Genomic DNA, 57,671 nt, shown 5'->3' on the forward strand with positions numbered 1-57,671 from the left:
AGTCATCACCACCCAAGTCATCACCACCCAGGTAGCGATCATGGGGGCCGGCCCGGCCGGGCTCATGCTCTCCCACCTCCTGGCCAAGGCCGGCATCGAATCCACCGTCCTCGAGATCCGCAGCCACCAGGAGATCTCCGAAACGGTCCGTGCCGGGATCCTGGAGCACGGCTCGGTGAACATGCTCGTCGACAGCGGCGTCTCGGACCGCGTGCTGCGCGACGGCGACCGCCATGACGGAATTGAACTGCGTTTCAACKGCGAAAGCCACCGCATCGATTTCCAGGACCTCGTCGGGGAGTCGGTCTGGCTMTACCCGCAGACGGACGTGTTCCTGGACCTCGCCGCACGCCGGAAGGCYKACGGCGGGGACGTCCGGTACAGCGTCACGGACACCACCATCCACGACATCGAGGCCAAGCCCAAGGTCTGGTTCACGGATGCGGACGGTGTGGAATACGAACTCCAGGCCGATTTCATCGCCGGTGCGGACGGTTCGCGCAGCCATTGCCGCTTCCAGATCCCCGAGGCGCAGCGCAAGTGGTACTTCCACGAATACCCCTTCGCCTGGTTCGGCATCCTGGCAGAGGCGCCGCGCAGCTCGGACGAGTTGATCTATGCCAACTCCGAGAACGGCTTCGCTCTGATCAGTCAGCGCACCGAGACGGTCCAGCGGATGTACTTCCAGTGCGACCCCAACGAGGACGTCAACAACTGGGACGAGGACCGCATCTGGGACGCCTTCCGCAGCCGCGTCAACGGCAACGGCTTCGAGGTCAAGGAAGGGCCCGTGATCGACAAAACGGTGCTGAAATTCCGCAGCTTTGTCCATGCCCCCATGCGCCACGGCAACCTGTTCCTCGCCGGCGACGCCGCGCACACCGTCCCGCCCACCGGGGCCAAGGGCTTGAACCTGGCGCTGAACGACGTCAGGGTCCTCTTCGAGGGATTCGACAGCTTCTATTCCACCGGCTCCACCGTGCTCCTGGATGCCTACAGTGACCGTGCCCTGGACCGGGTGTGGAAGGCCCAGCAGTTCTCCTACTGGATGACCTCCATGCTTCACACCCCGGCCGACGCCGACGACTTCGCCCGCGCCCGCCAGCTTGGCGAGCTCCACTCGGTGGTGTMGTCCCGCCACGGCCGTGCCTAMCTCGCAGAGGCCTACACCGGCTGGCCCGGCGCCCGCTAGGACGTCCGCCAKGGCTCCGGATAGGGCTCATATTTCTGTCGACAGGCCCCGGCGCCAGGACTAGCCTTTAACCGTCCCAGCATGACCCCACAAGGATGACGGAGAGGTGTCCGATCATGGGAACCGCAGAGAATGTTGAACTGGTCCGGCGCGGGTACGAGGCCTTCAACTCAGCAGATATGGCGACCCTCAGCGACATTTTCGCGGAGGACGCGGTCTGGCACGTTGCCGGAAGCGGCGTGCTATCGGGGACGAAACAGGGGCGAGACGCCATCCTGGCCTACTTCGGTGAACTTGGAGCACGCACCCAGGGCCACTTCCAAGCCAACGTCCAGGACATCGTCGGCGGCGAGAAACACACCGTCGCAATCCAGCACACTCACGGGGAAGCCAACGGCAAAACCCTGGACATGCCCACCGTGATCACGTTCGTGGTCCGCGACGGACAGATCGCGGAGGGGCGGGAATTCTTCGAGGACACGGCCAAAGCCGACGACTTCTGGACCTGATTCAGTCCTGTTCGAGAGTTCCGGTCAGGTGATGCGTGGGAATCCGGTCCCGGTCATAGGTGATCTCCGTGTATCCGTGYGGCTCCGGCTTCCCGGACGGGCTCAGGTTCACGAAGACGATTTCTTCGATCGTGAGGATGCTCTGCCGGGTGATCATGTTCCGGACTTCGGCACGCATGGTCAGCGACGTCCGGCCGAAGCGGGTCGCGGTCAGGCCCATTTCGATCAGGTCGCCCTGGACGGCCGAGCTGACGAAGTTGATTTCTGAGATGTACTTGGTGACGGCCCGGCCGTTGCCCAACTGCAGGATGGCGTAGATGGCGGCCTCTTCGTCGATCCACTTCAGCAGGCTGCCGCCAAACAGGGTGCCGTTGGCGTTGAGGTCCTCGGGACGGACCCATTTGCGGGTGCGGAAAGTGATGTCGGCCGATTCCATAGTGCGAGATTAGCCCAGTCCATGCCGGGCGGCRTTGTATGACGCCTCACGCCATGGCGGTGTGCGCGGCGCTGTGCGAATCGATCGGCTTCGCGTAGCAGTAGGAGTGTTGGACGCCGATGTAGGGTCCAAAGTTCGGCACGGGCACAAAGCCCGAGTTCTCGTAGAACTGCCGCCCGTCGGTCTGTACCGAGCCGGCCTCCGCGGTCAGTGTGGTGATGCCCAGCGCGTGGGCGTGGGCTTCGAGGGCTGCGAGGATGGAGCTCGCCACCCCGGAGCCGCGGGTGTAGGGAAGAACGTAGAGGCGCTTGATTTCGGCAGTGCGCGCGTCCAGCATGCGCAGGCCGCCGCAGCCGACCGGCTGGCCCGAGGCTTTGTCGTGCGCCACCAGGAATACCGCGGTGTCGACTTCCGACGGCGGCGGCCCGGGTTCGTGGTCGGGCCGGCCGAAGCGGGCGTCGAGTTCTGCCTGCTGGGCGGCCCTCAGGTCCGCACCAACGGGGTTCGCCCAAGTGACCTGACGGATGTTGAGCCGCGGGTTGGTCTGCATCACTGCCTCGATTCGCCGAAGGGTTATGCAGTCCAAGGCTAGGCACCAGCGATTTCCGCCGTGTTTCCTTCCGGTAAGCGTCGGGAGAACTGTGGATTGTGGTGCAGACAGCGCTTCGGGCTCGACGTCCTGTGGATCCGGGGACAGCACAGCCTAGCGTCGCACCAGTGTCCGCAGGAGTTTCAGTGCCACCGAGATTGAGGCGATATCCACCTGCCCCGGTTTGGTCACTTCCGCGAGAGTGTCCTTGATCCGCGCCAGCTGCTCCTGATGCCCGCGTTCCCAGGCCACGATGCGCTCCACAGCATCGGACGTGCCGGCCTCTGCGGCACTGAGGTCCTGGGTGGTCTCCATCACCGAGACGGTCATGTCCGCTACGGCGGAATACACATCATCGCGCAGGGCGGCCCGGGCAAGGGCCTCCCAGCGGCTCTGCCGCGGCAGGTCGGTGATGCTGAGCAGCAGGTTCGCGGCCCCGATCCGCTGGAACACCGCATAGTACAGGTCTGCGATGGTGGTGGTCGGTTCGCGCACCTGTTCGGAGATCAGGGAGATGTCCAGCAGCCCGAAACTCTCCAAGAGGTCCGAGGCGCGCAGGCCCAGCTCGCGCGGCATCCCCACGGCGTCCMAGTGCGCGAGCCTGCCTTGCGCACGGTCCAGGTCGGAGCCGCGGAGATAGTCCAGGGTTCGGGTMCGCAGCAGTTCCAGGGTTGGCATGATCCTGGCCAAGGCCGCGGCCACGGGCTGGTCCCGATGGTCGTGCGTCACGTACCACCGAGTGGCCCGGTCGAGGATCCGGCGCATATGCAGGGTCGCCTCGGCGACGTGTTCATTGGGATATCCGGCGGGGAGTGCGGCCAACCGGTTGACGATCCACGGCAGGTCGTAGGCCTCGCGCGCCACCACAAAAGCCCTGGCGACAGCGGCGGCCGTGGCAGTCGTTTCCTCGATGGCGCGGAACGCGAACGTGATTCCGCCGAGGTTGATCATGTCGTTGGCCACGACGGTGCACACGATCTGGCGGCGCAGCGGGTGGCCCGGCAGCTCTGCTTCGAAGCGTCCGGAGAGCTGGCGCGGAAAATAGCCGCGGAGGACGCGCAGGAACCACGGGTCGTCGGCAAGATCGCTGGCGTTGAGTTCCGCCGCCAGTTCGATCTTGGCGTAGGCGGCCAGCACCGACAGCTCCGGCGGGGTCAGGCCCTCACCTGACCGCAGCCGGTCCTGCAGTTGTTCGTTGCTGGGCAGGCCCTCCAGCCTGCGGTCKAGGTCGGTGGCGTTCTCGAGCCAGTCCATGGTCCGTTCAAAGCCTGGGCTCCACTCCCGCACCAGGTGCCGGTCGTTGAAGAGCAGGACATTCTGATTCGTGTTGTTGGCCAGAACAAGACGGGCCACTTCGTCCGTCAGGGAATGCAGGAAACCGGCGCGTTCCGCCGTCGGCATCTTTCCCGCCGCGATCATCCGGTCCACGAAGATCTTGATGTTCACCTCATGATCCGAGCAGTCCACGCCGGCTGAGTTGTCSATCGCATCAGTGTTTAGCAGGACGCCGGATAGGGCGGCCTCAATCCGTCCGAGCTGCGTGATTCCCAGATTCCCGCCCTCGGCGATGACCTTCGCCCGCACCTCATTGCCGTTCACCCTGATGGGGTCGTTTGCCTTGTCGCCAACCCCGGCGTTGTCCTCCGAGGAGGCCTTGATGTACGTTCCGATGCCGCCGTTGTAGAGCAGGTCCACGGGCGCACGGAGGATGGCCTGAAGCACCGCGTGGGGCGGCAGGGACGTGATGCCCGGCTCCAGGCCGAGCGAGCTCCTCACCTGTTCCGTGATGCTGATGGCCTTGGCCCGGCGGGAGTGGACGCCACCGCCCTCGCTGATCAGCGAGGGATCGTAGTCCGCCCAGGATGAGCGGGGGAGGGCAAAGAGCCGCTGTCTTTCCTCCCACGAGGCCTCCGCCTCCGGCGCCGGGTCAAGGAAGATGTGCCTGTGATCGAAGGCCGCCACCAGCCGCATGTGATGGGAGAGCAGCATTCCGTTCCCAAAGACGTCGCCGCTCATGTCGCCGATGCCGGCGACAGTGAACTCCTCTTCCTGGCAGTCCACCCCGAGTTCGCGGAAATGGTGTTTCACCGATTCCCACGCCCCGCGGGCCGTGATGCCCATCTGTTTATGGTMATACCCCACGGATCCGCCGGATGCGAAGGCATCGCCCAGCCAGAAACCGTACTCCTCGGCCACCGCGTTCGCGGCATCGGAAAATGACGCGGTTCCCTTGTCCGCCGCCACGACGAGGTAATAGTCGTCGACGTCGTGCCGCACGACCCGCGCGGGAGGCGCCACTGTCTCGCCATGCGGGGTGGTGACCAGGTTATCGGTGAGGTCCAGGAGCCCGCGGACGAAGATCCGGTAGCACTCCAGTCCCTCCGTCAGCCAGGCCTCGCGGTCCGCGGCAGGGTCCGGCAACTGTTTGGGATAAAAACCTCCCTTGGCGCCCGTGGGCACGATCACGGAATTCTTCACGTTCTGCGCCTTGACCAGGCCAAGGACCTCGGTGCGGAAATCCTCGCTGCGGTCGGACCAGCGCAGGCCGCCCCGCGCCAGGGGCCCGAAGCGCAGGTGGACCCCTTCCACGCGGGGCGAGCACACCCAGATTTCGTATTTGGGCCGGGGAAACGGCKCACTCGCGACGGCGGCGGGATTGAGCTTGAAACTCAAGTGGGGCTTACCCTGAAAGTAGTTGGTGCGGAGCGTGGATTCCACCAGGTTCATGAAGGTGCGCAGCAGCCGGTCGGCGTCGAGGACCGGAATGTCGTCGATCGCAGCCAACAGATCCTTCCTGGCCGCGGYGGTCTCCCCGAACCGGTCCGGGGCCTCCAGATCAGGGTCAAACTTGGCCCGGAACAGTGCCAGGAGCCCGTGAGTTGCCCGGACATTGGCCAGCAGGGTGTCGGCCATGAATCCGTAGGAGGTCGTGGTGCCCAATTGCTGGAGGTACTTGGCATAGCTGCGCAGTATTTCCACCTGGCGCCAGTCGATGCCCTCCCGGAGGACGAGGCCGTCAAAACGGTCCGATTCCGAGTCTCCGCGCATGGCAGCTCCGAAGGCATCCCCCAGCAGCCCGCTGGTCCKGGCAGGATCCACACCGGCCGGATACCGCACGCCAAGATCATAGAGGAACAAAGGCCGGTCGTTCCCKCGCACCACATCGAAGGGACGCTGGTTCAGCACCTCCAGTCCGAGGTTGTGGAAGAACGGCAGGATCCGCGTCAGGCTATGGGCTGCGGTCAGGTAGAGGCGGATCCGYGCGTCTTCGGCCAGCGTCGGGGACGCGCTGGCGCGGACATAGACGGCCAGCTGCGGATCGTTCAGCGGCCGGCCGCCCGTGCCGTCGAGATCGAACTGCTCAAACCGCCTGATGTCTTCAACGGCGTCCTCGACGTCGAAATCAGCCCGGTAGCTGGCCGGGAAGGCGGCGGACCATAGTGCCGACAGCCGGCGGGTCTCCGCGGAGGACAACCTGTCCCGGAGCGCTTCGTCGAGGCCCTCGGCCCAGGTCCGCGTTGTGCTGACAATGCTCCGCTCCAGTGCGGCGGCATCGACGTCGGGCATCGCGCCGGGAGGCAGCAGGATCCGGAAGAAGACACGGGCCATGGGGGATTCACTCAGCCGGACTTCAAATTCGAGCGAGGAGGACTGGAAGGCCTGTTTGAGCTCGTGTTCGATGCGGAGGCGGACGGCGGTACTGTACCTGTGGCGGGGGAGGAAGACCAGGGCGGTCATGAAGCGGCCGTAGCTGTCAGCGTGCAGGAACACCCGTGTCTGGTGGTGGGCCTGCAGGCGCAGGATCTCACGGGCCAGCCCGGAAAGTTCCGCCAGGTCCCGGTGGAACAGCTCGTCCAGCGGGAAGCACTCGAAGACGGTGAGAAGCTGCTTGCCCTGGTGGGATGATTCGGTGAAGCCGAAGTTTTCCTGGATGGCGCGAACCTTGTCCCGGATGACCGGGATGCGCCGCACGGACCGGCCCGTGGCGCCCGGGGCGAAAAGGCCCACAAACCGCACTTCTCCCGTGGCGGTCCCTGCGCTGTCGAAAGTCCGGACCAGGATTTMATCCAAGTAAGCAGGGCGGGGGACGGACGATCTCAGATCCGAAATGGAGAGCGTGAGAACCTGCGCATGGGGGAGCCCCGTGACGGGCTGGCGGGCCTCCGGCCGTCCGTCCCTGAGCAGGCCCAGCCCCGTGCCGGCCCGCAACGTCACGACGTCCGGGCCCTCCGCCGTCKAGTATTCATATTCGCTGTAACCCAAAAACGTGAAGTTGCCGCGGTCCAGCCAGCCCAGCAGCTCCACGAGCTGCTCCGGAGTCGGAGCCGCGCCCGCCGGCAGCCGCTCCAGGGAGCCGACCGTGCGCGCGAGACTGGCGTGGATGGCGGGGGTGTCATCAGCGACCAATTGGACGTCCGCCAGCACGCGCCGMACGTTATCCGTAAGCTCCGCGATGGCCCGCGGCCCCGGCAGGCGGCCTATCTCTGCCGCCACCCAGATTTCGGACGACCAACCCGGCGGGGTCTGGGCGGCCTCGGGGGCGCCCGGAATGCCCGGGATTCGGCCCGTCGGTGCGGACTGCGGCAACCCGTGCCGTACTTCCATCAACCGGCCGGTACGGGGATCCCGCCGCACCAGAAAATTGGGATGCACCAGCAACCGGATGGACTCGTTTTGGCGTGTCAGTTCCGCGGTGAGCGAATGGATCAGGTGCGGTATGGCGTCTGCAACCACCAGCAGGACGCTGGCATCGCTTTCGTTCAAGACGTCGACGACGGCCGCGCCTGCCCGGTGGCTGGCCGCCAGTTCCGCATGGCGCACGGCCCGCTGCGCCAGGTTTTCGGGACTGTAGCCTTGGAGGTCCTCCGGCGCTACGTGCTCGTAGTACTCCGCGAAGAAATGTTCATCGAGGCCGTCGAGGATGCTTGCGCGCGCATGCCCCGGATGTGCAGATTTGGGTGACATAAGCCTGCGCCTCCACTGCGCGGGACCAACCGCATGCCGCCGGCCATTCCATCCCCGCGCCTGCTTTCATCATGGCCGCGTTGAGGGGTGCAGTCCAGCCCTGGTCGCCGGGTCAGCCGGCGCTAGGCCGGACGGCCGGTGGGATCTTCCGCCGTCGGGTCTGCCAGGGCCAGGCCTCCCACGGGGCTCTCGTCCCAGTGGATGAGCCGCCATCCGGCGTCGGGATCGCCCTCCAGAGCCACAATGCCGGTGTTGGCAATGACGTGGCGGACAGCGAATTCAGGTTCCACGTTGACGGCCCGCACGCCCGCCCAGACCCTGATGGCGGCGCCATGGCTCACCACGGCCACAGCGCCGGACCCGGCCGCGGCCGCAATCCGGGCAATCGAGTCATCGAAGCGTTCAAAGAAGTCGTGGCCACTGGGTCCGGCCGGCATCCTCCGGGCCAGGTCGCCCTCGGTCCAGGCAGCGACCGTACTGAAGTAGCGCATGTGCGACTCGCGGTCGGTGAGTTTCTCGAGGGACCCTGCTTCGATTTCCCGCAGGCCCGCCAGGACCTCGATGTCGAGGCTGCGCATGGCGGCCAGCGGTTGTGCCGTGATCTGGGTGCGGATCAGGGTAGACGCGTAAAGCAGCCCGATCTCCTCATCCGCCAGCGACCTCGCCAGGGCAGCAGCCTGCCGCTCGCCGAGCTCCGTCAGCCCGGGGCCGGGGTGGGCGGTGTCCAGCTGCCCGAGCACGTTCCCGGGCGTCTGGCCGTSGCGGATGAGCAGKAGCCTCACTTGAGGTGGTCCACCAGCTTGTCCGCGATGCCCGTGTAGCGGCCGGGGGTCAGCGCCAGCAGCCGGGCTTCGGCGTCGGCGGACAGGCCCAGGCCCTGGACGAATTCCTGCATCCGGCCAGCGTCCACGCGGTGTCCGCGGGTCAGGTCCTTGAGCCTCTCGTACGGGTTGTCCATGCCCTCGACGCCGGCGATGGCCTCGGCGCGCATGACCATCTGGATGGCCTCGCCCAGGACTTCCCAGTTGGTGTCCAGATCCGCGGCCAGGACGTCCTCGGCCACCTTGAGCCGGTCCAGGCCCTTGGCGACGTTGGAGATGGCGAGCAGCGAGTGGCCGAACGCCACGCCGATGTTGCGCTGCGAGGACGAATCGGTGAGGTCGCGCTGCCAGCGTGAGGTGACCAGGGTGGAACCCAGTACGTCCAGCAGCCCCGAGGAGATCTCGAGGTTGGCCTCGGCGTTTTCGAAACGGATCGGGTTMACCTTGTGCGGCATGGTCGAGGAGCCGGTGGCGCCCGCGACYGGGATCTGCACGAAGTAGCCGATCGAGATGTAGCTCCAGATGTCAGTGCAGACGTTGTGCAGGATGCGGTTGAACCGCGCGACGTCGGCATAGAGTTCGGCCTGCCAGTCGTGGCTTTCGATCTGGGTGGTCAGCGGGTTCCAGGTCAGGCCGAGGCCCTCGACGAAGCTCTTGGCAACGTGCTCCCAGTCGGCGCCCGGGACGGAGGCGACGTGGGCGGCGTAGGTGCCGGTGGCGCCGTTGATCTTGCCGAGGTATTCAGTCCGGGCAATCCGGTCCAGCTGGCGGTTGAGGCGGTGCGCAATGACGGCCAGTTCCTTGCCCAGCGTGGTGGGCGTGGCCGGCTGGCCGTGGGTGCGGGAGAGCATCGGCACCGCGCGGTTGTCCTCGGCCATGGCGCTGATCTGGGCAACCAGGGCGCGGGCCGCGGGCAGCCAGACGTCCTCCACGGCTCCCTTGACGCCGAGGGCGTAGGACAGGTTGTTGATGTCCTCCGAGGTGCAGCCGAAGTGCACCATGGCGGTCAGGTGATCGATCCCGATGCCGGGCAGGCGGCGGCCGATGTAGTACTCCACAGCCTTGACGTCGTGCACCGTGACCGCCTCGATCTCGGCCAGTTMGGTGACTGACGCGGCGTCKAACTCCGTGACAATCGCGCGCAGCTGCTCCTGCTGGGCCGTCGTGAGCGGGCCGGCGCCGGGCAGGACGCTGTTGCTGGTCAGGTGGATCAGCCATTCGACCTCCACAGCCACGCGGTCGCGGTTCAGTGCTGCTTCGGAGAGGTAGTCCACCAGGGGCGCGACGGCGGACTGGTAGCGGCCGTCCAGCGGGCCGAGCGCGATCTGGTGGTCGGACGCGGCGAGGGCCAGGCGTCCGGACGGCGTGCGGGTATCAGCTGTGGCGGCAGTTTCAGGCATGTTCCGATTCTTTCACGAAGTGCCGCCGGGCCTTAAGCGCCCCTGTCCTTATGACATCACCGTGTGACATCGCCGGTTCGCGTAGCGCGGCGATCCGCGGCCGTTGTCCACATAGCCGGACTGTCCACATAGCCCGACGCCGCCCTTTAGCGGGTGCCGGCCGCCCGCTAGCGTCACTTCCATGACCAGCATGATGCGCCCCGGTTCGGCGGGCAGTGCGGCTATTTTTGGCGTGACGGCCGCCGACGCCGTTGAGTGCGCATCGCGCAGTTACGAAGTCCAGCAGCTCGCGGCGCGCGTGGCGCGGTGCGCCGATGAGGCCGACGCCGTGCTGGCCGCGCTGGGCCGCCTTGAACTGCAGACCTGGCAGTCGCCGGCCGGGCGAGCCTACCGGCTGACCCTGTCCCTGCAGGCTTCAGCCCTGCGCCGCAGCCGGGACGCCTTGCTGGACGCTGTGACCGTGGTGCGCCGGCACGCCCAGAACGTGACGCTGTCCTCGGGCCGGCTGGGTTCCTGATGGCCGAAGCGACACCGGCAGACTCTGGCGGGACGCCCCGGGTTTCCGCGCCGCCGTCGGACGGCAGCCTGCGGATCCGCGGCGGAATCGGAGGGTTCAGTTTCCAGTTCGAGGAGCTCCTTGCCGGCGCAGCGGCACTGGACGCGCTGGTMCGGCAGCTGCAGTCGGTTGAACTGGAGACTGACGCCGTGAAGCACGCACTCTTCCCTTTTCAGTCCGACACCTACACCAGCGGCAGCGACGCCATCATCGCGGTGGGGGAAGCTGGCCGGGATGTCGGCCGTGTCCGGTCGCAGCTGCAGCGGATCGGCGACGACGTCCGTGCCAGCCACCGGGAGTACGAGTTTGCGGAGGCCCGGAATGCCCTGCTCCTGCGGCTGGGATTCCACGGCGCCGAGTACGGTGCGGCCCCGGAGCCTTTCGCCCTCCCCGGCGTGCGCGGCGTCGTAGAGGACTGGGTCGCCACGGCGCMGCGGAATCTCGCCGCGCTGCTGGGCCTGCCCGCGCCTCTGGCCGCCGTTCTCGGAGCCCTGAGCGGACCCGCCGACGTCCGCAGCCTGGTCCGGGATGTCTCGGAGGCGCCGGGGCTCGAGTTCCTCAAGCCCCGGCCCGTCAGCATCGTGGGGCGGGAGACGTATTCCGCGGCCGTCGACCTCTCCCCGGCCGGATTGCTGCGGAGGGCCGGAACGGTGGGCGAGCAGGGCGGCCAGATCGAAGTCATCGAGGTCGACGGCGGCGCCCGGCCGGCGTGGGTGGTCATCATCCCCGGAACCCAGCTGGACGGCCCTCCGGAAGGGGCCAATCCCTTTGATCCCGCCGGAGTGGCCGAGGCCCTGGGCTACGACTCGGCCTCCACGGGTGCCGCCATCCGGGAGGCGCTCCGGCAGGCCGGAGCCGCTGCCGGCGACCAGCTCGTCGCGATCGGCTACAGCCAGGGCGGGATTCATGCGATGAATCTCAGCAGGGACCGCGCCGTCCTGGCCGACTACGATCTCAAGTTCGTGCTCACGGCGGGCTCGCCGGTGGGTGGTATCACCCCGGAACCGGGGATCCGCAGCCTCCACCTCGAACACGCGCAGGACTGGGTGCCGGGGGCGGACGGCCTGGCCAACCCGGATACCAGGGACCGGGTGACCGTGACGCTCACCAACCCGCTGGAGGTGCCGCCGCTGAATGACTTCGGCTTAGGTCCCGGGCACCGGCTGGAAAATTACGCCGACGGAGCCGAACTCATCTCGGCGAGCCTGGACAACACGCTGCGGGATTCGACGGCGGCGCTGGCCGCTGTCGTGGGAACCGGCGGGKCGGCGACGGTGACCCGCTTCTCGCTCCGGCGTCAAGCACTCCTGTCATCGCGGGGAGTGCCCATGGCTCCTGGGCCGGCTCCGGAGCAGCGGACCGGGCCGGGCGCGGCTAGCGATCGAGAGCGGGCAGGAAGCTCGCCACGAGGGACACKCCGCTGATGATGAGGGCGGCGAACACCGCAGTCCACCAGAAGCTGTCAATGGTGAAGTGAACGGTGGTGTAGCTGCTGATCCAGGAGGTCAGGTAGAGCATTCCCGCGTTGATGACCACCGTAAACAGGCCMAGGGTGAGGATGGTGATCGGAAGAGACAGGAGGCTGACGATTGGCTTGACGAAGGCATTGACCAGGCCGAAGATCAGGCCGATGAACAGGTAGCCCAGGACAATGCTGAAAATGTTGTTGTTCGCGGTGGAAATATCCAGTCCGGTGAGGATCCAGCACGCGATTGCCAGGGCCAGCCCGTTGATGATGACTCGTGCGATGAATGAGCTCATGGCCCCCATGCTGTCATACGCCCGCGGGCGGCGGCAGGGACCATATCCCCCTATTGATCCCCCTATTGCGGCAGAGACCCGAAGTAGGCTAGTTGGCATGACTTCATCAGAGAACACGGCCGGGGGCATCAAGCCCCGTCCGGTGGTAGACCTCCTTCCCCGCTACGCGGCCGGAAAACCGCCCGTCCCCGTCGAGGGCCTGGTCAGCTACAAGCTTTCCTCCAACGAAAACCCGCTGCCCCCGATCCCTGCAGTGCAGCAGGCCATCGCGGCGCAGACCGACTTCAACCGCTATCCCGATCCGCTCAGCAGCAAGCTGCGCGCATCGCTCGCCGGCTTCCTGGACGTTCCCGCCGAGGACATCGTCACGGGTGCCGGCAGCCTGGGCGCCCTGAATCAGTTGCTGACCACCTTCGCCGGCCAAAACGACGACGGCAAGGCCGACGAAGTCATCTACGCCTGGCGCTCGTTCGAGGCCTACCCGATCTGCGTCGGGCTGGCCGGCGCCGAGAGCGTAAGGATCCCGCTGACCGCGGACGGACGGCATGACCTCGACGCCATGGCGGCCGCGGTCACCGCGCGGACCCGGATGATCCTGCTGTGCACGCCCAATAACCCGACCGGACCCATCCTGACCACCGAGGAGACGGAGCGCTTCATTAATGCCGTGCCCTCGGACGTCGTGGTGGTCATCGACGAGGCCTACCAGGAATTCGTGCGCGCCGCCGATGCTGTGGACGGCATTGCCATGTACCGCAAGTACCCCAACGTCGTCGTCCTACGGACGTTCTCGAAGGCTCACGGACTCGCCGGGCTCCGCGTGGGCTACAGCGTCTCCCGTCCCGAACTGACGCAGCACCTGCGGGTTGCCGCCACACCCTTCGCGGTGTCCCAGATCGCGGAAATCGCCGCCGTCACGTCGCTCGAGCACTTCGCCGACGTTGTAGAAAGGGTACAAAGCCTGGTTGATGAGCGGGATCGGGTCACCGCCGGACTGCGCGAACTCGGGTGGTTCGTTCCGGACGCGCAGGGCAACTTTGTCTGGCTCAACCTGGGCGCAAACAGCGCGGAATTCGCCGCCCTGGCAGCGGAACGGGCGCTTTCCGTGCGGGCCTTCGGCGACGAGGGGGTCCGGGTCAGCATCGGAGAAACGGAAGCTAACACCCGGTTCCTTGAACTCTGTGCAATCTATACAAAACCACCACGGCGTTCCTAGCGCTTAACATGACGCGTTGTGGCCGCCCCGTGCGGATAAAGTAAGGACGAGTAAGCCAATATATATGCCCAATTCGGAATGTATTCCCAGTTCGGCATATATCCCAGCGATTGCGGCGCATTCGGATGCGGCAAGCAAGGAGACGGTATGGGCGCCACACATCTGCCCTCTACCGAGTTCGACGGAACCGACATGGATGACCAGCTCGAGGCGGAAGCCGAGGCCCAACTGGGCGCCCCGGCCGAGCCGATGGTGCAGCTGCTAGGCCCGGACGGCACCCTGGGCTCGGACMCGGTTTTCTCAAAGTACGCCGAGAAGCTCGATCCCGAGACCCTGCGCGGCTTCTACGCCGACATGTCGAAGATCCGACGCTTCGATGTGGAAGCCACCGCCCTGCAGCGGCAAGGCCAGCTGGCTCTGTGGGTCCCGCTCACCGGGCAGGAAGCCGCCCAGATCGGCTCCGGCCGGGCCAGCCAGCCGCAGGACTACATCTTCCCGACCTACCGCGAACACGGTGTGGCCCTGACGCGCAATGTGGACCTGGCCGAGCTGCTGCGACAGTTCCGCGGCGTCTCCAACGGCGGCTGGAATCCCAAGGACACGAACTTCCACCTCTACACGCTGGTCCTGGCCGCCCAGACGCCGCACGCCGTCGGCTATGCCATGGGCATCCAGYGGGACCAGAGGCTGGCGGCCGCCAACGCCGTCGCCAGCGGGGAAGCGGGACAGCCCGCGGAGCCCAAGGCCGCCGTCATGGTGTACTTCGGCGACGGCGCCAGTTCAGAGGGCGACGTCCATGAATCCATGGTGTTCGCCTCGTCCTACCAGGCGCCCGTGGTCTTCTTCTGCCAGAACAACCACTGGGCGATCTCGGTGCCGAGCTCCGTGCAGACCCGCGTCCCGCTGGCCAACCGCGCCAAGGGTTACGGCTTCCCGGGCATCCGGGTGGACGGCAATGACGTCATTGCCGTCCACGCCGTCACGGAGTGGGMGCTGGAGCAGGCCCGCGAAGGCAACGGACCCGTGCTGATCGAAGCGTTCACCTACAGGGTGGGGGCGCACACCACCGCCGATGACCCCACCAAGTACCGCGGATCCGCCGAAGAAAGCCTCTGGCGGGCCAAGGATCCGCTTGACCTGCTGGAGAAGTACCTCCGGGCCGAGGGCCTCGCGGACGATGCCTTCTTCGAACAGGTCAGGGCCGACGGCGACGAACTCGCCGCCTACGTCCGCAAGACCACCCACGACCTGGAAACCCCGGACATCCGGACTGCCTTCGCCAACACGTATGTGGAAGCCCACCCGCTGGTGGCCGAAGAGCTGGCCTGGTTCGAGGAGTACAGCGCAGGGTTTGCCGACGAGGAACCTGCAAACGCTGACCAGACAGACGAGGCGGCCCGCTGATGACCACCATCACCATTGCGAAGGCCATCAATGAAGGCCTGCGGGCCACGCTGACCAACAACCCCCGCTCGCTGCTGATGGGCGAGGACATCGGGGCCCTCGGCGGCGTCTACCGGGTCACCGACGGACTGATCGGCGAGTTCGGCAGCGACCGTGTGGTGGATACCCCGCTGGCGGAATCCGGCATTATCGGCACCGCGATCGGGCTCTCCCTGCGCGGTTACCAGCCCGTTTGCKAGATTCAGTTCGACGGTTTCGTGTTCCCGGGCTTCAACCAGATCACCACCCAGCTGGCCAAGATGCACTCGCGCAGCAATGGCAACCTGACAGTTCCGGTCGTGGTCCGGATCCCGTACGGCGGCGGCATCGGCTCGATCGAGCACCACTCCGAATCGCCGGAGGCGCTGTTCGCCCACACGGCCGGCCTGCGCATCATCACGCCGTCCAATCCGCACGATGCCTTCTGGATGATTCAGCAGGCCGTCGAATGCCAGGATCCTGTGATCGTTTTCGAGCCGAAGCGCCGCTACTGGCTCAAGGGCGAGGTGGACACCGAGAACCCCGGCGCATCCGCGGACCCCTTCAAGGCGCACGTGCTGCGGGAGGGAACCGACGCCACGATCGTCGTTTACGGCCCGCTGGTGCCCGTGGCCCTCGCGGCGGCCGAAGCCGCGGCCGAGGACGGCCACAGCGTCGAAGTGATCGACCTCCGTTCCATCTCTCCGATCGACTTTGACGCCGTCACGGCCTCGGTCCAGAAGACCGGCCGGCTGATCGTGGCCCACGAGGCCCCCACCTTCGGCGGCATCGGCGGCGAAATCGCGGCCCGGATCAGCGAGCGTGCCTTCCACTCGCTTGAAGCCCCTGTGATCCGGGTCGGCGGTTTCCACATGCCCTATCCCGTGGCCAAGGTCGAAGAAGACTATCTGCCGGACATTGACCGCATCCTTGAGGCGCTGGACCGCGCCCTCGCGTACTAACGAGGACCAATGACGCTTAACAAGTTCAACCTCCCGGACGTCGGCGAAGGGCTGACCGAGTCCGAAATCGTCGACTGGAAGGTCAAAGCCGGCGACACAGTGGCCATCAACGACGTCCTGTGCGAGATCGAGACGGCCAAGTCCCTCGTGGAACTGCCCTCACCGTTCGCTGGGACCGTCACCGAGCTGCTGGTTCCCGAGGGCGTCACGGTGGAGGTCGGCACGCCGATCATCAGCGTGAGTGACGACGTCGCGGCCCCGGCAGCTGCGGCACCGGCACCGGCCGCTCCCGCACCTGCTGCACCGATGCCTGCTGGCGCAGCGCCGATGTACGGAAAGCTGCCTGCCGACGGGTCCGACGCCGGCGAGACGTCCGGACGCCCGGCCGGCGGCCCGCTGGTCGGTTCCGGTCCCAAGGCCGACGCCGTCAAGCGCCGGCGGCGGATTTCGGCCCCGGCGGCTGCTCCGGCCACAGGCCGCGCGACGCCGGCGGCCGCGGCAGCCACCGGTCCTTCCGCCACGGTGGCGGAGCGGGTGGGCGTAGAGACCCACGACATCTGGATCAACCCGGACACCGTCGGCCGAACGGCTGACGAAGCCGCCGGCCCCGCCGGCGCCATCGACCCGCGTCCCACGTTCAGCGGTGCCATCAGCGGCCTGGTCGGCAAGGTGCTGGCCAAGCCGCCCGTCCGCAAGATCGCCCGGGATCTCGGGATCAACCTGGCCGACGTCGTGCCCACCGGCGCCCGCGGTGAAGTGACCCGTGAGGACCTMGTGAGCTACCAGGCCCAACGTGACGCMGAGGTGGACAAGGCGGACTCGTTCTKGGGCAAGTCCGGCCGCCCGCAGGACCAGCGGATCGAGCGGATCCCGGTCAAGGGCGTCCGCAAAGCCACCGCAAAGGCCATGGTCGAATCGGCCTTTGCGGCGCCTCACGTCAGCATCTTTGTCGACGTCGACGCCAGCCGCACCATGGAATTCGTGAAGCGGTTGAAGGCCTCCCGTGATTTCGAAGGCATCAAGGTCTCCCCGCTGCTGATCCTCGCCAAGGCGGTCATTTGGGCCGCGGCCCGGAACCCGAGCGTCAACGCCACCTGGGTGGACAACCCCGACGGCAGCGACTCTGCGGAGATCCACGTCAAGCACTTCATGAACCTCGGCATCGCGGCGGCCACCCCCCGCGGACTGATGGTGCCGAACATCAAGAACGCCCAGGATCTTTCGCTCAAGCAGCTGGCTCTGGCCCTGAACGAGCTCGCCACCACGGCGCGGGCCGGCAAGACCCAGCCCGCCCAGATGCAGGGCGGCACGCTCACCGTGACCAACATCGGCGCCCTCGGAATCGATACCGGCACGCCGATCATCAACCCGGGCGAGGTCGCGATCGTGGCGTTCGGCACCATCAAGCAGAAGCCCTGGGTCCTGGACGGGGAAGTCATTCCGCGCTGGATCACTACCCTCGGTGGCTCCTTTGACCACCGCGTGGTGGACGGGGACCTTTCGGCCCGTTTCATGGCCGACGTCGCCGCCATACTGGAAGAGCCGGCACTGCTGCTGGACTAGCCCCCGGAACTGCTGCCGGACCAGGGCCAACAGAAAACGGAACCCCGCCGCTGAATGCTTCAGCGGCGGGGTTCCGTCAGTGTCAGGGCGTGTCAGGGTCAGGCCACGCGGCGCCGGGGTGCCTCAGTTGCCCGAGTATGCCGTCAGAACCTGTGCCAGGGCAGGATCGCCGCTGATGCCGGCGAGGGCGGCCGAGGCGGCAAACATCAGTCCGGCGAGTCCCAGGCTGCACGCGCTGGCCCCTGCGAGGAACTTCCAGTCCTCGCGGAGCACGCTCCGCACGGTGTCCGGCATGCGCAGTCCCGGGGCTATCAGGTTGGGGGCGCTGTCCGTTGATCCGTCGTCCAGAAAGGCGACAACGCGGCCTGCGCCGCGGTCCACCCGCATGGTGCTGATGTGGTTGCCGTGGCGGGCCAGCAGGATGTCGTGGCCAACCAGCTGGCGGCGCTGAAGAGTGATCATGGGGTCCCCTTGGTAGGTGGATTCTCGGATGTCCGCACCATCGCAGGGCACTTCCCATTTTACCGAGCCAGGCCTGCCCGGACGGGCCGCGGGGCGGTGAGGCTGCCCACGGGAGGGGGTGATCCTCATCAACTCCGACCACAGTCAAGTCCGGTCACAGTCAGGTCCGTGCCGTCCTGTCCGCCGGGCGCACCGCGGCACTAGAGTGACACCAGCCGCCGCCAGCCCGGCGGACGCGGATCAAAGGAGATGTTGCGTGTTTTCAAGCCCGTACCCCGACGTCGATGTTCCCAACCTCGGTATCTACGACTACCTCTTCGGCGACCTGGCCGAAGAAGACCTGGACCGGGTCGCCGTCGTCKACGGCGCCAGCGGTGCGGAAACCACCTACCGTACGCTCCGCGGCCAGATCGATGCCCTCGCCGGTGCCGTTGCCGCCCAAGGACTCGGCGTGCACGGCGTGGCAGCCGTCCTGTGTCCGAACATTCCCGCGTTTGCCACTGTCTTCCACGGCCTGCTGCGGGCGGGCGCCACGGTCACCACGATCAACTCCCTGTACACGGCGGAGGACATCGCCAACCAGCTCAGCGACGCCGGCGCGGGCTGGCTTTTCACCGTCTCGGCGCTGCTGCCGGCCGCCCGGGAGGCCGCCGAAAGGACCGGGATCCCTGCCGCGCGGCTCGTGGTGATCGACGGCGCCGACGGCCACCCCTCCCTCGCTGACCTCCTCGGCGCCGGGGCGCCGGCGCCCCACGTTTCGTTCGATCCCGCCACCCACGTGGCCGTGCTGCCGTACTCCTCCGGCACCACGGGCCGGCCCAAGGGCGTCATGCTCAGCCACCGGAATCTGGTCGCCAATGTGGAACAGTCCCGGGGACTGCTCGACGTCGGCCCCGAGGACCGCGTCCTGGCGCTGCTCCCGTTCTTCCATATCTACGGACTCACGGTCCTGTTGAACATCGCCCTGCGCCAGCGGGCCCGGCTCGTGACCATGCCCCGGTTCGATCTGCCCGAGTTCCTGCGGATCATCCAGGATCACCGGTGCACCTACCTGTTCATCGCCCCGCCGGTGGCCGTGGCGCTGTCCAAGCACCCGCTGGTTGCCGAGTACGACCTCAGTTCGGTCCACACCACGCTCTCCGGGGCGGCACCCCTGGACGGGGAGCTCGGTACCCGACTCGCGGAGCGCCTGGGATGCCGCGTGCTGCAGGGGTACGGCATGACCGAGATGAGCCCGGTGTCGCACCTCATTCCGCGCGACGGCGTTGATGTTCCCGTCAGCTCGGTGGGGTACACGGTGCCCAACATGCAGTGCCGGCTCGTGGATCCGGCCACGGGGGAGGAGATTCCGGTTCCCGCGGAAGGAACCAGCGCGCCGGGACACCTGCTGTGCCGCGGACCGAATGTCATGCTCGGTTACCTCAACCGGCCGGAGGAAACCGCGGACACCCTGGATGCGGACGGCTTCCTGCACACCGGGGACATCGCGACGGTGCGGACGGACGGCGTCGTGACGATCGTGGACCGGCTCAAGGAACTCATCAAGTACAAGGGCTACCAGATCGCTCCGGCGGAGCTGGAGGCGCTGCTCCTGACCCACCCCGGGATTGCCGACTCCGCGGTGATCGGAGCCCCCGACGCCGATGGCCAGGAAGTGCCCATGGCGTTTGTGGTGCGCCAGCCCGGACCGGACGGCGCCGCCTTGGATGAAGACGCCGTCATGGCCTTCGTGGCGGCCAAGGTGGCGCCGTTCAAGAAGGTCCGGCGGGTGGAGTTCATCGAGGCCGTGCCGAAGTCGTCGTCAGGAAAAATCCTGCGCCGGATGCTCAAGACCGCGGCACCGGCCGCGGGGGCAGCAGAGCAGTAGGGCCTAGCCGACGTCGGTCTTGGCGATGTAGACGTCGCAGGGGGCGTTGTGGGCCACGCTGTTCGCAACGCTCCCCAGCACCCGGCCGATTCCGCTCATGCGCCGGTTGCCGACCACAATCATCCGGGCGCCGGTCCGTTCGGCTTCGTTGATGAGGGCCTCCGCGGGTTTGCCCGGGGCAGCGGCGTAGGAAACATCGGTGCCGGGGCGGCGCAGGCCGTCCGCGACCGTGCGGGCGACCTTCTCCGCGTTGCCGGCGTCGGAAATGATMCACGTGTCGCCGCCGCTGCTGATGACCTCGGTCCTGTCGMTGTCGAAGGCACTGACMACGTGAAGGGTCGCCCCCATGGACGCTGCGAGGTCACGTGCAGTCTGCGCCGCCCGCAATGCAGTCTCACTGCCGTCGACGCCGACAACGATAATTCCGGTCATGGCTTCAGCTCCTCTACAGCTTCGCGCAGGACCGGCGCGAGACGCCGCACGCCCTCACGGATGGACTCGGGCGGCACAGCGCTGAACGCCAGCCGGATCTTGTTGGACGGGTCGTCCGAATGCGTAAATGCCGCCCCCGGGATGAACACAACGCCGGCGTCGATCGCCTTCCTCAGCAACGGGTAGGTGTCCACGCCGTCGGGCAGCGTGACCCACACGAAGAAGCCGCCGTCGGGGCGCGTCCAGCTCAGCCCGTCCGGCATGAATTCTGCCAGGGCGGCAAGCATTGCCTCGCAGCGTTCCTGGTACAGCCCCCGGTAAGTCTCGATCTGGCCGCGCCAGTCGTAATCGCGCAGATAGGCCGAGACCAGCATCTGGTTGAACGTCGGCGGGCACAAGGTGACGGCCTCCGAAGCCAGGTAATAGCGGCGCTGCAGGTGGGCAGGGACCAACGCCCAGCCGATCCTTAGACCGGGTGCGAAGATCTTCGAGAAGGACCCCATGTAGATGACGTCGTCGGGGTTGGCTGCCCGCAACGGGATCAGTGGCTTGCCGTCGAAGCGGAGCAGACCGTAGGGATTGTCTTCCAGCACCAAGATATTCGCGCGGCGGCATATATCGACCACTGATTGCCGGCGTTCCGGGGACAGTGTGATGCYGGACGGGTTGTTGAAGCTGGGGATGGTGTAGAGGAACTTGACATTCTTCCCCGCGGTCTGGAGGGCGGCGATCTTCGCCTCCAGCAGGTCCGGGACGATGCCGTCCCCGTCCATCGGCACGGTTTCGACCTCCACCTGGTAGGCCTCGAAGGTGTTGAGGGCGCCCACGTAGGTGGGGTCTTCCACGAGGACCACGTCGCCCGGGTTGCAGAAGACCTTGGTGGCTACATCCTGCGCGGACTGGGAACCCGCGGTAATGACGATGTTCGCAGGATCGGCGTCGAGGATCCCCTCTGCTGCCATGACCTCGCAGACCTGGGTGCGGAGTTCCTCGGTGCCCTGGCCGCCGCCGTACTGCAGGGCGGTCATGCCCTGCTCGGCGATGATTTTCGCGGCTGTCTGGCCGAGGCGCTCCAGCGGCAGAGACTGCAGGTATGGGCTTCCCCCGGCCAGGGACACCAGGCCCGGGCGCATCGAGATGTCGAAAACATCCCGCACGGCCGACTGTTTGATATTTGCTGCGCGCTCCGAGAACAGGATCTCGTGGCGGTGGGCGGACGTAGCCGCACGTTMGATTGCGTCAATGGCCTCGGCCGGAAGTACTGCTGCGGCGGCATCAAGTGTTTCGTGGGTCACAGTCCCAAGGATACTACCCATGTTGCCTGGGGGGAAACGATTGTTTTCAAGGGGGCCCGTGCCGGGCGCCATGCGACGGCATCTGCCGGCTGGCCGGAAAGCGCAGGGCCCCCGGCAGCCGCGGCTGCCGGGGGCTCAAGGGAGCAGGAGCTGGGCGGGCTACGCCGCTTCCGGGGTGCGTGCTTCGGCCAGCGCGTCGAACACGCCCTTGATCTGCTCKACAACTTCGGCGTCGTCCTTCGGGTGAACTTCGGCAAAGCGGACCATCGAGCCGGGGACTGCCATCTTGACGTTTTCGAGGACCTGGGCGCCGGCGATGCCGACGGCCTTGCGGGCCTCGTCCTGGGCCCAGACACCGCCGAACTGGCCGAAGGCGGTGCCGACGACGGCGGTGGGCTTGCCGGCGAGGGCGCCGGCGCCGAACGGGCGGGACAGCCAGTCAATGGCGTTCTTCAGGGAGGCCGGGACCGTGCCGTTGTGCTCCGGCGTGACCAGCAGGAGGGTGTCGGCGTCGTTGGCTGCTGCGCGCAGGGCGGCCGCCGCTGCGGGCACCTGGCCTTCGACGTCGATGTCCTCGTTGTAGAACGGGATGTTGCMGAGGCTCTCGTGAATGACGACGTCCACCTGCTCCGGCGCGTTGAGCTGGATGGCCTCGGCCAGCTGCTGGTTGGTGGAGCCGGCGCGCAGGCTGCCGACKAGGGTGAGGACGGTCTTCTTGGACATGTGTACTCCTATGCGTCACGCCGCGGGACGGTTCCGGCGGCTGGCTGGTCGTGAGGCTTTGAGGCCTTCACCCATGCTAAACGGACCGTGGTCCGGTTATATTCCCAGGCGCTAGAATCAGCGGTGTGAGCCTCATCCCCATCCGTCCCGGTGCCCAGTCCGGGGKAGGGCGCGCCCCCGGGCCCGCCGCAGAGTCCGAGCGCCGTGATGCGGCGCGCAACAGGGAGCTCCTGCTCTGCGCGGCCCGGGAAATCGTTGAGGAATCCGGCGCCGACGCCCTCACCATGGACCGGCTGGCCCAGCRCGCCGGCGTTGGCAAGGGAACAGTCTTCCGGCGGTTCGGCAGCCGTGCCGGGCTGATGATGGCGCTCCTGAGCGGTGCCGAGGCCGAGTTCCAGGGCCGGTTCATGTTCGGCCCGCCTCCGGTCGGCCCCGGCGCGCCGCCCCTGGAGCGCCTGATCGCCGTCGGGGCTGCGCGCATATCCTGGATCCTGGAATTCGGGGAGCTGGCCCGGGCCGCCGACGCCTCGGTCTACAACAGGTTCGATGTCCCGCCGGCCGTCCTCTGGCACCGCCACCTCGAGATGCTGTTGCGCGAAGCCGGCGTGACGGCGGACCCGTGGCTCATGGCGTCGGCCCTGGGCGCTGCGCTGGAGCCGGAACTGCTGCTGCACGCTGTCGGCGTGCACGGGATTGCGCCCGAGCGGCTCGCGGAAACGTGGCGGGAACTCGTCACGCGCGTAGTGGGTGGCGGCTAGCGGCCGGAGCGGTAGCCTAGGCACCATGAGCAACGATTCAGCCCGGCCCATCCGCACCGGCGTCGCCGGGTTCGGCCTCTCGGGCAGCGTTTTCCATGCCCCGTTCCTTGCCGCGAACCCCGCCTTCTCGCTGGATGTMATCTCCACGTCCGACGCCGGCCGGAAGTCTGCCGCCGCCGCCAGCTACCCGGCGGCCAGGATCGTCGACACCCCGGCCGACATCCTGGAGCTCGCCGGCGAGCTGGACCTGCTGGTGCTCGGCACGCCGCCGGCCACCCATTACCCGCTCGCAAAGGCGGCGCTGGAAGCCGGCCTCGACGTCGTCGTCGACAAGCCGTTCGCGGTGCGCAGTGCAGAAGGACAGGAACTCATCGACCTCGCCGAGCGGCGGGGCCGGGTGCTCACCGTTTTCCAGAACCGGCGCTGGGACGGCGACTTCCTGACGGTCAAAGGACTCATAGACACGGGAGTCCTCGGCACAGTGACCCGGTTTGAGTCCCGCTTTGAGCGGTGGTCGCCCGACGTCTCAAAAGCGTGGAAGGCGGCCGCGACCCCGGACGACGGCGGCGGGGTACTCTTCGACCTCGGCACCCACCTGCTGGACCAAGCGGTGCAGCTCTTCGGCCCGGCGACGGTGACGCACGCGGAACTGGAGGTCCGGCGGCCGGGCGAGAAGGCTGACGACGACGTCTTCGTGGCCCTGCGGCACGGGTCAGGGGTGATCAGCCATCTGTGGATGAACATGCTCTGTGCACAGCAGGGTCCGCGCTATCGCGTGCTGGGCAGCACTGGAGGTTTCTCCAAGCACGGCGTGGACCCGCAGGAGCCCTACATTGTGGCCGGCGGCAGTCCGCTGGACGCCGACTACGGCGTCGAGGACCCGGGCTGGGCCGGGCTGCTGGGACGCGACGGGCACCTGGACCGGCTACCCAGCGAACGCGGCGCATACCCCGAGTTCTACCGGATCCTGGCGGCGAAGATCGCTGACGGCGGGGCGGCCTCGGCGCTGCCCGTCCCTGTCGACCCCGCCGGTCCCGTCGAGGTGCTGCGGCTCATCGAGCAGGCCCGGGCTTTGGCCTGACAGGTTTCGCTGACCGGACTTAAAGAGCAATCGACTGCTCCGCAACTGCCGTTTTGGGGGTCCAAGAGGGCGGTTACGGAGCAGCCGATACGGTGATGCTTACGCGGAGACCAGCTGGTGCCAGTCGGCGACGACGGGCAGGTTGTGTGCCTCGGAGACGGAGTGGTGGGCAACCTTGCCCGCGGCGATGTTCAGGCCGGCGGCGAGGGCGGCGTCACGCTCGAAGGCAGCCTTGACGCCCAGGTTGGCCAGGGCCACGGCGTAGCGCAGGGTGACGTTGGTCAGCGCGTAGGTGGAKGTGTTCGGGACGGCGCCGGGCATGTTGGCCACGCAGTAGAAGATCGTGTTGTGGACCTTGTACGTCGGTTCCTGGTGTGTGGTGGGGTGGGTGTCCTCGAAGCAGCCGCCCTGGTCCACGGCGATGTCCACCAGCACGGAGCCGGGCTTCATCCGGGACACGAGTTCGTTGGTGACGAGCTTGKGGGCCTTGGCGCCCGGGATCAGGACGGACCCGATCACGAGGTCGGCGTCCACCACGGACTTCTCGATTTCGTAGGAGTTGGACGCGACCGTCTTCAGGCCGCCCTGGTACTGGGCATCGAGCTCGCGCAGACGGTTGATGTTGATGTCCAGGATGGTGACGTCGGCGCCGAGGCCCAGGGCCATGGCGGCAGCGTTCGTGCCGGCAACGCCGGCGCCCAGGACAACCACCTTGGCCGGGCGGACACCGGGGACGCCGCCGAGCAGCACGCCCTTGCCGCCGGCCGGAGCCATCAGGGAGGTCGCGCCGACCTGCACGGACAGGCGTCCCGCAACCTCGGACATCGGGGCCAGCAGCGGCAGGGACCGGCCTTCCTGGACKGTCTCGTAGGCGATCGCGGTGACGCCGGAGTTGATCAGTTCCTGGGTCAGTTCCGGCTCGGCGGCCAGGTGCAGGTAGGTGAAGAGGATCAGGCCCTTGCGGAAGCGGTGGTATTCGGCCTTGACCGGTTCCTTGACCTTCATGACCATGTCGGCGCGGGCCCAGACGTCGTCGGCTTCGGCGACGATCTCGGCGCCGGCGATCGCGTATTCCTCGTCAGTGATGCCGGAGCCCAGGCCGGCGCCGCGCTCTACGAGGACAACGTGGCCGTGGGTGCGGAATTCGTGAACGCCCGCTGCCGTGATGGCGACGCGGAATTCGTTGTTCTTGATCTCTTTGGKGACACCGATGATCATTTTTTTGCTCCAGTAGTGGCGGCCTCGCGGGCCTGGATGAGCGGGGGATTTCGTACTTCCAGAATAGATCCCGCTGTGAGGCAGGCGACAGGAGTGGCCGGTCGGCCCAAGCCATCGGCCCCGTCTTTCCGGGGTTTTTCGAATCCAGTGGTAGACATTTGTCGAGATAGCGGGCGTCAGGTGTCGGCTCGTGTCCGTTCGCGGCCGCATTCGCAGTGCGGCCGTCCGGCGCAGTAGTCTGGCAGCATGCAGCAGCAGGACGTGGAGCAGCTCGTGGAGCAGGTGGCGCAGCGGCTGGGCCGCGGTCTCTCGCTTGAGGACCTCGACGGTTTGCTCCTCGCTTACAGTTCCAACCAGTCGCATGCGGACCGTGTCCGGGTGAACTTCCTGCTCAGCAAGCGCGTCCCGGTGGAAGTCAGCGCGTGGCAGCTTTCCCACGGGATCGCGACGGCGGTCCGGCCGGTGGTCGTGCCGGCCAACGCGGACCTCGGCATGCTGGGCCGGGTGTGCGTGCCGCTGCTGGTGCGCGGCTTCCGGGTGGGGTACCTGTGGGTCCAGCTTGATCCCGAGGAACCCAGCGCCGCAACCGTCCTCGCCCAGCTGCCGGACGTGGCGCGGGAGCTGGAACAGCTATCCTCCCTGCTGCTGGATTCCAACACCGCAGAGTCCGAGTTCCGCCACCGCCGCGAACAGGAATTTCTGGCCGCCTGCGTCGGCGAGGCCAACGCGKCCGCGGCTGTGGCKGGCTGGAAAGAGGTCCAGGGCAAGGGGCCATGGCAGCTGGTGACTGTCMTGGACGCCGACGGCTGGGCCGGGGGGTCGGACCCCATCGCGGACACGCTCATCCACCGCTCCGCGGCACTGCAGGCCACCATCGGCGTCGACGCCGCCTTGTTCAGTGCCGGCACCGAAACCCACGCCGTGGTGCTCTTCAAGGAATCCACCGGACGGGCTGACCACGCCCAGGTCCTGGTCCACTACCAGCTGGAACTCGCCAAACGCTCGGGGCGGACGGTCCGGCGGATCATCCTGGGCACCAGCGAGGGGTTCGCCAAGCCGCGCGAACTCGCCGATGCCTACCGGCAATCTCGGCAGGCGGCCCAGGCGGCGGCGGTGGATCCCCAGCTGGGGGAGCTTGTCGACTGCCGGGCCACCGGCGTCTACCAGCTCCTGGCATCAGCCGGCGGAGGCGCGGGCGCCTGGGCGGACGCGGGATCCGTGTATTTCCGCATCCTCGAAGACCATGACCGGAACCACGAGCTGCTTCCCGTCCTGGAGCTGTTCTATGACAACGACGGCTCGGTCCAGGAAGTCGCGACCAAGCTGCACCTCCACCGGAGCAGCATCTACAACCGGCTGGGCCGGATCCGGCAGCTGCTGGGCGTGGACCCGCTGAAGGGAATGGTGCGGCTGGAGCTTCACGCCGCGMTCAAGGCTCGGCGCTGGGCCGGCCGGCCCCGGATTTAGCCCTCGCGGTTCGACGMGTCGGCGTCGAGAACCAGTCMGGCGTCCGGGCCGGCAACGCCGGYGTCCGGCCCGGGCTGGCGGGCGGCGCTCCGACGTCGGGATATCCGGCTATCCACCCAKAGGGACACGGCAACKAACGCGACGCCGCTGGCCATATAGCTGGCGGTGTTGTTCAGGCCCATCGCGGTTCCGACGAAGCCGGCGAGCAGCATGGCGGCGATGCCTGCCACGATGTGCCATCCTCTGAATTTACMCACAATTCAAGAGTAACCCGCGGCCTTTCTGTGTTTCGGCGACGGAGTGTGATCGTTGCTTGATCCTTATCACTGCTTCATGAATCGCCTGTTTATGAAGCAACTGGGCCGTCATCCTGGCCGGGCAGGGTACCTGCGCCCGTACTATTCTTCTTCTGCGTTTCGAGCCAGGCCATGATGTCGGCCAGCCGGATCCGCCGGTGCGTTCCGCGGTACTCCACCGGAATCTCGCCGCGATCGGTCATGTTCCGCAGATACGTGTGCGAGATCCCCGCCAGCTCCGCGGCCCGCGACGTCGTCAGCATCTCCTCGACGCTGCTGACCGTGACGGCCTCGCCGCGGCTGAAGCGGCCCAGCATATCGACGACGGCGTCCCTCGCCGCGGGCGGGAGGCGGTGGACGGTGCCGTCCACGAACACCGTGATGTCGTGGCTGCCGTCGAGGGCGTACTTGAGTTTATCGGCGTCCTCGGCCGGAAGGCYGACCGTCACCCGGGGAGCTATCAGTGCCATGAGTGCATCCTAGCGGCTGCATTCTGGCGGCTGGATCCGCTGGCGGGGACGCCGGCGGATCCAGCCGTTGGAGCTTCGTCTGTTACAGCCCGAGATCCTCCAGGACCGGCAGCTTGGCACGGACCCAGGCCCGGGCCTCCGTTGCGCTCGGCGCGGACAGGGCCAGCTTGGCCAGCTCCTGGGCTTCGGCCAGGGTGACGGTCTTCAGTACGGCGGCGACGGCCGCGATGGAGCGCGCCGTCATGGACAGTGTGGTGACGCCCAGGCCCGTGAGGACGACGGCGAGGGCCGGGTCCGCAGCGGCMTCGCCGCACACGCCCACGGGCTTGTCGTGGCCCTCGGCCCGTGAGCCCTCCACAGTCAGGCCCACGAGCCGCAGCACGGCCGGCTGCCAGGGCGTGTTGAGGGCGGCCAGCGGGCCGAGCTGGCGGTCCGCGGCCATGGCGTACTGGGTGAGGTCKTTGGTGCCCAGGCTCGCGAAGCCGACCTCGCGGAGGATGGCCTCGGCGGTGAGCGCCGCGGACGGGACCTCCACCATGACGCCGGGGGTCTTGATCCCCGCCGCGGCACACAGCGAGGCGAAGCGGGCCGCCTCCTCCGCGGTGGAAATCATCGGGGCCATCACCCAGACGTCGGCTTCGGAGGACTGTTCGGCCAAGGCGATCGCCTGCAGCTGGCGCTCCAGGACCCCCGGCGTGGTGAAGTCGGTCCGGTAGCCGCGGACACCCAGGGCCGGGTTGGGCTCGGTGGCGTCGGTCAGGAACGGCAGCGGCTTGTCAGCGCCGGCATCGAGCGTGCGGAGCACCACTTTCTTGCCCGGGAAGGCATCGAAGACGCCCTTGTAGGCAGCGGCCTGCTCCTCCACGGTCGGTTCGGTGTCCCTTTCGAGGAAGCAGAACTCGGTCCGGAACAGGCCCACGCCCTGGGCGTTGAGCCCGGCCGCGGCTACGGCGTCTTTGGCGCCCCCGACGTTGGCCAGAAGCGGGACCAAGTGACCGTCCGCCGTCGTGCCCGTCCCGTCAAAGGCGGCCAGCAGCGACGCGGTCGCGGCCCAGTGGGCCGCGGCGGCGCGCTGACTCTCCCCGGGCTCCGCGGTGATGAGCCCGGCCGCGCCGTCCACGTACACCTCGGTGCCGTCGGCGAGCTCATCGACTCCGGTGGCGGCCACGACGGCGGGAAGGCCCAGCGAGCGGGCAATGATCGCGGTGTGGGACTGCGGACCGCCGCCGGCGGTGACCAAGGCCAGGATCTTCTCCGGATCCAGGGTGGCGGTGTCGGCCGGGGCCAGGTCCTCGGCGATGAGGATGAAGGGAGTGGCAGACACGGGAATGCCTGGCGCGGGCACTCCGCGCAGTTCTGCCACGATCCGGGACCGGACATCCAGGACGTCGGTGGCGCGCTCGGCCATGTAGCCGCCCAGGTTGTGCAGCATTTCCGAGACGGAGGCGCCGGCTTCCCAGATCGCCCGCTGCCCCGACGTGCCGCGGCCGATCAGCTTGGTGGCGGATTTGAGCAGCATGGTGTCGGTGGCCATGAGGGCCGTGGCCTCGAGCACAGCCTTGCCGTCGCCGGTGACGGTCTCGGCGCGGGCCTTGAGCTCGTCGTGGACCGCCTTGGCCGCGGCCTTCAGTGCCGCCGTCGCCTCTTCGGCCGTGACGCCGGCGGGCAGCTGCTCTCCGGCGGGCGGTTCGCTGATCGGTTTGGGCATCTGGCGGACGGTGCCGATGATGCGGCCGGGGMTAACGCCTACTCCTGGGAAGTTCTGCACTGAAGGTCCTCATTCTCTGTCGTAGGCCAATGGCCACTAAGCCGGTAAACCAGGTGCCGCCGCTGATCCTGCTGATCATTCATGCCTGCGGCTGACGGCTACGTCAGCGGCGGATCACGGCACCTGCAAAAATTGTATGTGATGTAGTTCATATAGCGTTGCTATAGGTGCTAGGGTAGCGGTTATGAGTATCGATGGCCAGCTACCACCCAAAGCCCGGCTGCTGCGTGCGGCCGCCGAGCTGCTGGCCAACTCCGGCGGGTCCGCGGTCTCGACCCGCCAGATCACCCAATTGGCCGGTGTCACGGCACCGACCCTGTACCACCACTTTGGCGACAAGGAAGGGCTGTTTGACGCCGTCGTCGCAGCAGGTTTTGACGAATATGTCGCAGGCGAACGCGACTTCGCGCCCTCTGGCCAGCCGCTGGAGGACATCCGGAGGATGTGGGACAACCACGTGCAGTTCGGGCTGAAACAGCCGGAGCTGTACCTCGTCATGTTTGGCAACATCCGCCCTGAGAGCAGGCCGGCGATCGTCGCCGATGCCGAGGCCCTCATGGAGGAGATGCTCAACAAGGCGGCCGTCTCCGGCCAGCTCAACGTCCCGCCCCGGGAGGCAGCCAGGTCCATCCTGGCGGCCAACGTGGGCGTGACCCTCATGTTGATCGCGGAAAAGGCGCCCGAACGCAACCTCGAGCTGTCCACCATGACCCGCGACGCCATGATCTTTGCGGTTTCCACGGAACAGGCCCGGACCAACGAATCTGCAGACGACGGAAAGTCCTCCGTGGTTGTGGCGGCAATCGCATTGAACGCAGCACTCCAGGCGTCCCACTCGGACCAGCTCTCCAGTTCGGAACTCAAGCTCTTCCTCGAATGGCTCCACCGGATCTCCACCAGCTCCACCAGCTAGCTCGGCGAAATTATCGGACCATCCTGCAAAGCAGCGGGAACGACGGTTAGGAATTCACATGGCAACAGAGACAGTTGCGAAACCAAAGACCAGCGTGCGGGTACACGTCCAGAAATTCGGGACGTTCCTGTCCGGAATGATCATGCCCAACATCGGCGCGTTTATCGCCTGGGGCTTCATCACGGCGCTCTTCATCCCGGCGGGCTTCTTCCCCAATGCAGAGCTCGCCAAGCTTGTCGGGCCGATCATCACGTACCTGCTCCCGCTCCTGATCGGCTACACCGGCGGCCGGATGGTCTACGGCGTCCGCGCCGGCGTGGTGGGTGCCGTGGCCACCATGGGTGTGATCGTCGGTACCGACATCCCCATGTTCATCGGCGCCATGGCGCTGGGTCCCCTCACGGCCTGGCTCATGATGAAGGTCGACAAGATCTGGGAAGGCCGCGTCAAGCCCGGCTTCGAGATGCTGATCGACAACTTCTCGGCCGGCATCCTGGCCGCCATCATGGCGGTCGTCGGCATGCTGGTGGTCGGGCCCGTCGTGAAGGCCTTCAGCAACGGCGCCAGCGCCGTGGTCGAGTGGCTGGTCGCGAACGGTCTGTTGCCCTTCACCAGCATCTTCATCGAACCCGCGAAGGTCCTGTTTCTGAACAACGCCGTCAACCACGGCATCCTCACCCCGCTGGGCACTCAGCAGGCGCTCGAGCAGGGCAAGTCCATCCTGTTCCTGCTCGAAGCCAACCCCGGTCCGGGCTTMGGCATCCTGCTMGCCTACAGCTTCTTCGGCAAGGGTCTGGCCAGGGCGTCCGMGCCGGGCGCGGCAGTGATCCAGTTCGTCGGCGGCATCCATGAGATCTACTTGCCGTACGTGCTGATGAAGCCGATGATGATCTTCGCCGCAATCGGCGGCGGCATGACCGGCATCTTCACCCTGGTGGTCACCGGTGCCGGCCTCCGTTCCCCGGCCGCCCCGGGCAGCATCATCGCGGTTTACGCCGCAACTGCCCGCGACAGCTACGTCGGCGTGACACTCTCCGTGCTGTTCGCCACCACGGTGTCCTTCCTCATCGCCTCGGTGATCCTCAAAGCCAGCAAGGCAACCGCGGAAGACGACCTCGACGAGGCCACCCACCGGATGGAAGCCCTGAAGGGCAAGAAGAGCTCGGTTGCCTCTGCCCTGACTGGTGCCGGCATGAACGCCGGCGGTGTCGCGGTCCTCGCGGGTCCGGTCAAGAACATCGTCTTCGCCTGCGACGCCGGCATGGGCTCCAGCGCGATGGGCGCCTCGGTGCTGCGCAACAAAATCAAGGCTGCTGGCTTCGCGGACGTCAAGGTCACCAACTCGGCAATCGCCAACCTCAGCGACACCTAYGACGTCGTCATCACCCACCAGGACCTGACCGAGCGGGCCAAACCCGCCACGGCCAGCGCGGTGCACGTGTCCGTGKACAACTTCATGAACAGCCCGCGGTACGACGAGATCGTGGAGCTGGTCAGGGCCAGCAACACGGACGGGGGAGAGGCTCCCGACGCCGGTGCTCCGGCTGCCGCGTCTCCTGCCGTCGGCGGCACGCCGGAAGCCACCGCTGAGGCTCCCGCCGACGAGGCCGGCCCGGCGGGCATTCTCGTGGCCGAAAGCGTCATCCTCAGCGGCACCGCAACCACGCGGGACGCCGCGATCGACGAGGCCGGGCAGCTCCTGCTGGACCGCGGCGCCGTCGACTCCGGCTACCTGGACGCCATGCACGAACGCGAGGAATCCGTCTCCACCTACATGGGCAGCTACCTCGCGATCCCGCACGGCACCAACGCCGCGAAGGACCACATCATGAAGTCCGCGGTGTCGGTGATCCGCTACCCGAACGGCATCGACTGGAACGGCAAGGAAGTGAAGTTCGTGGTCGGCGTCGCCGGCATCAACAACGAACACCTCCAGATCCTGTCCTCGATCGCCAAGGTCTTCACCAACAAGGCACAGGTCGCGCAGCTTGAAGCGGCCACCACGGTTGACGAAGTCCTGGCCCTCTTCGGAAAGGTCAACTCCTAGTGAAGGCTGTTCATTTCGGAGCCGGAAACATCGGGCGCGGATTCGTGGGCCTGCTGCTGCACGATGCCGGGTATGAGGTGGTATTCGCCGACGTCGCGGACGCCCTCATCACCCAGCTGGCTGCCGCGGACAGCTACCAGGTCCACGAGGTGGGAGACAACCCCGCCGTCCGGACCGTCGACAACTTCCGCGCGCTGAACTCCGGCACCCAGGAAGCCGACGTCGTCGCGGAAATCGCGACGGCGGACATCGTCACCACCGCCGTGGGGCCGCACATCCTGAAATTCGTGGCGCCCGTGATCGCCAAGGGGATCGCGGCCCGCGCGGCCGGGCTGGGGCCGCTGCAGGTGATGGCGTGCGAGAACGCCATCAATGCGACCGACATCCTGAAAGCCGAAGTCGCGGCCCAGTGGGATCCGGCCGCCGGATCCCTGGACGCTGCCGCGGTGTTCGCCAACACGGCGGTGGACCGGATTGTGCCCAACCAGGAGGCCGGCCAGGGCCTGGACGTCACGGTGGAGACGTTCTACGAGTGGGTGATCGACCGTACCCCGTTCGCCGGGAAAGAGCCGGTCATTCCGGGGGCKACCTTCGTTGACGACCTCGAACCTTACATCGAGCGGAAGCTGTTCACGGTGAACACCKGCCACGCGGCGGCGGCCTACTTCGGTTTCGAGGCGGGCCTGGGCAAGATTTCCGAGGCTATGGCCGATCAGGACGTMGCGGCMGACGTCCGCGCCGTCCTGGACGAAACCAAGGAGCTCCTGGTGGCCAAGCACGGTTTCAACCGCGAGGAGCAGGAGGCCTACGTGGAGAAAATTCTGGGCCGCTTCTCCAACCCGCACTTGCCGGACACTGTCACCCGGGTGGGCCGTGCCCCGCTGCGCAAACTCAGCCGGCACGAACGCTTCATCGGCCCCGCCGCCGAGCTGGCTGAACGCGGGATTGTCCCGGAGGCACTGCTCGGGGCGATCGCCTCCGCCCTGCGCTTCAACGATCCGGCCGATGCCGAGGCCGTGGAGCTGGCGAAAATCCTGTCCGCATCCACGCCCGACGAGGCCACGGAGAAGATCACGGGCCTGGCGCCGGGCCACCCGCTCTTCGCTCCCGTCTCGTCCCTCATTGAGGAAGCCAAGGCGGTCGTCTAGCCTTCTTCGATAACGCCGAGCATTAAACGCCGACGCCGTAACTCACCTGAGTTGCGGCGTCGGCGTGTTTAATCCCCCGTCACCCGCCGTTGCGCTATCACTTATGGCTGGTATGCGCCGGTTTTAGCGACCATAAGTGATAGGGCAACCCCTCTCATTGACCATTAGGGCGCCTAACTGTTAGGCTACCTAACTATGAACGCTGAACCGGCCGACGCAAGCCTCCTCGCACTCGCCCAGGACTTCCGCGAGGCCCTTCGCCACAGCATCTACCTGGTCCGCCGCCTCGACGCCGACGGCGAACTGAGTGCCGCGCAGCTCAGCACCCTCAAGATGCTGATGGACACCGGGCCCGCGTCCGCCGGGGCTGGCCCCTCCGGCTCCGGAGTGCGCGTGGGCGAAATCGCCCGGAACCTCGGCGTCAAAGTGCCCAGCGCCACCGAACAGATCATCAAGCTCGAGCGCGCAGGCCTCGCCCGCCGGGAACCGGACCCCAACGACTCCCGCGCTGTCCGCGTCACCCTCACCCGAGAGGGCCGCGCCGCCGTCGAGTCCGCCAATGAGCGTCGCAACACCGTCATGGCCGGCATCCTCTCGTCCCTTTCGGACGACGACCGCGCCGCGCTTGCGGCCGCGCTGCCGGTCATCGGGAAGATCAATGCGACCCTCCAGGCCTGATACTCATCCACAAATTCCAATCACTTAGGAGTGCCCCCCATGCACGGCCAGTCCGCCGACATACTGCCGGCAGCGGAAGTTACCCTCGAGGCCGAGAAAGCCTCACTACTCAAACAGCCCAAAGCGGTGTGGGCGACGGCCCTCGCAGCCGTGTTCGCCTTCATGGGAATCGGCCTGGTGGACCCCATCCTGCCCGCGATCGCCAAGAACCTGGACGCCTCGCCGAGCCAGGTGTCGCTGCTCTTCACGAGCTATTTCCTGGTGACCGCCGTMGCCATGCTGATCACCGGCTACGTCTCGTCCCGGATCGGCGGGAAGCGGACGCTGCTGATCGGACTGGCGGTGATCGTCGTCTTCGCCTCACTGTCCGGCACCTCGGTCAGCGTGGCTGAACTCATCGGCTTCCGCGCCGGCTGGGGACTGGGCAACGCCCTGTTCGTGGCCACGGCGCTGGCCGTGATCGTCGGCGTCGCAAGTGGCGGCGCCGGTACGGCAATCATCCTCTACGAGGCCGCCCTGGGTCTGGGCATTTCCCTCGGCCCGCTCCTGGGCGCATTGCTCGGCGGCTGGCAGTGGCGCGCACCGTTCTTCKGCACCGCCGTGCTCATGGCCTCGGCGTTTGTCGCTCTCATTGCCTTGCTGCCCAAGACCCCGCTGCCCGAGCGCAAGGTCCGTCTCCGGGATCCGTTGCTGGCCTTGGGACACAAGGGGCTCAKGACGACGGCGGCCAGTGGCCTCTTCTACAACTACGGCTTCTTCACCGTCCTCGCCTTCACGCCCTTCATCCTGGGYWTGGACGCCTACGGAATCGGCGGGGTGTTCTTCGGCTGGGGCGTCGCCGTCGCTGTCTTCTCAGTGTTTGTTGCTCCCKTGCTGCAGAACCGCTTCGGAGCTGTCCGGGTCCTCACCGGCACCCTGTTCCTGCTGATGCTGGACCTTGTGGGACTGGGCTTGTCCGCCGGGCACTCGGTGCCCGCCGTCGTGGTGCTCGTGGTCATTTCGGGGGCGCTCCTGGGCGTCAACAACACGATCTACACCGAACTGGCCATGGGTGTTTCCGATTCGCCGCGGCCTGTCGCCTCCGCCGGCTACAACTTCGTGCGCTGGATGGGCGGTGCCCTGGCACCGTTCGCCGCCGCGCAACTGGGCGAGCACTTCGGCCCGGAAGTGCCGTTCTACACCGGTGCAGTGGCCATGGTGGTGGCTATTGCCGTGGTCTTCGGCGGACGCCGCTACCTGGCAGCGCACGAGCGGCACGTGGTCTAGCGAGCCGAGGTAACAGAAACGCCCATGTTCCGCGGAACATGGGCGTTTCTGTTACCCTCTGCGCGTGCAGGGGAGGCCTTAGGCCTTGGCGGAATCCTTCGCGGATCCCTTGGGCACGAACAGCGTCTCGGCCTGTTCCAGGGACATCCCGTTGGTTTCGGGCACCTTGAACATGACGAAGAAGAACGACGCGGCGGCGAACAGCGCGTACATGGCGTACGTCAGGGGCAGCGAGGCCGCGGCCATGACGGGGAAGCTCAGCGTGATGGCGAAGTTGGCGATCCACTGGGCGGCAKCGGCCAGGCCGAGGGCGCGGGCCCGGATCCGGGAGGGGAAGATTTCGCCCAGCAGCACCCACACCAGCGGGCCCCACGAGGCGCCGAAGCTGATAACGAAGACGTTGGCGGCCACCAGGGCCGCGGGACCCCACGCGCCGGGCAGCGTGATGGCGTCACCGGAGCCGGTGGCCGAGCCGAAGGCCAGGGCCATGGTGCCCAGCGAGAAGGCCATGACGATGGAACCCGCCAGCAGGATGGGGCGGCGGCCGATCCGGTCCACGAGGGCRATCGCGACCAGCGTMACCAGGATGTTCGTGACGGCGGTGGCCACGGAGATCGTCAGGGAATCCTTTTCCTGGAAGCCCACGGCCTTCCACAAGGTGGTGGAGTAGTAGAAGATCACGTTGATGCCGACGAACTGCTGCAGCACGGACAGGACGATGCCGACCCAGACTACCGGTTTCAAGCCCAGGACGTTACCGCGCAGGGACCCCTTCTTGCCTGCAAGCTTGTCCTCCTCGATGGCCTCCTTGATCTCGCGCAGGTGGCGGTCGGTGTCCTCGCTGGGGGCAATCGACCGGAAGACCTCGAGGGCCTCGTCGTCCTTGCCCTTGAAGACCAGGAAGCKCGGGGACTCCGGCAGCGTAAAGGCGATCCAGCCGTAGATGACGGCGGGGACAGCTCCGGCCAGGAACATCCAGCGCCAGGCCTCGATGCCGGCCCACAGGTTCTGGTCCGCGCCGCCGGCGGTGTTGGCGAAGACGGCGTCGGAGAGCAGGGCGGCAAAGATGCCGGTGGTGATGGMGAGCTGCTGGAGCGAGGCCAGGCGGCCGCGGACGTGGCGCGGCGAGATTTCGGAGATGTAGGCCGGTGCGATCACCGATGCCAGCCCGATGCCCAGGCCGCCGATCARGCGCCAGAAGATCAGGTCCCAGACGCCGAAGCAGAAGCCGGTGCCGATGGCGCTGGCCAGGAACAGCACGGCGCCCAGCTTCATGGCCGGGATCCGGCCGTAGCGGTCGGCCACCTTGCCCGCGAGGTAGGCGCCGGCCGCGCAGCCAAGCAGGGCCACGGCGACGGCGAAGCCGGTCACGGCCTCGCTGAGTGCGAACTCTTCCTTGATGGCATCGACGGCGCCGTTGACCACCGATGAGTCGAAGCCGAAGAGGAAGCCGCCGACGGCGCCMGCCACGGCCAGCCAAATGACCCGTTTGGGGATCTTGGCGGTGGTCTGGTCCTGGGTGATGGTCATAAGGCTCCCTCGGCAACTCGCGGTCCACGGCCTGCGCCGCAGCTACCAAGTCTTACACCGGACCCGGTGCGGTGCCTGTCACAAGGCCGGAAAATGAGAGCAAGCTTACATTGCAGGAAAACAGCGACGGCAGGCAGTCCAAGAGACTGCCTGCCGTGACGCATTACTGCATTGAAGCTCTAGTGGGTGGCGGCCGCGGCGCTCTCCCTGGAGACCGTCTTCGGGTCCGTGAGTTTCTTGTTCGGCAGGGCGAAGGTGATCAGGAAGGCGATGCCGGTGAGGACAGCGGCCGTGAGCATGACGGCGTCGATCGACTGCGCGAAGCCMTCCGTGATGGKGCGGGTCAGCGTCGAATTGGCCGTGTGCAGCCAGCTGGTGTCATTCAGCGAGTCATTGCTGGCGCCGTTCTTKAAGAAGTCGTAGAGCTTGGCGTTGGCGGGGTCGGCAGCCACGGCTGGATCCTTTAGCACCTTGAGGTATTCAGGGTCCTGCACGGCGGCCTTCATGCCGGTGGCGATCTTGTCGGCGGCGAGGCTGAAGAGCATGGAGATGAACACGGCCGTTCCAACCGCGCCGCCCATGGACCGGAAGAACGCGGCGGCGGAGGTGCCTACACCCATGTCCTTCGACGGAACGGAGACCTGCATGGCCAGCGTCAGGGGCTGCATGCAGAAGCCCAGGCCCAGGCCGAAGAACACGGCGATGACACCGGGGACCCACAGCGGCGTGTCAACGCCGAGGGAGAGGCCCATGACGACGGCGGCGACGGTCAGGACCGCGGTGCCTAGGATCGGGAAGATCCGGTACGTGCCCGACGCCGAGATGGTCCGGCCGGCCGTGATGGAGCCGGTGAGGATGCCAACGGTGAAGGTGATCATCATGAGGCCGGCCTCGGTGGGAGTCAGGCCCTTGACCAGCTGCAGATACATCGGAAGCATCGCGATGGCGCCGAACATGCCGATGCCGATGATGAAGTTCAGCAGCGAGGACAGGCCGAAGGTGATGTTCTGGAACAGCCGCAGCGGGATCAGCGCGTAGTCAGCGGCACGCTTTTCGGCCAGCAGGAAGGCAATGATGCCCACAAGGCCCAGTCCGTAGCAGATGAAGGCATTGGTGGAGCTCCAGCCCCAGGTGCGGCCCTGTTCGGCGACGAGGAGGAGCGGCACGATCGCCAGGGTGATGGCGGCGGCGCCCCAGTAGTCGATCTTCTGCTTCACATGCTTGGCGGGGAGGTGCAGGTACATGAACACCACAGTGAGGGCGGCGATGCCGATCGGCAGGTTGATGAGGAACACCCAGCGCCAGCCGTCGATTCCGAGGATGGTCTCGGTGCCTGCGAAGGCGCCGCCGATTACCGGGCCCAGGACGGAGGAGACGCCGAAGACGGACATGAAGTAGCCCTGGTACTTGGCGCGGTCCTTGAGCGCCACGATGTCGCCGATGATCGTCAGGGCGAGGGCCAGAAGGCCGCCGGCGCCCATGCCCTGGATGCCGCGGGCGATCGCGAGTTCGGTCATGGAGTGGACCKATCCGGCATAGAGCGAGCCGGCGAGGAAGATCAGGATGGCGATGAGGTACAGCGGGCGGCGCCCGAAGATGTCGCTGAGCTTGCCGTAGAGCGGCGTGCTCACCGTGGAGGTGATGAGGTAGGCGGTGGTGGCCCAGGCCTGCAGGGACAGGCCGTCGAGGTCGTTTGCGATCGTGTAGATCGAGGTGGACACGATCGTCTGGTCCAGCGAGGACAGGAACATGCCGAGCATGAGTCCCACCATGACGGTGATGGTCTGACGGTGGGTCAGGACCTCTCCTGCGGCGCGCACGGAGGTGGTTTTGGACATKACTGCTCCAAGGGGAAGTGTGGGGATCAAGCTGATAGTTGCTTTCAGTAACTATGTTACTGGCAGATTTGTTCCCGCTACTACCGTCCGAAGAAGAAAGTCCTCAGCGCTCCACCAGAATTCCGTCCGGATCGCACCAGATCATCGCGCCGGGGCGGATGGTCACGCCGCCGATCTCCAGGGGGACATCCACTGCCCCGGCTCCTTCTTTGGCGCTCTTGCGCGGGTTGCTGCCGAGCGCCTTCACCCCGAGCGGCAGCCCCGCGATGGCGAGCCGGTCCCGGATGGCCCCGTTAATGACGACGCCGGCCCAGCCGTTAGCGACGGCGCTCGCCGCGATCATGTCCCCCATCAGTGCAGTGCGGAGGGACCCGGCGCCGTCGACCACCAGGACGGAGCCACTGCCGGGAGTGGCCAGCAGGGACTTGACCAGCGCGTTGTCCTCGAAGCACCGGATGGTCCGGACCGGTCCGCTGAAGTGCGTGCGGCCGCCCAGGGACTGGAACTGCGCGGACACGGAGTCGAGCTCCTCGCCGCGCTCATCGTAAAGGTCTGCGGTATTGATGGCGGAAGCGTTCACGGTCACTCCTTGGGTGTTGGAAACAGGTGTTGGCTGAGGGTGTCATCCCTGAGACTCGCACATGCCCGGCTCCCGTGCCACCGCGGACAGTCGGCCGGGCAAATCCGCCGGGCATCCCTGCTGCGCAACTCCGCCGCGCAACGTTGCCGCGATAGTCTGGCTCCGCACTGATACATATGCCTGATCATCAGTTCCAGGGGGAGCCATGAGCATGTCCGATACCACCGCGCCGGCGCTCGCCGAGCCCGAGCACCGCGTCCGGCCCGTCTGGACCGCAGGGGTGGTGCTGGTCAACGTCGGCATCAACGCGGCATTCTTCGGCCCGATCCAGGTGCTCCTCGGCCAGCAGGCGGCAGCCTTCAGCGAACCGGACAAGGAAGCCATCCTCGCCCTCGTAACAGGCGCAGGGGCGGCCGTCTCGCTCGTCGCCAACCCTCTCGTGGGTGCATTCAGTGACCGCACCACCGCGCKCCGGGGCCGCCGGGTGCCGTGGGTGATTTTCGGCGCCATCCTGGGCGCCGCGGCACTGATCGCGCTGGCGGGCGCTCCTAATGTCGCCGTCATGACGCTGCTCTGGTGCCTCGTCCAGGCCGGCTGCAACGGCGCCTACGCGGCCATCACCGCGGCCATCCCGGACCGGGTGCCCGTCCCGCAGCGAGGCACGGTGGGCGGGCTGGCTGCCATGGGGCAGACAGTCGGGATCCTGGCCGGGGCAGTGATCGCCGCCGCCGTCACCGGAGACTTCGCCGCCGGGTACCTCGTCTGCGCGGTGGCGCTGCTTGCGGGCGTCGTGCTGTATTACTTCAAGAACGACGACGTCCCGCTGCCTGCGCAGGTCCGGCCGCCGTTCAGCCTGGCCGGGTTTGTGCGGGGCTTTTGGATTTCCCCGGCTCGCCACCCGGATTTCGCCTGGGCGTGGCTGACGCGGCTGCTGGTGAACATCGGCAACCACATGGTCACCCTTTATCTGCTGTTTTTCCTCAACGACGCCGTCCGGGTCCGCGAAACCCAGGGCATCGAGCCTGAGTTTGGCGTCCTGATCCTGACCGGCCTCTACGCGGTCATGGTGATCGCCACCAGCGTGGTGGGCGGCCGGCTGAGCGATCGCCTKGGCCGCCGGAAACCGCTGGTCATCATCTCGTCAGCCGTGATCGCTGCGGCCTCCCTCATCCTTGCGTTTGCGCCCACGTGGCCGGGCGCGCTGATCGGGGCTTCGGTGCTGGGGATMGGCTTCGGCTGCTACTTGGCGGTGGACTTCGCGCTCATCACCCAGGTGCTTCCCACGGCACTGGACCGGGGCAAGGATCTCGGCGTCATTAACATCGCCAACTCGCTGCCCCAAGTGATCGCCCCGCTCATCGCATTTCCGTTTGTGGCTCTCTGGGGCGGCTATGTCTCGCTGTATGTGGCGGCCGCCGTAATCGGGCTTCTGGGCGCCGTGTTCGTGGTGAAGATCAAGGGCGTGGACTGAGCCGGGCTCGTCCCCTTCCGGGGCTCCTGCGGCCCCGGCTGACTCGCCGGACGCCCGGTTTCGTGGCGTATAGTGGACGGCAATTGCCGCGGCAGCGCTGTGGGGGGATAGCTCCCGGCTGCCGAGAAAAACGACCCCCGGAACGCTGCTGATGCCTGACTTTCCCTCAGATCTTCCACCGATGGCCCCTCCCCCCACCCTGCCCCGGCAACGGCTCCGCTACGTGCGGATCCTGGACGTTGCCGCAGGGTTTGCCCGTAAGGGCCTGGACTCCGTAGTCCTTTCCGAGGTGGCGGCCAAGGCGGATGTTCCCTTGGGGACGCTGTACCGCTACTTCCCCTCGGCCACCCAGCTGGTCCTGGCGCTGTACCGCAAGCAACTGGGCGAACTCCTCGCGGGGAGCTCGCCGGCGGCGGGAAAAGCTTCGGCCCAGGCCCTGGTGGGGGTCGTGATGGAGATTTTCCACATGCGCCTCATGCAGCCTGCCGTGGAGCAGAGCCTCAACCGTGCGGTCTACGTCAAGGACACGGACACCACCCGGCTGCTCCGCGAGATCGATGCGACAGCCGAAAAGGCAGTGACGGCCGCGTGCGGCGACGCCGCCGTCGCCAGGGTCCTGTTGCTGACGGTCACCGGGCTGGTCCAGGCCGTCCGCTGCCGCCGGCTGTCCCTCTTCGAAGCCGAAGAGGACCTCAAGAAAGCCTGTTCGCTTCTGCAGGGGGCACGACAGGCCGCGTAACTGGTCTAGAMCGGCGGAGCCAAAAATCCTCCATGCGCGTGATCTAAGTCACATAATATGTCGGGCAAACGTTTCACCATCGCGCGKAATGACTGCAGCGCCCCCTCATCGGCAGGGCGCATTGTCTACCATGGCTAGACCGGAGAAGGCTGACGCCAGCAACTCCCGGGGGTTCCACCGGCGACCGCCACCTCTGGTTGCCGCCGACGCCCCCGACAGACCACCTTGAGCACCTGACGTGCTCAAGCTTCCATGTRCCGTGCGCCCACGGTGATTCCCAGGAGACAACGACGTGTCCACTGAAACGATCATTCCCGCCGATTCCGCTTCCCCGGCCGAGACAGTTGCCGCGCTCAGCGACGAGGAAATCTTCGCATCCCACCAGGGCGGCAAGCTGTCGATTTCCAGCACTGTCCCGCTTGCCAGCAAGCGCGACCTCTCCATCGCCTACACGCCCGGCGTCGCCCAGGTCAGCCGCGCCATCCACGCCAACCCGGAGCTCGCCAAGACGCTCACGTGGGCCCAGCGCCTCGTGGTCGTCGTCAGCGACGGCACGGCCGTGCTGGGCCTGGGTAACATCGGGGCCAGCGCCTCGCTGCCCGTGATGGAGGGCAAGTCCGCGCTCTTCAAGGCCTTCGGAGAGCTCGACTCCATCCCGCTGGTCCTGAACACCACCGACGTCGACGAAATCGTCGAGACGCTCGTCCGGCTGCGCCCGAGCTTCGGCGCCGTCAACCTCGAGGACGTCGCCGCACCCCGCTGCTTCGAACTCGAAGAAAAGCTCATCGAGGCGCTGGACTGCCCGGTCATGCACGATGACCAGCACGGCACCGCCGTCGTGGTCCTCGCCGCCCTGACCAACGCCGCCAAGGTGACCGGCCGGAAGCTCGAGAGCCTGCGCGCGGTGGTCTCCGGCGCCGGAGCCGCCGGCATCGCCGTCGCCGAAATCCTGCTGACGGCCGGGATCGGCGACGTCGTCCTCCTGGACTCCCGCGGTGCGATCAGCAAGGACCGCGGGGACATCGCCGCGGATCCGGCCAGCAAGAAGGCCGAGCTCGCCGCCCGCAGCAACCCGCGCGGCGTGACCGGCGGCCCCGGCGAGGCGCTGCTCGGCGCCGACGTGTTCGTCGGCGTCTCTTCCTCGAAGCTGGACGAGGAGCACCTGAAGCTGATGAACCACAGCTMGATCGTGTTCGCCCTGTCCAACCCGGACCCGGAAGTTCTGCCGGAGGTCGCCAGCAAGTACGCGGCCGTTGTGGCCACCGGCCGCAGCGACTTCCCGAACCAGATCAACAACGTCCTGGCCTTCCCCGGCATCTTCCGCGGAGCCCTGGACGCCGGCGCCCGCCGGATCACCCCGGCTATGAAGCTCGCCGCGGCCCGTGCCATCGCCGAACTCGCCGACGACGACCTGTCCGCCGACTACATCGTGCCCAGCCCGCTTGACCCCAGGGTTGCCCCGGCGGTCTCCGCAGCCGTCGCCGCGGCGGTCGAAGCCGAGTAGCCACAGCTGACCAAACGACGACGGCGGCGCTTCCTTGGGGGGAGCGCCGCCGTCGCCGTTCTAGACTGGGGCCATGAACCCCGAGAGTGCCGTGACCGTGCTGTGCGGMCTCGCCATCCTGGTGGGCGTGGCCGGAACCATCATCCCCGTGCTGCCGGGCAGCATCCTGATCGGGCTGAGCCTGTTCGCCTGGGCGCTGTGKGGCGGCGCCGGAACCACGGGCTGGGTGGTTTTCGGGATCGGCCTGACCTTCGTCCTGGCCGGCATGGCCGCCAGCACCGTGCTGACCGGCCGGAAACTCAAGCAGCACAGCATCCMGAGCCGTTCCGTGATGGTGGGGCTGGTGCTGGGCGTGGCCGGCATGTTCATCATCCCCGTCGTCGGGCTGTTCGTGGGCTTCGCCGCCGGACTTCTGCTCAGCGAGCTGCAGCGTACGCGGGTGTTCAGTACCGCCGTGGCCTCGAGTTGGGCGGCGCTGAAGGCCACGGGCCTTGGCATGATCGTGGAATTCGGCCTCGCCTGCCTTTCCGCGAGCACCTGGGTGATCGGCCTCTGGGTGGCCGCGGCCGMCTAGCAGGGGCCGGCCGGTCCTACTACCATGAGGGAATGAGCGCCGCATCTGGCGAATCCGCCCACCTGAAGCCCAGTGTTCCTAGCCCCACGGGCCCKATCCGCACGGGTCCCATCCCCGCCGGCGGGTCCCGGGGGCAGGGCAGGCCGTATACCGAAACCCGCGATCTGACCCCCTTCCGCAAAGCCGTGGTCCGGACGCCCGTCCGCGGCCTGGCCGGCAACGTGGGCGGTGTGGTGACCGGACTCATGGCGGGCCGGGTCCCGGGGACGCTGGCCGCGGAGGGCGGGGTGCCCCGCCTAGGCAAAGTGGCCGGCCGGATGCCGGGGAAGACGGCGAAGGCCGTGCACTCCGCCGTCTTCGGCAGCACCGAGCCGGACAGGCTGATTGCCCTGGCCCGCACCTACCCTGGCTGGTCCGGGCTTTGCTATCTGATGGCCGGGCTGCTGGCGTACTCACACGGCGGTCATCTGCGTGCCTCCGAGCTCCTGCAGCATGGCCTGAGCCTCCGGAACGACGCCGACGCCAACCGCTACGCCGCCGTGTACCTGGCCGGTGTGCTCACCAGGGTGGAGGTGGCGGAACGGGTTGAGGTTCCTGTGCTCTTCAGCGAGGAGGCCGTGGTTCTGGCCCTGTCGCATTCCCTGCGCGAGACCGGCCAGACGGAGGAGGCCCTGGCGGCGCTGGCCGGCCTGCCGCCGTCGTTGCCTCTGGCTCTGGCCCGGTGTTCCCTTGCGGCAGAGCTGGGACACGACGTTGACGTGGTGGCGGACACTGAGGGGCTGCTGAACGCGGACGATCTGGCTGCCGCGCTATTGCTGGTGCGGTCCCGGTCCCTCCGCAGACTCGGATCCTACGGCGCGTCCCGTTCCGCCCTTCAGGAGGTCCTGCGGCGCCGCAAGACGCACTTGGCGCTGCGCAGCGACGCACTCACGGACCAGGCCTTGCTCATTCTGGAAGCGGGCCGCAAAACCCTCGGCGGCCTGGAATGGCAGCKCCGGAAACCGGCGMAGTCGGAGATCGTGAAGGCCGCCCGCAAGGACGCGGAACTGCATGAACTTTGGGACCGCGAATACGGCGGCGCTGACGAGGACTGACAGGTCACCGGGCCCGCTTGGTGGCCAAATCCACGTATCCACTACCCTTRCGGGCCTCCGTGGCGGGGAGTACAAACGAGGCATGAGAGATGCTGTGGCGCGCTGGATGCAGCACTACATCACGGCGTGGACGACGAACGATCCCGAGGACATCCGGGCGCTGTTCACCGAGGACGCCATCTATGCGACGAGCCCCCAGGAGGCCGAACCCTGGCGCGGCCGGGAAGACATCGTCGAGCACTGGCTCGCCGGGCGCGACGAGCCGGATGACTGGATGTTCGAGTGGAAGCTGCTTGGGGTCGACGGCGGCCGGGCATTCGTACAGGGCCTGACCACCTACCGCGGCAACAGCCGAAGTTATGACAACCTGTGGATCATCCAGCTCACCGCGGACGGCCGCGCGTCGTCCTTCACCGAGTGGTACATGCAGCGCAAATAGCCTCTGCCATGGATTCGCTGGCTCAGGCGCGGCTCATCGCCGCGCTGACGGCGGGCACGATTTGTTCAGCGAGCAGCATGGCGCCCAGGATCAGCATGATGATCCCGCTGGCCAGCGTCACCTGACGGGCGGCGCCCGGCCGCGCGTGCAGCAGTTTCCGGGCCAGAAGGGCCACGCAGCTGTAGATGACGCCCACGAGCAGCACGAAGGTGAGCCCGAGCAAGCCCGACTGGACCGGAACAGGCAGCGCGGCGTCCGGGCTGACGAACTGCGGCACCAGGGCCACGAAGAACAGCAGTCCCTTGGGATTGATCCCGCTGATGCCGATGCCCTGGAGGAAGATCCGGAACTGGCTCGCGGGGGCCGCCGCCGGGGGAGCGTCCGTGCCGGTGCTGAAGGTGGCGCCGCGCCAGGACCGCAGGGTGCTGTAGCCCAGCCACAGCAGGTAGAGGGCGCCCGCCGCCGTCAGCCAGCCGAGCACGCCGGGCATCCCGGCCAGCAGTGCCGCCAGTCCCAGCACCAGGAGCACGGTGTGCAGGGCGTAGCCGCCGCACAGCCCGGCGACGGCGGGAGCGAAGCTGCGCTGCCTCAGCCCCGCAGCAATCGAGTACGCCCAGTCGACGCCGGGGGTGCAGGCCAGGGCGACGGCGACAACCAGGAAGGCGAGGAAAAGCTGGGGGTTCACGGCAGGCTCCAGGGGATGCAGTACCTCGTAGCAGGTATAGGGAAAACTCTAGGCAAATCCGGCCCGGAAGTGTTCGCCTATTTACCGAAGAATCGCCCCTCTCCGGTAAGATTCTTGCGTGATTGACAACATTGACAGAAGTATTTTGCGCCACCTCCAAATGGACGGGCGAATGACCGCCACGGCGCTGGCCTCGAAGGTCGGGCTGACCGTGGCCCCCTGTCATCGCCGGCTGCGGGATCTGGAGGCCGCGGGGATCATCCGGGGCTACCGGGCGGACATCGATCCGGCCGCTGTCGGGCTCGGCTTCGAGGCCATCGTGTTCGTGACGCTGCGCCAGGTGGACCGATCGACGATGGAGATCTTCGAGAACCGGGTAGCGGACAACCCGAACATCGTCGAAGCCCAGCGTCTCTTCGGCTCGCCGGACTATCTGCTCAAGGTCATCGCAGAGGATCTTCCGTCCTACCAGCGCTTCTACGACAGCGAACTGACCTCCCTTCCCGGCGTCGAACGCCTGACGTCCACGCTGGTCATGAAGAACCTGAAGTCCAACGCMGGGCCGCCGGTCTGAGCGGGGATTTCGAGGCTGCCGGGCTGCCGGGCTGCCGGGCTCAGGCGTCCAGGAGTMCCGTCGTCCGGTAGGGGATGACTTCGCGCAGGAACATGCTCGTTGACGTCCGGACGATGCCGGGACACAGCCGGATTTCCTCGGACACGCGGTAGAGGTCGTCCGGGCTCTTGGCCACCACCCGGATCAGGAGGTCGGTGTCCCCGGCCGGGGCATGGCATTCGAGCACCTCGGGGATGTTGCGCAGGGCCGCGATCGCCTCGTTGAGGTGGCTCTGGTCCAGTTCCGCGCTCACCGCAGCCGCCACGCCTCGGCCCAGGGCGGACGGCAGGACCCGGCTGCTGTTCGGCCGGAGCGCGCCCGACGCCGACATCCGCTCCAGGCGGGACTGCACAGTGCCCCGTGCCAGGCCCAGCTTTTGCGCCAGCAGCATGACCGGCACGCGGGGATCGTCATCCAGTGCGGCGAGGATCCGCCGGTCGGTCGCGTCGAGCTCCTGCAAAATGACCACTTCCTGTTCACTCTCCCGGCCGAAGTTGATCAGACTGACTACTCCGGGCCCAGTCCGTTGCACCAACTGTAGGTCTTCTGCTCAAATGATGACAACAAAGGGACGCGGCCACCGCCACGGTCCCGAAGGCTACAGGAACCCCGGCACACCACCCGGACCCTGGATGAGGCTCCCGCAAGGAACCTGCCGCTGACTGACTCTTGTTCACGCATCGTCATTCCGCACAGCGCACCACAACACGGCAAGAGCCCCTGAGCTACCGACGTCGGATGTCCCGAAGTCATCGGTAGCTGAGGGGCTCTTGTTCTGCCCGGCATAGGCTGGACCCATGACGTCTGCCGGCCGCTTCGCCCCCAGCCCCTCCGGCGAACTTCACGTCGGCAACCTCCGGACGGCCATCCTGGCGTGGCTCTTTGCCCGGTCCACGGGGCGGCGCTTCCTGATGCGGGTGGAGGACCTGGACCGGGCCCGGGCCGGTGCCGAGGCGGAGCAGCTCCGCGATCTTGCGGCGATCGGCGTGACCTGGGACGGCGGCGTCGTGCGCCAGACGGACCGTGAGCACCTGTATGCCGAGGCGGTCGCACAGTTGACTGCAGCCGGCCTGACCTACGAGTGCTTCTGCACGCGCCGCGAAATCCAGGAGGCCCCGTCCGCGCCGCACGCCCCGCTGGGCGCCTACCCGGGAACCTGCCGGAACCTGAGCGACGCGGAGCGGGACGCCAGGCGGGCCGCCCGGCCGGCGGCGGTCCGGCTCCGCGCCGCCGTGGCCGAGACGACGGTGCGGGACGTGCTCCACGGCGACTACACCGGAGTGGTGGACGACTTCGTGCTCCGGCGCAACGACGGCGTGACCGCCTACAACCTCGCCGTGGTGGTGGACGATGCCATGCAGGGCATCGACCAGGTGGTCCGCGGGGACGACCTACTGCCCTCCACGCCGCGCCAGGCCTACCTGGCATCGCTCCTAAATATGCCCGTTCCGGAATATGCACATGTTCCGCTGGTGCTGAACTCCGACGGCGCCCGGCTGGCCAAGCGCGACGGCGCCGTTACGCTCGCGGACCTGGCACGGGCCGGCGTTGGAGCCGATGAGGTCCGGGACATCCTGCTGGCATCCCTCGGGCTTCCCGCCGGCCCGCTTGCCGGTGCCCTTGCCGTGTTCGACCCGGCCGCGCTGCCACGGGCGCCCTGGGTGTGGCCCGKCGCGTAGGCTGGATCCATGACCGAGCCCGCACACCCCCAGCCCCGCTTCACCGTTGAGACAGCCAAGGTCCTGGCCGAGGTGGCCCACAACCGGCAGAAGGACAAGCTCAAGCGGCCGTACCGCGAGCACGTGCTCGCCGTCGGGGATGCGCTGGCGGACTTCGACGAAGACATCCAGATCGCCGGGTACCTCCACGACATTGCCGAGGACACCCCGATGACCCGGCAGGCCCTCCTGGACATGGGGGTTTCCGAGCGGGCCGCCGACATTATTGAGCGCGTCACGAAGCGCTTGCACGAGAACCCGGACGACTACCAGGCGGGCATCCGTTACATCGCCGAAGACCACGACGCCACCCTGGTCAAGATTGCCGACAACGCACACAATTCGCTGCCCGAGCGCGTCAAGGCGCTTGCGGAGAAGTGGCCGGACAAGCCGCCGGTCACACGCTACGACGAGGCCCGCCCGGTGCTCTACGCCGCGGTCCCCGTGGAGGAGACCCGCAAGATCCTGGCCCTGATCAACCCGTGGCTGCTCCAGGAACTGGACGACATGCTCGACGAGGCGGACGACACCGACTACGAGAACCTGGCCTACGACAACCCGGACGCCGTCGTCTAGCGGATTCCCTCCCACAGGGAGCGTTCCCAGGACCGGGGGTCGTTCACCACACTCGGGGCGACGTCGAAGCGCATGGTGGCTCTGCGGGCGGGTTCGTACCCCGGCCAGCCGGGGTCCCCGGTGGCGGCGAAAGACACCCAGGCGGCGTGCAGGGAGTCCGCCAGTGCCTGCGGCGGGTTGTCGCCCAGAAGCGGCCCGAACAGCCGGGCCGTCGTGTCCAGGTTGTCAAAGACGAACGGCACTTCCAACGCGTGGACCGCGCCGAGGCCCGGTGCTGCCCACGCGAACTCGTACATGTAGGTGCCCGCTCCGGTACCCTGCGCCGCCTCGGCGTGGGCCTCGGCCAAGCGGATGGCCGGCATCCGCACCCACCAGTCAGTCTGCACCGCGGCAAGAAGGTCGCCGGGGCCGGCGTCGGGGTAGTGGGCCCGATACGTTTCGAGCCCAGCCTGGGCCGGGAGGCCGTACGCGGCGGGCGGCGGGAAGCCCTCGATGCTGTCCGTGCCGCTCAGGCTCTCTTCCGTAACCCTGGGGAGCACGCCGGTGATGGCCAGGAACAGTTTCCAGTCCTCGGTGTTKGTGCCGACGATCACGTCGACGTGCGCGCTGGCCCCGGCGGCAATCCGGTCAATGGGACGGCGCGGAATGACCTCGCCGTCGATCACCGGCTGCCAGGGCATCAGGCTCGCCACGACGTCGCGGCCCCAKCGCTCGGGATCCGGATGCGCCAGCAGCTCGGCCTTCAGTTCCGCCTGCGCMGCGAGGAACCGCTCGACCGGAACCGCCGCCATAGCCTCGCGGGTCTGCGCCACGCCCAGCTTCACGGCAAGGGACCGGCCGATCCGTTCCGCGGCCGGTTCGGGGATCACGTGGTGGGCTGCCCCGCTCTGCAGGATGGCCCGCCGGAACAAACCCTCGGCCCGGGGCATGGACAGCAGGATGCCGATGCTCATCGCGCCGGCGGACTCGCCAAAGACGGTGACGTTTCCGGGGTCGCCGCMGAAGTCCGCGATATTGTCCCGGACCCACTCCAGGGCCGCGACCTGATCAAGCAGGCCCACGTTGGCGTGCCCGTCGCCGAGGTAGAGAAAGCCGTCGGCGCCCACTCTCCAGTTGATCACGGCGCACACGACGCCGTCCCGGGCGAAGTTCCGGCCGTCGTACGCCGCCGTCGAGCCGACCTCGAAGGCGCCGCCCTGGATCCAAACCATTACCGGGAGTCCGGGCCCCCCTGCGCCTGACGTCCCTGCGGCCGCCCTTGCAGCGGGCGTCCAGATGTTGAGGTTCAGGCAGTCTTCCCCGGTCAGCCCGGTGTCCCAGTCGGTGCCCGCACCCAGGGGCGGAGCAACCTGGGGAGGGGACGCCCCGAAGTGCGTGGCATCCCGCACGCCGGTCCACGGCTCAACCGGTTGCGGCGGCCGGAGCCGGTTCGCCCCGGACGGCGGCGCTGCGTAGGGAACGCCCAGGAACGACGCGACKCCGTCGGCTTCCGTGCCCCGCAGCGTGCCGTTGTGGGTGGTGACGACAGCGTCCATGGCCATAACCGCCACTCTGGCAGGTCCCGGGTGCGCCGGAAAGGGCCGAAGGTCACCGGCTGGACAGCTGCGGCCCTGATCACGCTCCCACCTCGTTGCTTGGCTACACCCGGCCCAGGGCCTCGATGTCCTCAAGAAAGTCCTGGTGCACCAAGTCGCTGACCGTCGTCCGGGTGTCCCGGATGGCATCGAGATAGTCCTGGGTGGAAGGGCCCTTGCGGACGGCCGCACGGGAGGCGGGATCGCCCCCGGACGCCGCCCCGCCGTCGTCGTACACCGCTTTTTCCAGCGCCCGCTGGGAGGCGCTGCGGGCCGCGTACTCGATGTCCGCGGGGGAGAAGCCCTCGGTGCGGTCCACGAGGAGCTCGACGTCGACGTCGTCCACCACGGCGGCGGGGATAAAGCGCTGCCACATCGCCTCGCGGGCCTGCCGGTCCGGCAGGCCGATCGGGATGACGTAATCGAACCGGCCGTGCMGCAGGAACGCCGAATCCAGGKCGCGGATGAAATTGGTGGCGCAGACCAGGATGCGGCCGGGCTGTTCGCGGAAGGCTGGGATGATCTTGAGGAGCTCGTTGGTCACGCCCTGCAGGGGAGAGGGCGGTTCGCCCGAGCGCTGCGAGGCGATTTCCTCGACCTCGTCGATGAAAACCACCGCGTGCTCGAGTTCGGCGATCTCCAGGAACGTTTCGCGCAGCGCGCCGGCCAGGCCCTGCGGATCGGCGGCCAGCCGGGAGGGGAAGACCTCCACGAAGGGCCATTCGAGACGGGACGCGATCGCCTTGGCGAACGTCGTMTTGCCGGTGCCGGGCGGACCGAAGAGGACGACGGCGCGCGGGGGAACCACGCCGTATTCGTCGGCGAGGTCGGCCTCGGCGAGGGGCAGGACCAGCCGGCGTTCGAGCAGTTCCTTTTCGCGGCGCATGCCGGCCACGTTCTCCCACAGGTCGCGGGCCAGGATGCGGCCGCCAAGCTGGCTGAGGGGTTCCAGCTCCTGGCGCTGGACCGGGATCTTCCGCTCAAAGTAGCGCAGGTTCTTCTTCAACACAAAGCCGCGGCCCAGGAATGCCTCCACCCGGGTTTCGGATTCCGGCATGAGCGCGGAGAGCTTGTTCAGCCCGTGCGGGGCCATCCGGTTCTCGACGGCGGCCAGCAGCGAGGTCCCGATCCCGCGGCCCCGGAACTCGGGCAGCGTCGCCAGGAAAACGATCCAGCCCTGGTCATGGGCGGCACGTCCGACGGCGGCGCCCACCACCTGCTCGCCCTGCACCGCCACGACGGCATGGTCCTTTTCGCACGAGGCCAGAACCTCGGAGAGCGCGTAGACGGGCTCCACATTCGATTCCTTGAGGGATTCCCAAAGGTGCAGGATGCCGTCAAGATCTGCCGAGTGGAAGTCCCTGATCCGCCAGTTGGTCATGAAGTGTCTCCCGGATGGTTCGTCGCTGAGCCGGTGGGCGCCAGTGTGAGCTGGTCTGCTGAGCATATGCGAACCGCCTCGATCAGAGGTTGCGGGGGCGTTGCATTACGCCGCCAAACCTAGAACTGGCTCGCAGCTGTTGCCGTTCTGAGGTTCAAAACGACAACAACTGCGAGCCAGACGCGCGGGAGATGCTAATTGCCGCCCGGCGACCCCGGGCCAGGCCGGTTGGCCACGAGCGGGTACGGGCCGGTGAAGCCGTCGCGGACGGCGGCGATTTCCATGATGCGGTGCCGGCAGAGGCGCCAGCCGAGCATCAGGAGCGGGATGATGACGACGAGGGACGCGATGGTCCACGTTCCCACTGGCGAGTCGAACGCCATGAGGACCAGCACCGCCAGGAGGAAGGCCAAGGTGATCCAGCCTGTGACGGGGGCGCCGGGCATCCGGAAGGAAGGCCGGAGCAGTTCCCCGCGGGCCGCGAGCCGGGCCAGCTGCATCTGGCACAGCACGATCATGGCCCACGTGCTGATGATGCCCAGCGACGCGACGTTCAGGACGATCTCGAAGGCCTCGGCGGGGACCACGGCGTTCAGGACGACGCCCAGGACGKCCACGCCGGCGGTCAGGGCGATGCCGCCGTAGGGKACACCGGACTTGTTCATCCGGGCGGCGAACTTCGGCGCGGAACCCGACACGGACATGGAGCGCATGATCCGGCCGGTGGAGTAGAGTCCGGCGTTGAGTGAGGAAAGCGCCGCGGTAAGGACCACGAGGTTCATGATGGCGTCCACGCCGTCCACGCCGATGGAACCGAAGAACGTCACGAACGGACTTTCGCCGGCCTTGTAGGAGCTGTAGGGCAGCAGCAGCGAGAGCAGGACGAGCGAGCCGACGTAGAACACCGCGATGCGCACGATCACCGTGTTGATGGCCCGCGGCATGATCTTTTCCGGGTTTTCCGTCTCGCCCGCGGCGGTGCCGATCAGCTCGATCGAGGCGTAGGCGAACACGACGCCCTGCATCACCACGACTGCCGGCAACAGGCCGTTGGGGAATAGGCCGCCATTGTCCGCGATCAGGCTGAAACCGACCTCGTGGCCGCCGACGGGCGTGCCGAAGATGACGAAGTAGATGCCCACGAGCAGGAAGGACACCAGCGCCACCACCTTGATGAGCGCGAACCAGAATTCGAGTTCGCCRAACACCTTGACGCTGATGAGGTTCAGGGCCAGGACCAGGATCAAGGCGGCCAGGGCCCAGACCCACTGCGGCACGTCCGCGATGGGGGCCCAGTACTTCTTGAAGAAGTTCATGTAGAGCGCGACGGCGGTGATGTCCACGATCGCGGTCATGGCCCAGTTCAGCCAGTACAGCCAGCCGGTGACGAATGCGGCCTTTTCCCCGAAGAATTCGCGGGCGTAGGACACGAACGAGCCCGACGACGGCCGGTGCATCACGAGTTCGCCGAGGGCGCGCAGGATCATGAAGGCGAAGAAGCCGCAGACGGCGTAGCTGATGATCAGGGCCGGTCCGGCAGTGGCGAGACGGCCCCCGGCGCCCATGAACAGGCCCGTGCCGATGGCGCCGCCGATCGCGATCATCTGGACCTGCCGGGGTTTCAGGCTCTTGTGGTAGCCCTGGTCCTCGGCGTGGAGCGCGGCCTCGGTGGCGTGGGCATGCGCCGGAATGGTGTGGTCGGTGACGGCAGGCCGCTGATTGGCGGGCTGTTGGTCCTGCTGTTTTTGGGCGCGGGCAGTGTCGGGATAAGTCATGGGGGTCCTTCGGGGTTCGGAAGTACGCTACTTGCTCAGGTTGGCCAGGCGCTGCGGGCTGAGGAGCTCGGTAAGCTGCTCCGCGGTCAGGAGCCCGTGTTCGAGGACGAGCTCCGCGACGCCCTTGCCGGTGGCGAGGGCCTCCTGCGCGATGGCCGTGGCTGTGGCGTAGCCCAGGTGCGGGTTGAGGGCGGTGACGAGGCCGATTGACTGTTCCACCGTGAGGCGGAGCCGCTCGGTGTTGGCGGTGATGCCCGGGACGCAGCGGGCCGTGAGGGTGCGGCAGGCGGCTTCCAGGTGGGAGATGCTMTTGTGGAGGCTGTGGACAATGATCGGTTCGAAGGCGTTGAGCTGGAGCTGGCCGGCCTCGGCGGCCATGGTGATGGTGACGTCGTTGCCGATGACCTCGTAGGCCACCTGGCTGACCACTTCCGGGATGACCGGGTTGATCTTGCCGGGCATGATCGAGGAGCCGGACTGCACGGCGGGCAGGTTGATTTCGCCAAGCCCGGCGCGCGGGCCGGAGGAGAGCAGCCGGAGGTCGTTGCAGATCTTGGAGAGTTTCACGGCGACCCGCTTCAGCACGCCGGAGAGGTGCACGAAGGCGCCKACGTCCTGGGTGGCCTCGATCAGGTCCACGGCCGTGACGAGCGGAAGGCCCGTGATGTCGGCCAGGTGCCGGCAGGCGGCCGCGGCGTACCCGGCCGGGGCGTTCAGGCCGGTGCCGATCGCCGTGGCACCGAGATTGATTTCGTGGATCAGCAGGTCGGCTTCGGCCAGGCGGAGCCGGTCCTCCCCGATCGTGACGGCGTAGGTGCCGAATTCCTGGCCGAGTGTCATGGGGACGGCGTCCTGCAGCTGGGTGCGGCCCATCTTCACCACGGTGCGGAATTCAAGGGCCTTGGCGGCGAAGGCGTCCTCGAGCTCGGTGAGCGCTTCCAGCAGTTCCCGGGCGGCKAAGATCGTGCCGAGCTTGACCGCCGTGGGATAGACATCGTTGGTGGACTGGCTGAGGTTGACGTGGTCGTTGGGGTGCAGCCGTGCGTAGTCGCCCTTGGGGTGGCCGAGGATTTCCAGGGCCCGGTTGGCGATCACCTCGTTGGCGTTCATGTTCGACGACGTCCCGGCACCGCCCTGGATGACGTCCACGACGAACTGCTCGCTGAGCTTGCCGTTCATGACGTCGGCGCAGGCATCCTCGATGGCCCGGGCGCGCTCGGCGTCGAGCAGCCCGAGCTCGTGGTTGGTGCGGGCGGCGGCCAGTTTCACGGCAGCCAGCCCGCGGACCAGGTACATGTTGGAGGACAGCGGCTGGCCGGTGATGGGGAAGTTCTCCACGGCCCGGAGGGTATGGACACCCCAGTAGGCGTCGGCGGGAACATCCCGGTCGCCCAGGAGGTCGTGTTCGGAGCGGAAATCCGGGCGTTCGTCGATCGAGGTCATGGCGGTCCTTACTGGGCGTCGGCGGCGTGGGAGGTTTCGGGAGCGGCGAGGAAATCGGCGGCCTGCAGGAGCCCGACGGGCCGCCCGCCGCCCAGCACAGGGGCCGCCGCGAGGTGCCCCAGGAACGAGGTGTCGACGTCGAGCGCCGCCAGGATCCGCACGGTGACGGGCATCCGGGCGCGGTCCCCGCCGTCGGAGATCTTCACGGCGACGGCGCGGCCGTCCGGGAGGCCCACCAGCTGGACACCCTCGAAGCCGTMCTTGGCCAGCAGGMCGGGGACCAGGCGCATCAGCGCGGTGACGTCCCGGTCCTCGCCCGCAACCATCTCGGGGTGGCGGCGCATGGCGCGTGCGACGGCGGCTTCCGTGCTGTCTCCGGATGCGCCGGGGCCGCCTGCCGCGGCCAGCCGGCCGAACGCGCGGGCCATGCCGCGCAGGGTGAGCGCGAAGAGCGGGGTGCCGCAGCCGTCAGTGGAGGTACGCTCCGGATCCTCGCCGGTCAGCTCCGCCACGGTCCGGGCCACGAGCTGCTGCAGCGGGTGTTCCGGGTCCAGGTAGCCGCGGACCGGCCAGCCGTTGATGACGCAGGTGGCGGCCATCGCTGCGTGCTTTCCGGAGCAGTTCTGGGCCAGCTGGGTGGCCTTTCCGCCGTCGGCGAGCCACTCCTCGCGCTCGCGGGCGCCGTAGGGGAGGTCTGTGCTGTTCTCGAGGTCCTCCGGGGTCAGCCCGTGCAGGTCCAGGATGCGCCGCGCACCGTCGCGGTGGGCGGCGGCTCCGGAATGGCTGGCGGCTGCGAGGGCCAGGAGTTCGTCCGGGAGGTCCAGCCCGACGCGGACCATGGCCACGGCCTGCAGCGGCTTCAGGGCCGAGCGCGGGTAGAACGGGGCGAGGGGCTCGCCGGCGGCCAGGAGGGTCCGGCCGTCCGCCGCCGTGGCGATCGCGGAGCCGTAGTGGACGCTCTCGACCAGGCCGTCGCGGGCCTGGACCGCAAGCGCGGCGTGCTGCGGGAGCCGCTCCGGGGCCAGCGGGGTCGGGAAGTGCGCGAGGGCAGGAGAAATCATTGCGTCCTTTGGCAGTGGAGTTGTTGGTATCTGGTCGGGTGCCGGCGCAGGTGTCCGGCGCCTGCCGTGCCTTCTGTTAGGAGTTGAGGATTGAGTCGAGGGCAACGCCAACGGCATGGAGGTGCTGGCTCATGGCGATGCGCGMCGTCGCCGCGTCGCCAGCTTCGATGGCGGCCAGGATGCGCCGGTGTTCGTCGTCGGACGCGTGCTGGCGGTCCGCCACCATGTTCAGGGTCTCGGACTGGTAAGCGAGGGCCTCGCGGATGTCCGCGACGACGTTTTCGAACACCTTGTTGCGGCTGGCCCGTGCGATCAACGCGTGGAAGCTGGAGTCCAGGCCCACCCATACTTCGGGATCGTCCTCGGCGGTCATCGCAGCGACGATGTCCCGCATGGTGTCCAGTTCCTCGGGCGATCKTCGTTCCGCGGCCAGCCCGGCGGCAGGAACCTCGATATGGGGACGCGCCTCGGTGAGGTCGCGTGCCGAGTACTGGCCCAGGACCAGGTCCTTTGCCACGTGGTTGGCGACGACGAACGTGCCACGTCCGGTCCTGGTGACGGTCAGGCCCAGGGCGGTGCAGGAGCGCAGGGCTTCGCGCACCACTGAGCGGCTCACCCCGTACTGCTGGGCGAGCGTTGCCTCGGAGCTCAGCTTGGCGCCGACGCCGAGCTTGCCGGATTCGATGTCGGAGCGGAGGACGTTGAATACCGCTTCGGCCGCGCTGAGGCGGGCGAGGGGCTKTCCTGCTGTCCGGCTGTCTGACAGGTTCACGCTTTAAAATATGACAGGGGTCACACCTGGTGTCAACTGTGACGGCGGCCCGGGGGCCGGATGACGGCAGCCCGAGGGCCCGGATGCCAGGGGCCCTCGGGCTGCCGTCACGGTTGGTGCTCTGGTGCCGGCGGCGTCTACAGCGCGGCGAGCAGTGCCTTCATCTCGGCGATTTCTGCGGTCTGGGCGGCCGCGATGTCCTTGCCCCGCTGGACGGCCTCGGCGCTCTTGCCGCTGCGGACCTCGGCGTTTGCCATCTCCACGGCGCCCTCGTGGTGAGCGATCATCTGGGTCAGGAAGAGCTTCGCGGCCTCGGTGCCCTGGGCGGCGTCGAGTTCCTTGAGGTCGTCCTCGCCCATCATGCCGGACATGGAGTGGCCGCCGGCCGTCTGCGTGGATTCGTTCCAGGCCTTGAGCCATCCGGTCATTCTCTCGATCTCCGGGCCTTGGGCGGCCTTGATCTTCTCGGCCAGAGCCGTGATTTGTGCGTCCATGCCCTGCTTCTGCAGCATCATCTCGCTCATTTCGACGGCTTGTGCATGGTGGGGGATCATGCCCTGGGCAAAGAGCATGTCGGTGCCGTTGTGGGTGGCGCCGGCAGTGGCCGGCGCGGAGCTCGCAGGCATGCTGCCGCTGCCCATTCCGGACATCGTGCTGCCGGAACTCGAGCCGGAGCCGGTGGAGCAACCGGCCAGGGCGATAACGGCGGTAAGGGCKGCAGCGGAAATGGTGAGGGTCTTCTTCATGTCAGATTTGTCCTTTTGAAAATCCGGCAGGGAACGCCGGCGTCGGGCGGGCTGCGGCGCAGGAGGGCGGCGCGCCCCGATGGCATGCAGAGGCGCCGGAAAATCAACGGCGCGGGCCCGGGTTTACGTTCGGCTAATGGACAGATCGTTGGGCGTGGGTGAGCCGGGGATGTGGGCCGAGAGCGTCCACTGGACCGCAGCACCTGTCGCCCAGGGTTGGGATCGCACCACCGTGGTGCCCGGTGGCGGCACGCTCAGCGAGGCGCCGGACACAKAG

Annotated in this window: 53 protein-coding genes (1 of these 53 running past the window's edge); 26 read left to right on the forward strand and 27 right to left on the reverse strand. The window is 67.4% G+C overall.

Annotation, left to right across the window (positions count from 1 at the left end; genetic code table 11):
• Positions 1–64 precede the first annotated feature (64 nt).
• The gene (locus AC1DBQ_RS02340; RefSeq protein ID WP_476927014.1) at positions 65–1,192 is read left to right on the forward strand and encodes a 4-hydroxybenzoate 3-monooxygenase; all 1,128 of its coding nucleotides are present in this window, start codon (positions 65–67) and stop codon (positions 1,190–1,192) included.
• 116 nt (positions 1,193–1,308) lie between these two features.
• Positions 1,309–1,701 carry a nuclear transport factor 2 family protein gene (locus tag AC1DBQ_RS02345; RefSeq protein ID WP_476926959.1) on the forward strand — a complete coding sequence of 131 codons (393 nt, stop codon included), beginning with the start codon at positions 1,309–1,311 and terminating at the stop codon, positions 1,699–1,701.
• A gap of 1 nt (position 1,702) precedes the next feature.
• Here the strand turns inward: AC1DBQ_RS02345 and AC1DBQ_RS02350 are convergent, their stop codons facing one another.
• From AC1DBQ_RS02350 to purB, 5 genes are all read right to left on the reverse strand, one after another.
• Positions 1,703–2,137 carry an acyl-CoA thioesterase gene (locus AC1DBQ_RS02350; protein WP_091248280.1) on the reverse strand — a complete coding sequence of 145 codons (435 nt, stop codon included), beginning with the start codon at positions 2,135–2,137 and terminating at the stop codon, positions 1,703–1,705.
• Positions 2,138–2,183: 46 nt separating this feature from the next.
• Positions 2,184–2,687, reverse strand: coding sequence for a GNAT family N-acetyltransferase (locus AC1DBQ_RS02355; RefSeq protein WP_091248278.1), 504 nt, complete (start codon positions 2,685–2,687; stop codon positions 2,184–2,186).
• A gap of 153 nt (positions 2,688–2,840) precedes the next feature.
• The gene (locus AC1DBQ_RS02360) at positions 2,841–7,691 is read right to left on the reverse strand and encodes an NAD-glutamate dehydrogenase (RefSeq protein WP_476926960.1); all 4,851 of its coding nucleotides are present in this window, start codon (positions 7,689–7,691) and stop codon (positions 2,841–2,843) included.
• 122 nt (positions 7,692–7,813) lie between these two features.
• On the reverse strand, positions 7,814–8,473 hold the full coding sequence (locus AC1DBQ_RS02365) for a histidine phosphatase family protein (protein WP_476926961.1): 660 nt from the start codon (positions 8,471–8,473) through the stop codon (positions 7,814–7,816).
• A complete protein-coding gene (gene purB, locus AC1DBQ_RS02370; RefSeq protein WP_476926962.1) occupies positions 8,470–9,912 on the reverse strand; it encodes an adenylosuccinate lyase in 1,443 nt (480 codons plus the stop codon). Before purB ends, AC1DBQ_RS02365 begins: the two co-directional genes overlap by 4 nt.
• Positions 9,913–10,093: 181 nt before the next feature.
• Here purB and AC1DBQ_RS02375 point away from each other — a divergent pair, with 181 nt between their 5' ends.
• Entirely contained in the window at positions 10,094–10,429 is a 336-nt protein-coding gene (locus AC1DBQ_RS02375; RefSeq protein WP_476926963.1) for a hypothetical protein, read from the forward strand.
• A complete protein-coding gene (locus AC1DBQ_RS02380; protein ID WP_476926964.1) occupies positions 10,429–11,892 on the forward strand; it encodes a hypothetical protein in 1,464 nt (487 codons plus the stop codon). The genes AC1DBQ_RS02375 and AC1DBQ_RS02380 overlap by 1 nt, the downstream gene beginning before the upstream one ends.
• On the opposite strand, the gene AC1DBQ_RS02385 is transcribed toward AC1DBQ_RS02380, so the two are convergent.
• Positions 11,843–12,229, reverse strand: a complete 387-nt coding sequence (locus AC1DBQ_RS02385) for a phage holin family protein (protein ID WP_116766790.1) — start codon at positions 12,227–12,229, stop codon at positions 11,843–11,845. The genes AC1DBQ_RS02380 and AC1DBQ_RS02385 overlap by 50 nt on opposite strands.
• Positions 12,230–12,326: 97 nt before the next feature.
• Here AC1DBQ_RS02385 and AC1DBQ_RS02390 point away from each other — a divergent pair, with 97 nt between their 5' ends.
• From AC1DBQ_RS02390 to AC1DBQ_RS02405, 4 genes are all read left to right on the forward strand, one after another.
• Positions 12,327–13,445 (forward strand): histidinol-phosphate transaminase, encoded by a 1,119-nt coding sequence (locus AC1DBQ_RS02390; protein ID WP_476926965.1) that lies wholly within the window; start codon positions 12,327–12,329, stop codon positions 13,443–13,445.
• Positions 13,446–13,592: 147 nt separating this feature from the next.
• Positions 13,593–14,849, forward strand: a complete 1,257-nt coding sequence (locus AC1DBQ_RS02395) for a thiamine pyrophosphate-dependent dehydrogenase E1 component subunit alpha (RefSeq protein WP_476926966.1) — start codon at positions 13,593–13,595, stop codon at positions 14,847–14,849.
• Positions 14,849–15,829, forward strand: coding sequence for an alpha-ketoacid dehydrogenase subunit beta (locus AC1DBQ_RS02400; RefSeq protein WP_476926967.1), 981 nt, complete (start codon positions 14,849–14,851; stop codon positions 15,827–15,829). Before AC1DBQ_RS02395 ends, AC1DBQ_RS02400 begins: the two co-directional genes overlap by 1 nt.
• Positions 15,830–15,838: 9 nt before the next feature.
• The gene (locus AC1DBQ_RS02405) at positions 15,839–17,392 is read left to right on the forward strand and encodes a dihydrolipoamide acetyltransferase family protein (RefSeq protein ID WP_476926968.1); all 1,554 of its coding nucleotides are present in this window, start codon (positions 15,839–15,841) and stop codon (positions 17,390–17,392) included.
• 123 nt (positions 17,393–17,515) lie between these two features.
• Here the strand turns inward: AC1DBQ_RS02405 and AC1DBQ_RS02410 are convergent, their stop codons facing one another.
• A complete protein-coding gene (locus AC1DBQ_RS02410; RefSeq protein ID WP_476926969.1) occupies positions 17,516–17,854 on the reverse strand; it encodes a hypothetical protein in 339 nt (112 codons plus the stop codon).
• Between the two features lie 256 nt (positions 17,855–18,110).
• On the opposite strand from AC1DBQ_RS02410, the gene AC1DBQ_RS02415 reads away from it, so the two are divergent.
• Complete coding sequence (locus tag AC1DBQ_RS02415) at positions 18,111–19,721, forward strand: AMP-binding protein (RefSeq protein ID WP_476926970.1); 1,611 nt, start codon at positions 18,111–18,113, stop codon at positions 19,719–19,721.
• A gap of 3 nt (positions 19,722–19,724) precedes the next feature.
• On the opposite strand, the gene AC1DBQ_RS02420 is transcribed toward AC1DBQ_RS02415, so the two are convergent.
• The 3 genes from AC1DBQ_RS02420 to AC1DBQ_RS02430 all read right to left on the reverse strand — a co-directional run bounded on the left by AC1DBQ_RS02420 (position 19,725) and on the right by AC1DBQ_RS02430 (position 22,171).
• Positions 19,725–20,153: a universal stress protein gene (locus tag AC1DBQ_RS02420; RefSeq protein WP_476926971.1), complete on the reverse strand. Its 429-nt coding sequence runs from the start codon at positions 20,151–20,153 to the stop codon at positions 19,725–19,727.
• A complete protein-coding gene (locus tag AC1DBQ_RS02425; protein WP_476926972.1) occupies positions 20,150–21,448 on the reverse strand; it encodes an aminotransferase-like domain-containing protein in 1,299 nt (432 codons plus the stop codon). Before AC1DBQ_RS02425 ends, AC1DBQ_RS02420 begins: the two co-directional genes overlap by 4 nt.
• Positions 21,449–21,607: 159 nt before the next feature.
• The gene (locus AC1DBQ_RS02430) at positions 21,608–22,171 is read right to left on the reverse strand and encodes an NAD(P)H-dependent oxidoreductase (RefSeq protein ID WP_476926973.1); all 564 of its coding nucleotides are present in this window, start codon (positions 22,169–22,171) and stop codon (positions 21,608–21,610) included.
• Between the two features lie 125 nt (positions 22,172–22,296).
• On the opposite strand from AC1DBQ_RS02430, the gene AC1DBQ_RS02435 reads away from it, so the two are divergent.
• The gene (locus AC1DBQ_RS02435) at positions 22,297–22,929 is read left to right on the forward strand and encodes a TetR/AcrR family transcriptional regulator (RefSeq protein WP_476926974.1); all 633 of its coding nucleotides are present in this window, start codon (positions 22,297–22,299) and stop codon (positions 22,927–22,929) included.
• A gap of 25 nt (positions 22,930–22,954) precedes the next feature.
• Positions 22,955–24,010, forward strand: a complete 1,056-nt coding sequence (locus AC1DBQ_RS02440; protein ID WP_476926975.1) for a Gfo/Idh/MocA family protein — start codon at positions 22,955–22,957, stop codon at positions 24,008–24,010.
• A 99-nt stretch (positions 24,011–24,109) separates the two neighbouring features.
• Here the strand turns inward: AC1DBQ_RS02440 and ald are convergent, their stop codons facing one another.
• Positions 24,110–25,228, reverse strand: coding sequence for an alanine dehydrogenase (gene ald / locus AC1DBQ_RS02445; RefSeq protein WP_476926976.1), 1,119 nt, complete (start codon positions 25,226–25,228; stop codon positions 24,110–24,112).
• A gap of 246 nt (positions 25,229–25,474) precedes the next feature.
• On the opposite strand from ald, the gene AC1DBQ_RS02450 reads away from it, so the two are divergent.
• Positions 25,475–26,695: a PucR family transcriptional regulator gene (locus tag AC1DBQ_RS02450; RefSeq protein WP_476926977.1), complete on the forward strand. Its 1,221-nt coding sequence runs from the start codon at positions 25,475–25,477 to the stop codon at positions 26,693–26,695.
• Here AC1DBQ_RS02450 and AC1DBQ_RS02455 read toward each other — a convergent pair.
• The 3 genes from AC1DBQ_RS02455 to ptsP form a co-directional block, all read right to left on the reverse strand.
• A complete protein-coding gene (locus AC1DBQ_RS02455; RefSeq protein WP_476926978.1) occupies positions 26,692–26,925 on the reverse strand; it encodes a hypothetical protein in 234 nt (77 codons plus the stop codon). The genes AC1DBQ_RS02450 and AC1DBQ_RS02455 overlap by 4 nt on opposite strands.
• Before the next feature lie 116 nt (positions 26,926–27,041).
• On the reverse strand, positions 27,042–27,461 hold the full coding sequence (locus AC1DBQ_RS02460; RefSeq protein WP_476926979.1) for a helix-turn-helix domain-containing protein: 420 nt from the start codon (positions 27,459–27,461) through the stop codon (positions 27,042–27,044).
• 82 nt (positions 27,462–27,543) lie between these two features.
• Positions 27,544–29,229 (reverse strand): phosphoenolpyruvate--protein phosphotransferase, encoded by a 1,686-nt coding sequence (ptsP, locus tag AC1DBQ_RS02465; protein WP_476926980.1) that lies wholly within the window; start codon positions 29,227–29,229, stop codon positions 27,544–27,546.
• Between the two features lie 184 nt (positions 29,230–29,413).
• Here ptsP and AC1DBQ_RS02470 point away from each other — a divergent pair, with 184 nt between their 5' ends.
• The 5 genes from AC1DBQ_RS02470 (at position 29,414) to AC1DBQ_RS02490 (ending at position 35,281) form a co-directional block, all read left to right on the forward strand.
• Positions 29,414–30,142 carry a TetR/AcrR family transcriptional regulator gene (locus AC1DBQ_RS02470; protein WP_476926981.1) on the forward strand — a complete coding sequence of 243 codons (729 nt, stop codon included), beginning with the start codon at positions 29,414–29,416 and terminating at the stop codon, positions 30,140–30,142.
• Positions 30,143–30,200: 58 nt separating this feature from the next.
• Complete coding sequence (locus AC1DBQ_RS02475) at positions 30,201–32,189, forward strand: PTS mannitol transporter subunit IICBA (protein ID WP_476926982.1); 1,989 nt, start codon at positions 30,201–30,203, stop codon at positions 32,187–32,189.
• A complete protein-coding gene (locus AC1DBQ_RS02480; protein ID WP_476926983.1) occupies positions 32,189–33,337 on the forward strand; it encodes a mannitol-1-phosphate 5-dehydrogenase in 1,149 nt (382 codons plus the stop codon). Before AC1DBQ_RS02475 ends, AC1DBQ_RS02480 begins: the two co-directional genes overlap by 1 nt.
• Before the next feature lie 195 nt (positions 33,338–33,532).
• A complete protein-coding gene (locus AC1DBQ_RS02485) occupies positions 33,533–34,015 on the forward strand; it encodes a MarR family transcriptional regulator (protein WP_476926984.1) in 483 nt (160 codons plus the stop codon).
• Between the two features lie 39 nt (positions 34,016–34,054).
• Positions 34,055–35,281: an MFS transporter gene (locus AC1DBQ_RS02490; protein ID WP_476926985.1), complete on the forward strand. Its 1,227-nt coding sequence runs from the start codon at positions 34,055–34,057 to the stop codon at positions 35,279–35,281.
• Between the two features lie 78 nt (positions 35,282–35,359).
• On the opposite strand, the gene AC1DBQ_RS02495 is transcribed toward AC1DBQ_RS02490, so the two are convergent.
• The 3 genes from AC1DBQ_RS02495 to rraA form a co-directional block, all read right to left on the reverse strand.
• Complete coding sequence (locus tag AC1DBQ_RS02495) at positions 35,360–36,811, reverse strand: sugar porter family MFS transporter (RefSeq protein WP_476926986.1); 1,452 nt, start codon at positions 36,809–36,811, stop codon at positions 35,360–35,362.
• A gap of 179 nt (positions 36,812–36,990) precedes the next feature.
• Positions 36,991–38,649 (reverse strand): MDR family MFS transporter, encoded by a 1,659-nt coding sequence (locus AC1DBQ_RS02500; RefSeq protein ID WP_476926987.1) that lies wholly within the window; start codon positions 38,647–38,649, stop codon positions 36,991–36,993.
• Positions 38,650–38,752: 103 nt separating this feature from the next.
• Positions 38,753–39,229, reverse strand: a complete 477-nt coding sequence (gene rraA, locus AC1DBQ_RS02505; RefSeq protein WP_476926988.1) for a ribonuclease E activity regulator RraA — start codon at positions 39,227–39,229, stop codon at positions 38,753–38,755.
• A gap of 205 nt (positions 39,230–39,434) precedes the next feature.
• Here rraA and AC1DBQ_RS02510 point away from each other — a divergent pair, with 205 nt between their 5' ends.
• The 6 genes from AC1DBQ_RS02510 to AC1DBQ_RS02535 all read left to right on the forward strand — a co-directional run bounded on the left by AC1DBQ_RS02510 (position 39,435) and on the right by AC1DBQ_RS02535 (position 45,050).
• Positions 39,435–40,700, forward strand: a complete 1,266-nt coding sequence (locus AC1DBQ_RS02510) for an MFS transporter (protein WP_476926989.1) — start codon at positions 39,435–39,437, stop codon at positions 40,698–40,700.
• A 181-nt stretch (positions 40,701–40,881) separates the two neighbouring features.
• Positions 40,882–41,439 (forward strand): TetR/AcrR family transcriptional regulator, encoded by a 558-nt coding sequence (locus AC1DBQ_RS02515; RefSeq protein ID WP_476926990.1) that lies wholly within the window; start codon positions 40,882–40,884, stop codon positions 41,437–41,439.
• Between the two features lie 292 nt (positions 41,440–41,731).
• Positions 41,732–42,943 carry an NAD(P)-dependent malic enzyme gene (locus AC1DBQ_RS02520; protein ID WP_476926991.1) on the forward strand — a complete coding sequence of 404 codons (1,212 nt, stop codon included), beginning with the start codon at positions 41,732–41,734 and terminating at the stop codon, positions 42,941–42,943.
• 73 nt (positions 42,944–43,016) lie between these two features.
• Positions 43,017–43,517, forward strand: coding sequence for a DUF456 domain-containing protein (locus tag AC1DBQ_RS02525; RefSeq protein WP_476926992.1), 501 nt, complete (start codon positions 43,017–43,019; stop codon positions 43,515–43,517).
• Between the two features lie 32 nt (positions 43,518–43,549).
• On the forward strand, positions 43,550–44,611 hold the full coding sequence (locus tag AC1DBQ_RS02530) for a hypothetical protein (protein WP_476926993.1): 1,062 nt from the start codon (positions 43,550–43,552) through the stop codon (positions 44,609–44,611).
• A gap of 82 nt (positions 44,612–44,693) precedes the next feature.
• Positions 44,694–45,050: a nuclear transport factor 2 family protein gene (locus tag AC1DBQ_RS02535; RefSeq protein WP_476926994.1), complete on the forward strand. Its 357-nt coding sequence runs from the start codon at positions 44,694–44,696 to the stop codon at positions 45,048–45,050.
• Positions 45,051–45,072: 22 nt separating this feature from the next.
• On the opposite strand, the gene AC1DBQ_RS02540 is transcribed toward AC1DBQ_RS02535, so the two are convergent.
• Complete coding sequence (locus tag AC1DBQ_RS02540) at positions 45,073–45,735, reverse strand: LysE family translocator (protein WP_476926995.1); 663 nt, start codon at positions 45,733–45,735, stop codon at positions 45,073–45,075.
• Between the two features lie 118 nt (positions 45,736–45,853).
• Between AC1DBQ_RS02540 and AC1DBQ_RS02545 the strand changes: the two genes are divergently transcribed.
• On the forward strand, positions 45,854–46,309 hold the full coding sequence (locus tag AC1DBQ_RS02545) for an Lrp/AsnC family transcriptional regulator (protein ID WP_476926996.1): 456 nt from the start codon (positions 45,854–45,856) through the stop codon (positions 46,307–46,309).
• A gap of 40 nt (positions 46,310–46,349) precedes the next feature.
• Here the strand turns inward: AC1DBQ_RS02545 and AC1DBQ_RS02550 are convergent, their stop codons facing one another.
• Positions 46,350–46,808, reverse strand: coding sequence for an Lrp/AsnC family transcriptional regulator (locus AC1DBQ_RS02550; RefSeq protein WP_476927015.1), 459 nt, complete (start codon positions 46,806–46,808; stop codon positions 46,350–46,352).
• A 337-nt stretch (positions 46,809–47,145) separates the two neighbouring features.
• Between AC1DBQ_RS02550 and gluQRS the strand changes: the two genes are divergently transcribed.
• Together gluQRS and AC1DBQ_RS02560 are read left to right on the forward strand one after the other, a co-directional pair.
• Positions 47,146–48,027: a tRNA glutamyl-Q(34) synthetase GluQRS gene (gene gluQRS / locus AC1DBQ_RS02555; RefSeq protein WP_476926997.1), complete on the forward strand. Its 882-nt coding sequence runs from the start codon at positions 47,146–47,148 to the stop codon at positions 48,025–48,027.
• A 9-nt stretch (positions 48,028–48,036) separates the two neighbouring features.
• On the forward strand, positions 48,037–48,642 hold the full coding sequence (locus AC1DBQ_RS02560) for an HD domain-containing protein (RefSeq protein ID WP_476926998.1): 606 nt from the start codon (positions 48,037–48,039) through the stop codon (positions 48,640–48,642).
• Here AC1DBQ_RS02560 and AC1DBQ_RS02565 read toward each other — a convergent pair.
• The 8 genes from AC1DBQ_RS02565 to AC1DBQ_RS02600 form a co-directional block, all read right to left on the reverse strand.
• Entirely contained in the window at positions 48,639–50,177 is a 1,539-nt protein-coding gene (locus tag AC1DBQ_RS02565; protein ID WP_476926999.1) for a carboxylesterase/lipase family protein, read from the reverse strand. The two genes, AC1DBQ_RS02560 and AC1DBQ_RS02565, sit on opposite strands and share 4 nt — an antisense overlap.
• Before the next feature lie 103 nt (positions 50,178–50,280).
• A complete protein-coding gene (locus AC1DBQ_RS02570; RefSeq protein ID WP_476927000.1) occupies positions 50,281–51,597 on the reverse strand; it encodes an ATP-binding protein in 1,317 nt (438 codons plus the stop codon).
• A 194-nt stretch (positions 51,598–51,791) separates the two neighbouring features.
• The gene (locus AC1DBQ_RS02575; RefSeq protein ID WP_476927001.1) at positions 51,792–53,372 is read right to left on the reverse strand and encodes an amino acid permease; all 1,581 of its coding nucleotides are present in this window, start codon (positions 53,370–53,372) and stop codon (positions 51,792–51,794) included.
• Between the two features lie 27 nt (positions 53,373–53,399).
• Positions 53,400–54,815 (reverse strand): aspartate ammonia-lyase, encoded by a 1,416-nt coding sequence (locus AC1DBQ_RS02580; RefSeq protein WP_476927002.1) that lies wholly within the window; start codon positions 54,813–54,815, stop codon positions 53,400–53,402.
• An 8-nt stretch (positions 54,816–54,823) separates the two neighbouring features.
• The gene (locus AC1DBQ_RS02585) at positions 54,824–55,876 is read right to left on the reverse strand and encodes an asparaginase (protein WP_476927003.1); all 1,053 of its coding nucleotides are present in this window, start codon (positions 55,874–55,876) and stop codon (positions 54,824–54,826) included.
• A 76-nt stretch (positions 55,877–55,952) separates the two neighbouring features.
• Complete coding sequence (locus AC1DBQ_RS02590; RefSeq protein ID WP_476927004.1) at positions 55,953–56,648, reverse strand: FadR/GntR family transcriptional regulator; 696 nt, start codon at positions 56,646–56,648, stop codon at positions 55,953–55,955.
• A gap of 137 nt (positions 56,649–56,785) precedes the next feature.
• A complete protein-coding gene (locus AC1DBQ_RS02595) occupies positions 56,786–57,394 on the reverse strand; it encodes a DUF305 domain-containing protein (RefSeq protein WP_476927005.1) in 609 nt (202 codons plus the stop codon).
• Positions 57,395–57,517: 123 nt separating this feature from the next.
• Positions 57,518–57,671, reverse strand: partial view of a hypothetical protein gene (locus AC1DBQ_RS02600; RefSeq protein ID WP_476927006.1) — the 3' portion only. It continues 329 nt past the right edge of the window; the window shows 154 of its 483 coding nt (coding positions 330–483); its start codon lies off the right edge, out of view; the stop codon is at positions 57,518–57,520.

The organism is Arthrobacter sp. 10T413_2 (genome assembly GCF_056394205.1).

Excerpts from the sequence above, each read along its gene's own strand:
- AC1DBQ_RS02345 (WP_476926959.1), top strand. The coding sequence starts at position 1,309 with ATGGGAACCGCAGAGAATGTTGAACTGGTCCGGCGCGGGTACGAGGCC.
- AC1DBQ_RS02355 (WP_091248278.1), bottom strand. The coding sequence starts at position 2,687 with ATGCAGACCAACCCGCGGCTCAACATCCGTCAGGTCACTTGGGCGAAC.
- AC1DBQ_RS02375 (WP_476926963.1), top strand. The coding sequence starts at position 10,094 with ATGACCAGCATGATGCGCCCCGGTTCGGCGGGCAGTGCGGCTATTTTT.
- AC1DBQ_RS02390 (WP_476926965.1), top strand. The coding sequence starts at position 12,327 with ATGACTTCATCAGAGAACACGGCCGGGGGCATCAAGCCCCGTCCGGTG.
- AC1DBQ_RS02410 (WP_476926969.1), bottom strand. The coding sequence starts at position 17,854 with ATGATCACTCTTCAGCGCCGCCAGCTGGTTGGCCACGACATCCTGCTG.
- AC1DBQ_RS02470 (WP_476926981.1), top strand. The coding sequence starts at position 29,414 with ATGAGTATCGATGGCCAGCTACCACCCAAAGCCCGGCTGCTGCGTGCG.
- AC1DBQ_RS02485 (WP_476926984.1), top strand. The coding sequence starts at position 33,533 with ATGAACGCTGAACCGGCCGACGCAAGCCTCCTCGCACTCGCCCAGGAC.
- AC1DBQ_RS02515 (WP_476926990.1), top strand. The coding sequence starts at position 40,882 with ATGGCCCCTCCCCCCACCCTGCCCCGGCAACGGCTCCGCTACGTGCGG.
- AC1DBQ_RS02535 (WP_476926994.1), top strand. The coding sequence starts at position 44,694 with ATGAGAGATGCTGTGGCGCGCTGGATGCAGCACTACATCACGGCGTGG.
- AC1DBQ_RS02560 (WP_476926998.1), top strand. The coding sequence starts at position 48,037 with ATGACCGAGCCCGCACACCCCCAGCCCCGCTTCACCGTTGAGACAGCC.